The organism is Synechococcus sp. H55.8 (assembly GCF_047462375.1).
Lineage (GTDB): Bacteria > Cyanobacteriota > Cyanobacteriia > Thermostichales > Thermostichaceae > Thermostichus.
The window spans coordinates 55,593-111,979 of sequence record NZ_JANSJC010000002.1 but is presented as its reverse complement, the minus strand read 5'-3'; the positions used below and the strand labels follow the sequence as shown (position 1 = coordinate 111,979).

General features: G+C 60.7%; 52 protein-coding genes and 1 riboswitch (1 of these 53 only partly in view). Of the genes, 22 read left to right on the top strand and 30 right to left on the bottom strand.

Annotation, left to right across the window (positions count from 1 at the left end; genetic code table 11):
- Nucleotides 1–149: 149 nt before the first annotated feature.
- Complete coding sequence (locus NW862_RS01580; RefSeq protein ID WP_414333842.1) at nt 150–782, bottom strand: response regulator transcription factor; 633 nt, start codon at nt 780–782, stop codon at nt 150–152.
- A gap of 515 nt (nt 783–1,297) precedes the next feature.
- Between NW862_RS01580 and NW862_RS01575 the strand changes: the two genes are divergently transcribed.
- Nucleotides 1,298–3,349, top strand: a complete 2,052-nt coding sequence (locus NW862_RS01575) for a ribonuclease catalytic domain-containing protein (protein ID WP_414333844.1) — start codon at nt 1,298–1,300, stop codon at nt 3,347–3,349.
- 92 nt (nt 3,350–3,441) lie between these two features.
- Nucleotides 3,442–4,455, top strand: a complete 1,014-nt coding sequence (locus NW862_RS01570; protein ID WP_414333846.1) for a phosphate ABC transporter substrate-binding protein — start codon at nt 3,442–3,444, stop codon at nt 4,453–4,455.
- A gap of 104 nt (nt 4,456–4,559) precedes the next feature.
- On the opposite strand, the gene NW862_RS01565 is transcribed toward NW862_RS01570, so the two are convergent.
- Nucleotides 4,560–5,546: an ABC transporter permease gene (locus tag NW862_RS01565; RefSeq protein ID WP_414333848.1), complete on the bottom strand. Its 987-nt coding sequence runs from the start codon at nt 5,544–5,546 to the stop codon at nt 4,560–4,562.
- Between the two features lie 64 nt (nt 5,547–5,610).
- Nucleotides 5,611–6,417 carry an ABC transporter ATP-binding protein gene (locus NW862_RS01560; RefSeq protein WP_414333849.1) on the bottom strand — a complete coding sequence of 269 codons (807 nt, stop codon included), beginning with the start codon at nt 6,415–6,417 and terminating at the stop codon, nt 5,611–5,613.
- 249 nt (nt 6,418–6,666) lie between these two features.
- On the opposite strand from NW862_RS01560, the gene argJ reads away from it, so the two are divergent.
- The 3 genes from argJ to hypA are packed head-to-tail and all read left to right on the top strand — an operon-like array spanning nt 6,667 to nt 9,450.
- Nucleotides 6,667–7,884 (top strand): bifunctional glutamate N-acetyltransferase/amino-acid acetyltransferase ArgJ, encoded by a 1,218-nt coding sequence (gene argJ / locus NW862_RS01555; protein WP_414347946.1) that lies wholly within the window; start codon nt 6,667–6,669, stop codon nt 7,882–7,884.
- Between the two features lie 15 nt (nt 7,885–7,899).
- Entirely contained in the window at nt 7,900–9,078 is a 1,179-nt protein-coding gene (gene speB, locus NW862_RS01550; protein ID WP_414347891.1) for an agmatinase, read from the top strand.
- Between the two features lie 3 nt (nt 9,079–9,081).
- Nucleotides 9,082–9,450, top strand: coding sequence for a hydrogenase maturation nickel metallochaperone HypA (gene hypA / locus NW862_RS01545; RefSeq protein WP_414347894.1), 369 nt, complete (start codon nt 9,082–9,084; stop codon nt 9,448–9,450).
- 11 nt (nt 9,451–9,461) lie between these two features.
- Here the strand turns inward: hypA and NW862_RS01540 are convergent, their stop codons facing one another.
- The 4 genes from NW862_RS01540 to NW862_RS01525 all read right to left on the bottom strand — a co-directional run bounded on the left by NW862_RS01540 (nt 9,462) and on the right by NW862_RS01525 (nt 12,654).
- The gene (locus NW862_RS01540) at nt 9,462–9,779 is read right to left on the bottom strand and encodes a TMEM14 family protein (RefSeq protein WP_414347896.1); all 318 of its coding nucleotides are present in this window, start codon (nt 9,777–9,779) and stop codon (nt 9,462–9,464) included.
- 105 nt (nt 9,780–9,884) lie between these two features.
- Entirely contained in the window at nt 9,885–10,091 is a 207-nt protein-coding gene (locus NW862_RS01535) for a hypothetical protein (protein ID WP_414335497.1), read from the bottom strand.
- Nucleotides 10,092–10,542: 451 nt separating this feature from the next.
- Entirely contained in the window at nt 10,543–11,298 is a 756-nt protein-coding gene (locus NW862_RS01530) for a PPC domain-containing protein (protein ID WP_414403063.1), read from the bottom strand.
- Nucleotides 11,299–11,427: 129 nt separating this feature from the next.
- Nucleotides 11,428–12,654: an aminotransferase class I/II-fold pyridoxal phosphate-dependent enzyme gene (locus NW862_RS01525; RefSeq protein ID WP_414335499.1), complete on the bottom strand. Its 1,227-nt coding sequence runs from the start codon at nt 12,652–12,654 to the stop codon at nt 11,428–11,430.
- 834 nt (nt 12,655–13,488) lie between these two features.
- On the opposite strand from NW862_RS01525, the gene hpf reads away from it, so the two are divergent.
- Nucleotides 13,489–14,061, top strand: a complete 573-nt coding sequence (gene hpf / locus NW862_RS01520) for a ribosome hibernation-promoting factor, HPF/YfiA family (RefSeq protein ID WP_414335493.1) — start codon at nt 13,489–13,491, stop codon at nt 14,059–14,061.
- A 12-nt stretch (nt 14,062–14,073) separates the two neighbouring features.
- Nucleotides 14,074–14,802, top strand: coding sequence for an urease accessory protein UreF (locus tag NW862_RS01515; protein ID WP_414347335.1), 729 nt, complete (start codon nt 14,074–14,076; stop codon nt 14,800–14,802).
- Between the two features lie 54 nt (nt 14,803–14,856).
- On the opposite strand, the gene NW862_RS01510 is transcribed toward NW862_RS01515, so the two are convergent.
- On the bottom strand, nt 14,857–16,140 hold the full coding sequence (locus NW862_RS01510) for a D-alanyl-D-alanine carboxypeptidase (RefSeq protein ID WP_414338007.1): 1,284 nt from the start codon (nt 16,138–16,140) through the stop codon (nt 14,857–14,859).
- Between the two features lie 164 nt (nt 16,141–16,304).
- Between NW862_RS01510 and NW862_RS01505 the strand changes: the two genes are divergently transcribed.
- The 7 genes from NW862_RS01505 (at nt 16,305) to NW862_RS01475 (ending at nt 23,873) form a co-directional block, all read left to right on the top strand.
- Nucleotides 16,305–16,757, top strand: a complete 453-nt coding sequence (locus NW862_RS01505) for a hypothetical protein (RefSeq protein ID WP_414335488.1) — start codon at nt 16,305–16,307, stop codon at nt 16,755–16,757.
- A 66-nt stretch (nt 16,758–16,823) separates the two neighbouring features.
- Nucleotides 16,824–17,741, top strand: coding sequence for a CoB--CoM heterodisulfide reductase iron-sulfur subunit B family protein (locus NW862_RS01500; RefSeq protein ID WP_414347329.1), 918 nt, complete (start codon nt 16,824–16,826; stop codon nt 17,739–17,741).
- Between the two features lie 147 nt (nt 17,742–17,888).
- Nucleotides 17,889–19,367: a hypothetical protein gene (locus NW862_RS01495; RefSeq protein WP_414335484.1), complete on the top strand. Its 1,479-nt coding sequence runs from the start codon at nt 17,889–17,891 to the stop codon at nt 19,365–19,367.
- Nucleotides 19,368–19,613: 246 nt separating this feature from the next.
- Nucleotides 19,614–20,600, top strand: coding sequence for a pentapeptide repeat-containing protein (locus NW862_RS01490; RefSeq protein WP_414349331.1), 987 nt, complete (start codon nt 19,614–19,616; stop codon nt 20,598–20,600).
- Nucleotides 20,601–20,698: 98 nt separating this feature from the next.
- Nucleotides 20,699–22,210, top strand: a complete 1,512-nt coding sequence (locus NW862_RS01485; RefSeq protein WP_414336157.1) for a sensor histidine kinase — start codon at nt 20,699–20,701, stop codon at nt 22,208–22,210.
- Nucleotides 22,211–22,312: 102 nt separating this feature from the next.
- The gene (locus NW862_RS01480) at nt 22,313–23,074 is read left to right on the top strand and encodes a sensor histidine kinase (protein ID WP_414349328.1); all 762 of its coding nucleotides are present in this window, start codon (nt 22,313–22,315) and stop codon (nt 23,072–23,074) included.
- 67 nt (nt 23,075–23,141) lie between these two features.
- Nucleotides 23,142–23,873, top strand: a complete 732-nt coding sequence (locus tag NW862_RS01475) for a response regulator (protein ID WP_414336233.1) — start codon at nt 23,142–23,144, stop codon at nt 23,871–23,873.
- A 45-nt stretch (nt 23,874–23,918) separates the two neighbouring features.
- On the opposite strand, the gene NW862_RS01470 is transcribed toward NW862_RS01475, so the two are convergent.
- The 13 genes from NW862_RS01470 to NW862_RS01410 all read right to left on the bottom strand — a co-directional run bounded on the left by NW862_RS01470 (nt 23,919) and on the right by NW862_RS01410 (nt 42,181).
- Nucleotides 23,919–25,565: a DUF3352 domain-containing protein gene (locus NW862_RS01470; protein WP_414349327.1), complete on the bottom strand. Its 1,647-nt coding sequence runs from the start codon at nt 25,563–25,565 to the stop codon at nt 23,919–23,921.
- 108 nt (nt 25,566–25,673) lie between these two features.
- Complete coding sequence (locus NW862_RS01465) at nt 25,674–26,174, bottom strand: ribonuclease H family protein (protein WP_414426853.1); 501 nt, start codon at nt 26,172–26,174, stop codon at nt 25,674–25,676.
- A 444-nt stretch (nt 26,175–26,618) separates the two neighbouring features.
- Entirely contained in the window at nt 26,619–27,719 is a 1,101-nt protein-coding gene (locus NW862_RS01460) for a phosphotransacetylase family protein (RefSeq protein WP_414334723.1), read from the bottom strand.
- 65 nt (nt 27,720–27,784) lie between these two features.
- Nucleotides 27,785–29,158: a TrkH family potassium uptake protein gene (locus NW862_RS01455; protein ID WP_414334722.1), complete on the bottom strand. Its 1,374-nt coding sequence runs from the start codon at nt 29,156–29,158 to the stop codon at nt 27,785–27,787.
- Nucleotides 29,159–29,253: 95 nt separating this feature from the next.
- Nucleotides 29,254–29,913, bottom strand: coding sequence for a potassium channel family protein (locus NW862_RS01450; RefSeq protein ID WP_414334721.1), 660 nt, complete (start codon nt 29,911–29,913; stop codon nt 29,254–29,256).
- A gap of 77 nt (nt 29,914–29,990) precedes the next feature.
- On the bottom strand, nt 29,991–31,343 hold the full coding sequence (gene clpX / locus NW862_RS01445; RefSeq protein WP_414334720.1) for an ATP-dependent protease ATP-binding subunit ClpX: 1,353 nt from the start codon (nt 31,341–31,343) through the stop codon (nt 29,991–29,993).
- A gap of 550 nt (nt 31,344–31,893) precedes the next feature.
- On the bottom strand, nt 31,894–33,930 hold the full coding sequence (gene ligA / locus NW862_RS01440; protein ID WP_414334719.1) for an NAD-dependent DNA ligase LigA: 2,037 nt from the start codon (nt 33,928–33,930) through the stop codon (nt 31,894–31,896).
- Between the two features lie 31 nt (nt 33,931–33,961).
- On the bottom strand, nt 33,962–36,055 hold the full coding sequence (locus NW862_RS01435; RefSeq protein WP_414426852.1) for an ArsA family ATPase: 2,094 nt from the start codon (nt 36,053–36,055) through the stop codon (nt 33,962–33,964).
- A 26-nt stretch (nt 36,056–36,081) separates the two neighbouring features.
- Entirely contained in the window at nt 36,082–36,759 is a 678-nt protein-coding gene (locus tag NW862_RS01430) for a hypothetical protein (protein WP_414334717.1), read from the bottom strand.
- A gap of 3 nt (nt 36,760–36,762) precedes the next feature.
- Nucleotides 36,763–37,632: a (2Fe-2S) ferredoxin domain-containing protein gene (locus NW862_RS01425; RefSeq protein ID WP_414334716.1), complete on the bottom strand. Its 870-nt coding sequence runs from the start codon at nt 37,630–37,632 to the stop codon at nt 36,763–36,765.
- A gap of 9 nt (nt 37,633–37,641) precedes the next feature.
- On the bottom strand, nt 37,642–38,052 hold the full coding sequence (locus NW862_RS01420; RefSeq protein WP_414334715.1) for a DUF1636 domain-containing protein: 411 nt from the start codon (nt 38,050–38,052) through the stop codon (nt 37,642–37,644).
- A gap of 89 nt (nt 38,053–38,141) precedes the next feature.
- A complete protein-coding gene (locus tag NW862_RS01415; RefSeq protein ID WP_414334714.1) occupies nt 38,142–40,088 on the bottom strand; it encodes a TonB-dependent receptor plug domain-containing protein in 1,947 nt (648 codons plus the stop codon).
- A 39-nt stretch (nt 40,089–40,127) separates the two neighbouring features.
- Nucleotides 40,128–40,269: riboswitch (cobalamin riboswitch) on the bottom strand.
- A gap of 91 nt (nt 40,270–40,360) precedes the next feature.
- Nucleotides 40,361–42,181, bottom strand: a complete 1,821-nt coding sequence (locus NW862_RS01410) for a DUF1565 domain-containing protein (RefSeq protein WP_414426851.1) — start codon at nt 42,179–42,181, stop codon at nt 40,361–40,363.
- A gap of 162 nt (nt 42,182–42,343) precedes the next feature.
- Here NW862_RS01410 and NW862_RS01405 point away from each other — a divergent pair, with 162 nt between their 5' ends.
- The 3 genes from NW862_RS01405 (at nt 42,344) to ald (ending at nt 46,135) form a co-directional block, all read left to right on the top strand.
- Nucleotides 42,344–43,549 carry a pentapeptide repeat-containing protein gene (locus NW862_RS01405; RefSeq protein ID WP_414349318.1) on the top strand — a complete coding sequence of 402 codons (1,206 nt, stop codon included), beginning with the start codon at nt 42,344–42,346 and terminating at the stop codon, nt 43,547–43,549.
- A gap of 184 nt (nt 43,550–43,733) precedes the next feature.
- On the top strand, nt 43,734–44,870 hold the full coding sequence (locus tag NW862_RS01400; protein ID WP_414334378.1) for an LptF/LptG family permease: 1,137 nt from the start codon (nt 43,734–43,736) through the stop codon (nt 44,868–44,870).
- Nucleotides 44,871–45,046: 176 nt separating this feature from the next.
- Nucleotides 45,047–46,135 (top strand): alanine dehydrogenase, encoded by a 1,089-nt coding sequence (gene ald / locus NW862_RS01395; protein WP_414349317.1) that lies wholly within the window; start codon nt 45,047–45,049, stop codon nt 46,133–46,135.
- 33 nt (nt 46,136–46,168) lie between these two features.
- On the opposite strand, the gene NW862_RS01390 is transcribed toward ald, so the two are convergent.
- From NW862_RS01390 to rpsN, 4 genes are all read right to left on the bottom strand, one after another.
- Nucleotides 46,169–46,942, bottom strand: coding sequence for an ABC transporter permease (locus NW862_RS01390; protein WP_414338052.1), 774 nt, complete (start codon nt 46,940–46,942; stop codon nt 46,169–46,171).
- A 56-nt stretch (nt 46,943–46,998) separates the two neighbouring features.
- The gene (locus NW862_RS01385) at nt 46,999–47,859 is read right to left on the bottom strand and encodes an ABC transporter ATP-binding protein (protein WP_414334383.1); all 861 of its coding nucleotides are present in this window, start codon (nt 47,857–47,859) and stop codon (nt 46,999–47,001) included.
- A gap of 99 nt (nt 47,860–47,958) precedes the next feature.
- Nucleotides 47,959–48,591 (bottom strand): ribonuclease D, encoded by a 633-nt coding sequence (locus NW862_RS01380; RefSeq protein ID WP_414334385.1) that lies wholly within the window; start codon nt 48,589–48,591, stop codon nt 47,959–47,961.
- 59 nt (nt 48,592–48,650) lie between these two features.
- Complete coding sequence (gene rpsN / locus NW862_RS01375) at nt 48,651–48,956, bottom strand: 30S ribosomal protein S14 (RefSeq protein ID WP_414334387.1); 306 nt, start codon at nt 48,954–48,956, stop codon at nt 48,651–48,653.
- A gap of 183 nt (nt 48,957–49,139) precedes the next feature.
- Between rpsN and NW862_RS01370 the strand changes: the two genes are divergently transcribed.
- A complete protein-coding gene (locus NW862_RS01370) occupies nt 49,140–49,463 on the top strand; it encodes a hypothetical protein (protein ID WP_414334389.1) in 324 nt (107 codons plus the stop codon).
- Here the strand turns inward: NW862_RS01370 and NW862_RS01365 are convergent.
- On the bottom strand, nt 49,460–50,980 hold the full coding sequence (locus tag NW862_RS01365; protein ID WP_414426850.1) for a YcjF family protein: 1,521 nt from the start codon (nt 50,978–50,980) through the stop codon (nt 49,460–49,462). The genes NW862_RS01370 and NW862_RS01365 overlap by 4 nt on opposite strands.
- Nucleotides 50,981–51,060: 80 nt before the next feature.
- A complete protein-coding gene (locus NW862_RS01360; protein ID WP_414426849.1) occupies nt 51,061–51,561 on the bottom strand; it encodes a cytochrome c oxidase assembly factor Coa1 family protein in 501 nt (166 codons plus the stop codon).
- 510 nt (nt 51,562–52,071) lie between these two features.
- Here NW862_RS01360 and NW862_RS01355 point away from each other — a divergent pair.
- On the top strand, nt 52,072–52,392 hold the full coding sequence (locus tag NW862_RS01355; RefSeq protein ID WP_414334394.1) for a hypothetical protein: 321 nt from the start codon (nt 52,072–52,074) through the stop codon (nt 52,390–52,392).
- A gap of 76 nt (nt 52,393–52,468) precedes the next feature.
- On the opposite strand, the gene NW862_RS01350 is transcribed toward NW862_RS01355, so the two are convergent.
- Entirely contained in the window at nt 52,469–53,353 is an 885-nt protein-coding gene (locus tag NW862_RS01350; protein ID WP_414334396.1) for an arginase family protein, read from the bottom strand.
- Between the two features lie 222 nt (nt 53,354–53,575).
- On the opposite strand from NW862_RS01350, the gene NW862_RS01345 reads away from it, so the two are divergent.
- Nucleotides 53,576–54,010, top strand: coding sequence for a photosystem I reaction center subunit II PsaD (locus NW862_RS01345; RefSeq protein ID WP_414334398.1), 435 nt, complete (start codon nt 53,576–53,578; stop codon nt 54,008–54,010).
- A gap of 257 nt (nt 54,011–54,267) precedes the next feature.
- Here NW862_RS01345 and NW862_RS01340 read toward each other — a convergent pair whose 3' ends face one another.
- On the bottom strand, nt 54,268–54,876 hold the full coding sequence (locus tag NW862_RS01340; RefSeq protein WP_414334399.1) for a peroxiredoxin: 609 nt from the start codon (nt 54,874–54,876) through the stop codon (nt 54,268–54,270).
- Between the two features lie 153 nt (nt 54,877–55,029).
- Between NW862_RS01340 and NW862_RS01335 the strand changes: the two genes are divergently transcribed.
- Nucleotides 55,030–55,293, top strand: coding sequence for a hypothetical protein (locus NW862_RS01335; protein ID WP_414334401.1), 264 nt, complete (start codon nt 55,030–55,032; stop codon nt 55,291–55,293).
- 6 nt (nt 55,294–55,299) lie between these two features.
- Here NW862_RS01335 and NW862_RS01330 read toward each other — a convergent pair whose 3' ends face one another.
- Entirely contained in the window at nt 55,300–55,575 is a 276-nt protein-coding gene (locus tag NW862_RS01330; protein ID WP_414338064.1) for a DUF1830 domain-containing protein, read from the bottom strand.
- Nucleotides 55,576–55,833: 258 nt separating this feature from the next.
- Between NW862_RS01330 and glpX the strand changes: the two genes are divergently transcribed.
- On the top strand, nt 55,834–56,387 hold the 5' portion of the coding sequence (gene glpX, locus NW862_RS01325) for a class II fructose-bisphosphatase (protein ID WP_414334404.1). Its footprint extends 490 nt past the window's final position; 554 of the gene's 1,044 nt are visible here — the first part of the coding sequence; the start codon lies at nt 55,834–55,836; its stop codon lies off the right edge, out of view.

The window sequence follows — 56,387 nt, the reverse complement described above, 5'->3', positions numbered from 1 at the left end:
ACCTCACTTTCTTCAGTTTGCTGCCAAAACGACGGACAAGGGCAGAAAAGTTGAGGGATCCCCCATCCTCCTGGCCACCTTCACCGCCGCCCAGTGAGGCCCACAGCTCGCCCACCCCACTGGACAGCAGAAGTTCTCTCGGTGGCCCCTCAGCCCCTGCCCAAACCACTTTCGATGGCCCAGCGGGCCAGCTCGGTGCGGTTGTGCAAGCCAGTTTTGCTCAGCATGTTGCTGACGTGGCTTTCGACGGTGCGCTGGCTCACCCCCATCACCTCGGCAATCTCGCGGTTGGACATCCCCCTGGCCACATGCTGGAGCACCTTGGTTTCCGTCGGGGTCAGCTCAATTTCCCGCTCCAGCTTGATGACCGGCTGAATGCCGACACTTTGCATTTGCAACAGGCGCTCCGTGTGCTTGAGAACCGACTCCACCTGGGCCACCAGCTCTTCCGCTTCAAAGGGCTTGACCAGGTAAACATCTGCCCCCGTATTGAGCCCGCGCACCCGATCCGCCGTTTGCCCGCGCGCCGACAAAAAAATCACCGGGATCCAGTCCGTCGCGCTGTTGGAGCGAATGGTCTGGACAAACGTGTAGCCATCCATCTCCGGCATCATCACATCGCAGATGATCAAATCCGGCGTGAAATGGCGCATCGCCTCTAACCCTTCTTGACCGTTGCTCGCCGCCACCACCTCGTAACCGCGAAACTCCAGGTAGTCCTTTACCAGCAGGATCAGGTTGGGATCGTCATCGACAAGCAACAGTCGCTTTGGGTTGTCCACGGCTGACCTTTTGAGCGCTAGAAGAGGGAAAAAGCAGGGATCTGCTTCCCTAACCTTTGTCTAGGGAAAACAAACCACGATGGGTGCCTTCCTATGGCACACCCCTAGCTTAACTAAGTAGCAGCCTGGGGTAACTGTATCCTACCCTCAGAGCTCAGAATACCATATGGAAGTGGAAAATACATGCTTGAGAAATGCTGGCAACAGTATCTCTACGCAATTTGGGGATCTCAATTGGTAACTTGATCCCAGAAACTTGTCAGAACTTGCCCCTCCCTTGGAATCGCAGTGTGGAATACGTAACCACAATCTACCGGAAGGCCTGTATCCCATAGGTGTCTCATGTATACATAGTACCGTATACCCATATTCTCTTTAAGTATTGATGTGCAAAGATTGCCAGTTCTCGTGTCTGCGTGTCTTCTGGCCGGGGTTTCCGCGTGGGCAGGCGGGCAGAGCTGGTGGAAAATGGAGGAGAGCCTGCGCTTCAACGACAGCCGACATGGGGAGAGAGGGTGGAAAAGGGCACGCTGGTGGAGTTTCGCCACAATAACGACCGTGTGTTAGCCGTGGTTCAGGGCACCGAGGGCAAAAAGAACCTACTGCTGGGCGTGGCTTCGGGGCAGGTGCACAGCGTTCACCCTCGCCAAATTACCTTTGCCTTGAATGGGGGATCCAGTTTCACGGCTTCCGACATTCCCGGCTTTTGGCAGGCGGTGCAGGCGAAGTTGGATCCCGAAAGCTTAGCTTTGGCCTGGGAATTGGTTCAGGAGGAGCGCCGGCTCCTGAGCCTGTCGGAGATGGCCCAGTTGTTGTTTTCCGACGATTCCCCGGTCTCTACTTATGCTGCTTACCGCCTTTTGAGTGAGGATTTCATCTACTTTAAGGCAAAGGGGGAAGGCTACGAGCCGCGTACCCCGGCGCAGGTGAAGGAAATCCGCCATCAAATTGCCGTTACCCAGCAGCGGCAGCAGGAACAGGCCGAGTTTGAGGCCCGCCTAAGGGCAGCGGTGGCCCAGCCTGGGCAAAAGTACACTTGGACCCCAGCGGAGCGAGCCCGTCTGGAGCTGCTGGAGCGCCTAGCTCTGCAGGGAGCGGCGGCCAGCATTCGCAGCCACGAGGATCTCTCCCACAACCTCACCCCCTCGGATCGGGAACGGGCCTCGCAACTGCTGCAACTGATGGGATTTCCCGACACTCCCCAAGGAGCCTTTGACGCCCTGGTGGCCCTGGGCCTGTGGAGCCGCCACGAGAACCTGGCTCTGCGCCTCACCGGGATCCCCACCCAATTTCCCAAGGAGGTGGAGCGCTACACCCAAACTTTGCTGGGCGGCCCTCCTCCCTTCCTGGATCCCCATCTGCGCCGCGATCTCACCCATCTCCACACCTACACCATCGACGACGCCAGCACCCGCGATATCGACGATGCCCTCAGCGTCGAGTTTTGGTCGGATGAGGAGATCAAGCTCTGGATCCACATTGCCGATCCCAGTTGCTGGGTACAGTGGGGGGATCCTTTGGATCTGGAGGCCCGCCGGCGGGGCACCAGCGTCTATTTGCCCGAGCGGGTGATCCCGATGTTTCCACCGGAGCTGTCCACCGGCCTGATGAGCTTGGTGCAGGGGGAGGTGCGGCCTGCCCTCAGCTTCGGCATCCGGCTGGGATGCGACGGTGTCGTGCGCAACTACGAGATCTGCCTTAGCCAAATCAAGGTCAACTACCGCCTCACCTATGACGATGCCGACGAGATGCTGGAGTTGGGGGCAGAGGCACAACTGACGGCCATTGCCCGGGCCGCTCGCTGGCGCTACGCCTGGCGCCTGGCTCAAGGGGCCATCCAGATCGGCCTGCCGGAGCAAGATATCAAGGTCATGGACGAGATCCCCCACCTGCGTGTTATTGAGGATACGCCGGCGCGGCAGATGGTGGCGGAGATGATGGTGCTGGCCGGTGAGGTGGCTGCTCGCTTTGCTTGCCAAAACGGGATCCCGGTGCCCTATCGCCTGCAGCCGGCCCCTGAGCTCCCCCCGCCGGAGGTTTTGGATCTGTATCCCCAGGGGCCGGTGAGATCTTTTGCCATCATGCGCTGTCTATCGCGGGCAGAGGTGGCCACCCAACCGGGGCGACATACGGGGCTGGGTCTCGATGCCTACTGTCAAGTAACTTCCCCCATTCGCCGCTACCTGGATCTGGTGGCCCACTACCAGATCAAGGCTTTCTTGCGCGGGGATCCCTTGCCCTTGACCGAAGCCGAGGTGCAGCAGTTGTTGCTGGCCATTGAGCCGGGCACTGCAGAAGCGGTTCAAGTGGAGCGCAAGTCCAAGCGCTACTGGAGCATTGAGTACCTGCGCCAGCGACCGGGGCAGATTTGGCGGGCCTTGGTCTTGGGCTATCTGCGCGAGCAAGAAAACCTGGTGCTGGCCCTGCTGGATGAGATCGCTTTTCGGGTGCCGGTACGCCTAGAACGCCAGGTTCCTCTAGCAGCTTGGATTGAACTGGAAGTCGTGCAGGCGGATCCCCGCGCGGATGTGATCGAGCTGCGCGAGGTGGGACGGGATGCCCCTTAACCTGACGCTTACCCAATCTCCCCAGGCAATTGATACAACGGAGGGGGAAGGTCTCATAATGTCTGGACTGCGAATTTCTCTGGGGGGATCCCATGACCGCACAAAGCTCTGGCCCGCCTCCGATTGTTTACATTCTTTTGCTGGCGATACTGGGGGGAGGCGGCTGGTATGCCTATCGCTCCGGCCTGCTTGACTCTTTCCTGAATCGAGGGAACGTGCCTTCTGTCCCCAGCCAGATTCCGGCTGCCCAGCCACAGGCACCGACGGCACCCAACCTTCCCCAGGCGCAAGCCCCCAATCTGCCTGCCGGCCCGGTTAAGCTGGACACTTCCCTGCCCAACCCGGCGGTGCTGCAGATGGATGGCAGCGTCACAATGGTTCGCCTTGTCTTGGCCTTGAAGTCAGGCTACAGCCAGCGCAACCCCGGCATTCCCCTCACCTACGGGATCCCGGATGGCAAACCCAACGGCTCCAATGCCGGCCTCAAGGCCCTGATGGAAGGGCGCATCCAGATGGCCGCCAGCTCCCGCCCCCTCAATGCCAGCGAAGTGCAGGCCGGTTTGCAGGCGATCCCGGTGGCCAAAGATGCCCTGGCGGTGGCGGTGGGGGTGAACAACCCCTACAAAGGCGGCCTGACGCTGCAGCAATTGGCCGATATCTTCCAGGGTCGGATCACCAACTGGAGTCAGGTGGGCGGCCCGGATCGCCCAATTCGCGTTCTCAACCGCGCCCCCCAGAGCGGCACCTACACTGTCTTCCAAGAGCTGGTGTTGCTGGGGCTGCCCTTTGCCCCCGACAACCCGCCCTACTTCACCACCGCCACCGAAGATGTCACCACCCCTCTCCTGCGGGCTTTGGGAGAAGACGGCATCACCTACAGCACCGTGGATCAGGTGCAGAACCAGCAAACGGTGAGGATGGTGCCCATCGACGGCCAGATGCCCACCCGCGAGGCTATCCAAAGTGGCCGCTATCCTCTGGCCCGCAACGTGTTTTTGGTAGCACCTCAGAGAACCAGCCCTGCGGTGGCCGATTTCATCAACTATGCCCTCTCGGATCAAGGCCAACAAATCATTGGCCGCACCGAGTTCATCCCCCTTCGATAGCAACCCACAGCGGCAGCGGCGCGGAGCCGGTTGCGATGGCAGGAGTCACTATTGGCAAAGCCTGCACTCTAGGCGCCAGCAGGAGTGCGGGAGTATGTCACAGTTCAATTCTCTCGGCGCATGGCGCTCTCGTGCCACTTGCCCAATACCCTCTCCGATAAAGCGCTTAGGGAAATGAAGATCAGGATCCCCAAGCCGGTAACCAAGATCAAGGCTGCAAACATGCGCGGCACCTGCAGGTTGAAGCTGGAGATCAAGATCTGGTAGGCGATCCCAGCTCGCTGCCCACCGGTACCAGCCACGAACTCCGCCACCACCGCCCCAATCAAAGAAAGGCCGCCGCTGATGCGCAGGCCCCCCATGAAATAGGGCATGGCGCTGGGCAGCCGCAGGTAGATCAAGGTTTGCCAACGATTGGCCTTGTACAGTTGAAACAGGTTGAGCAGGTTGTGATCGGCGCTGTTCAACCCCAGAGTGGTGTTGGAAAGAATCGGGAAAAAAGCCACAATCCACGCGCAGACCACCATCGCGGCAAAGGTGTTGTTGCGCAGCCAAATGATGATCAGCGGCGCGATGGAGACAATGGGCGTTGTTTGCAAAAGCACCGCATAGGGGAAAAAGCTGCGCTCGATCCACTTGCTCTGGGTGAACACAATCGCCAGCACAAGCCCGGATACGGTGGCGGCCAAAAAGGCCACCACCGTGATCTGCAGAGTAATCAACAGAGAAGGAAAAAGCGTTCCCCAGTCGCGGATAAGGGTTTGCGCCACCAAAATCGGCCCCGGCAAGAGATAGTGGGGCATTCCTGTCACCCGCACCGCCACTTCCCAGCCCACCAAAAAGAGGATCCCGACAATAACGGGGGCCATCACCTCCAGATTGAACCAGCGGCCCAGATCCAACCCCTTTGCCGGCGCAGCACTCGGCCCAGCAGCGGCAGCCGTGGGTTGGAACCTGAGTTGTTCTCTAACCGCTCCGGTCAGCCTGGGCGGAGCCCAATCCGGCCAAGGCAGAGACAAGCGCTCCGCCGCGCCAAGGGATCCCAGCCGGCGATACAGCCAATTGAAAAGGGAGAGGAAAGCATCGAACATATCCTGAGGTTGATGAGGAAGGGGGCTCTACACAACAGGGAACACCGTCAAGGAAGGGATCCCGTCAGCGCGAACGTCCGGCCGAGAGGGGACGCAGATAAGGCTCCTGAGCCGCGCCATACATGGCTTCCTGGAGACGAGCCGACACTTCACGGCAGTAGTCGTTGTAAAGGGTTGAGGTGCGAAACTCTTCCGAGCGGGGATAGGGGGCATCGATGGGAATATCGGCTACCACCCGGCCCGGACGAGCCGCCATCACCACCACGCGGTTGGAAAGATAGACAGCCTCATAGATGTTGTGAGTAACAAAGATGACCGTCCAGTGCTTTTCTTGCCACAACTCCAGCAGCTCGCTGTTTAGCTTGCTGCGGGTGATCTCGTCCAAAGCACCAAAAGGCTCGTCCATCAGCAACACCTGCGGCTTGGTTACCAAGGCGCGAGCAATGGAAACCCGCATGCGCATACCGCCGGACAGCTCGCGGGGAAAATGGCGCTCAAACCCCCGTAGGCCCACCAGTTCTAGAGCTTCCAGAACATCTCGATCGGCTTTTGGCTTGGGCTCACCGGCCAACTTCAGGGGCAGGCGCACGTTGTCCATCACCGTTGCCCAGGGCATGAGGGCCGGCTCCTGAAACACAAAGGCCAATTTGGGCTCTCCTTGGGAGGTGTTTTGCCCCCATTCGATAGAGCCGGTGGTTAGGTCACCCAGCCCTGCGATCAGCCGCAGCACCGTGCTTTTCCCACAGCCAGATGGCCCCACCAAGCTGACAAACTGCTCCTCTTGGATGGTCATGTTCATGTCTTGCAAAGCCACCGTGCCATTGGCATAGGCCTTGCTGACATGGCTAAGGGTAATGACAGGGGCAGGCATGGCTTGCAGTTCCTAGGGGAGGGGACAAGAGGGTACCTTGCAAATCCAGCAAAGAGGAGAGAAGGTTACACAGGCACACCCCATACTTTAAAAATAACCCTCTCTGCCGCCTCTGCTTGGTTAGTAGAACTACAACTTTTGCCCTCAGGACGGGTTTTCAGAAGGTTTCTCAGGCAAAACTTGCCCTGAACCCAAACCCGAGCCGCAAGCCGCTATGATATTGCCGACCCTCACCTGGCCGAGGAACGCATGGGATCCCAATTTAAACCGGTTGAAGGTGCCGTCACTGCCCCACAAGGGTTTCGAGCTGCTGGAGTGGCCGCCGGCCTCAAGCCCTCAGGAGCTGCGGATCTGGCCTTGATCGTTGCTGACTGCGAGGCGGTGGGGGCGGGTGTTTTTACCACCAACCAGGTCAAGGCCGCTTGTGTTACCTACAACCAAGGGATCCTCGCCCAAGGGCAGCCGGTGCAGGCTATTCTCTGCAATGCCGGCCAAGCCAACGCCTGTACCGGAGAAGAAGGGGAACGCAACAACGCCCAACTGGCCCTCTGGGTGGGAGAACGGTTGGGGATCCCGGCCCAACAGGTGCTCACGGCCTCGACGGGGGTGATCGGGCGGCAATTGGAAATGGCCAAAATTGAGGCAGCCCTGCCCCGCCTGATCGACAGCCTCTCGCCAGCAGGAGGGGAGAGTGCTGCCCGTGCCATCCTCACCACCGACCTGGTGACCAAAAGCGTTGCCCTAGAGGCCGAGATCGACGGGTACACCGTCCGGCTGGGGGGCATTGCCAAGGGATCCGGCATGATCCATCCCAACTTGGCCACGATGCTGGCTTTCTTGACCTGCGACGCGGCTGTAGATCCCCATCTGTGGCAGCAGATCCTCCAGCAAGCTGCCGACCTCAGCTTTAACCAAATCACCGTGGATGGGGATACCAGCACCAACGATATGCTCCTGGCCCTGGCCAATGGCCGGAGCGGGATCCCGGCTATTCAAGCCGGCACAGCAGCCGCCCAAACTTTGGCGGAGATGGTCAACCAAGTTTGCGTCCATCTGGCCAAGGCCATTGCCCGCGACGGGGAGGGGGCGACCAAGCTGCTGGAAATCCGCGTCCAAGGCGCCCCCGACGACAGGTCGGCTCGGCAGATGGCCCGTGTGATCGCCAGCTCTCCCTTGGTAAAGGCGGCAGCCTTTGGCAACGACCCCAACTGGGGACGGGTGGCCGCCGCCGCCGGTCGGGCCGGGATCCCTTTTGACAGCCGCTGCTTGGAGATTCGCTTGGGAGATTTTCTGCTTATGCAGGCGGGCATGCCCCTGAATTTTGATCGCCAGGCGGCTTCTGAGTACTTGAAGGGGGATCCGGTAACCTTCACGGTGGATCTCCACCAGGGATCCGGCCAGGGCATGGCCTGGGGCTGCGATCTCAGCTACGATTACGTGCGCATCAACGCCGAATACACCACCTAAAGGAGGGATCCCATTATGACCACCGAATCGAACGCGAATAACGACTTTTCCAGCGAAGCCCAGGCCGCTCTGGCCAAGGAGGCGGGGCTTTCTCTCTCCGGCTGGCAGCAAGAGGTGAGTCGCGGCTTAGAGTTTGGCCTAGAAGCGGCAGCCAGTATCGGCGATCGCTCGATCCCCACCTTTTCCCGGGGCGAATTGCCCCACTATGCCGGCATCAATACCTTTCTCAAGGCTCCATACCTGGAGGATGTGCGCAAGGTTGGGGAATACGATGTGGCGGTGGTGGGCGTACCCCACGATTCCGGCACCACCTATCGGCCCGGCACCCGCTTTGGCCCGCAGGGGATCCGGCGCATTTCCGCTTTATACACACCCTATAACTTTGAGTTTGGCGTCGATTTGCGGGAGCAGATCACCCTCTGCGATGTCGGGGATATTTTTACGATCCCGGCCAACAACGAAAAATCCTTCGACCAAATCTCCAAAGGGGTAGCTCATATTTTCGGGTCTGGGGCTTTTCCCGTTATCCTGGGCGGAGATCACTCGATTGGCTTTCCCACAGTGCGCGGCATCTGTCGGCACCTGGGGGACAAAAAAATGGGCATCATCCACTTCGACCGCCACGTGGACACCCAAGAAACCGACTTGGATGAGCGCATGCACACCTGTCCTTGGTTTCATGCCACAAATATCCGCAATGCGCCTGCCCACAACCTCGTGCAACTGGGCATTGGCGGCTGGCAAGTGCCCCGGCAAGGGGTGAAGGTCTGCCGGGAGCGGGCCACTCATATCCTTACCGTTACCGATATCACCGAAATGGGCTTGGATGCAGCCGCCGATTTTGCCCTCGAAAAAGCCCTAGACGGCACCGATTGCGTGTACATCAGCTTCGATATCGACTGCATCGATGCCGGCTTTGTGCCGGGTACCGGCTGGCCGGAACCCGGTGGGCTGCTGCCGCGGGAGGCCCTTTACTTGCTCAAGCGCATTGTCCGGGAAGCACCCGTCTGTGGCCTAGAAGTGGTGGAAGTTTCTCCCCCTTACGATATCAGCGACATCACAGCCCTGATGGCCACCCGAGTGATTTGCGATACGCTGGCCCACTTGGTGGTATCCGGACAACTGCCGCGCCGGGAAAAGCCTGCCTACATCCACCCGGAGGCGACACCGGAAATGGTCGGCGACTGGAGGTAGGGGATGCATGAAACCGACATGACGCGCGCCTTGATCCAAACGCTGCGCGACTGGTGGCAAAGTCAGCCCGGGCAGCCCCAGATCGCCCGGGTGCATCTGGTGGTGGGACAGTTTACCTGCGTGGAGCCGGCCAGCCTGCAATTTGCCTATGCTGCCCAAACCCAGGGCACTTTCCTGCAGGGATCCCAGTTAATCATCCGGGAAACACCGCTGATTGCTTATTGCCATCCCTGTGGCCAAGAGTACAAGCCAGAAATGGGCCGTCGCTACGCTTGCCCCCACTGTGGATCCCCGATGGAAGAGATTCGCTCGGGGCGAGAGCTGAAGATCGACCACATCGAATGTTTAATCGACTCTGACCCAGCAGCGTGACCAGAAGTCGCCTAGGCCGATGCAAGGCTCAATCCCAGGAGGACAGCCGCTCCCAAACTCAGGATCACCATCAAGCCGGCGGGCATAACCTTTCGGGTTTTGCGATAGCGCAGGGCGAAGACGACAGATCCCAACACCGTTGTCCCCAAGCCTAGGCCCAGCCCCCAGCGGGGATCCACCCCCAGCAGCCAGTGGCTCACTCCACTGAGTACAGCCCCAACCAGTCCCGCGATGAAAGACTTAGAGCTTTTGCCTTTCACGTAGCCAATTACTCCGCCCACTAGAAGCAGTGCTCCATAGACCAGCAAGGTGATTTGCGCGGTCAGCATGATTGGGAAAGCCTTGTCCTCTCTCGGTTTAGCTTAATCGGCGGGAAGCCCCGCACTGTATTTGTGAATTGTGTTTACTCAACGAAGATGAGTGCCGGGAGTCGTTCACTCAACGAGGATATCGCGAATCAAGGGCAAGCGAATGCTGATGTAGCGATTGAGCACCGAGGCATCGACACTGCTGAGGACATGTTTTCTCTGGCAGGCGCTCAGAAGCAGATTCACCAAGTCGTCATCGCGTTTTGTGAGCCAATCTGGCCTGCCAATCTCGCTGACCAAAGACCAAAACTGGCGTACCATTTCAGGAGTCATGGCATCCATTTTGTGGGGATAGGGGCTAGCTGCAAAAGAATGGTCTAGGCCATTGACCTGATTCTAGAAAAAAGACCTCACCTGTGAGAGCAATATTTCAGCTCCGTCACAACTTAGGATAAGATGTCATGCTTTCCCATAAACCTCAGTAAGTGCCGACCATCCTTGTTCAGAAAGCTTGAAGAAAACCAGAGGTTGCTAACCTTAGCCATAGCCATTTCAAGCCGGTCTAAAACATCTCCGCAGCGCCCTGCACCGCCATAGATGAGTAGCCTCCCCTTTGGAGCGGGAGAGGGGAGCGCAAAATTCGCAAGGTTTTCACCGCTACTTAGCATAACTATAGAAAAAATAACGATTCCCGTCAAAATCTGGTCATCACCCTATCGGCCTTAAGGTAAAAACTGCCCGCTCTCCTTCACCAGAAGAGGAAGAACCTTGACGAGCCTGGGTGCTAGCGTAAGGTGTACTGCAGCTCATAAGCCCCTTTTTCTCCTGGCCCATAGGTGTTGGCCCGCAGGGTATAGGTGCCGGTGCGGGGCAGAAAGGCAATCATCAGAGCATCGGTTCCGCCGCCTTGGTCGTCATCCCAAGCCACGACTTCTCCGCTGGGATCCAACAGTTGCAAAAAAGCATCGAAGTCGGCGCTGGTTAGGGAGGCGATCAGGATCTGGCCGGCGCGAGCGGCAATGGGATATTCGTCCATCCAACTGCCATCCTCGGGGTGCTGCAGGGATCCCTCCTGCAGACGGCCTGATGGAGTTTGCTGCCAATCGATCTGGGTGAGGACATAGGTCAGCCGGTAGTTGCCGGTGGATTCTGGCTCAAAGCTGGTGGCTCGCAGGGTGTAGGTGCCGCCCTCTGGCAGACGCACCGCCAACAAGGCATTTATATCTGGGCCGGAGTCATCGTCAAAGCCGATCACCCGTCCTTGGCCATCCACCAGCTCCAGGTAAGCATCGAAATCTTCGCTCTCCAGGGCCGCAATCAGGATCTGCCCCGGCTGAGATGTAATCGAAATCTCATCCCAAAAGCTGCCATCCTGAGGGTTGCTCAGATCTTCAGGGCTGAGGGTTCCCGCCAGGGTTCGGCCATCTCTCCACAGGGGAGAAGAAGCAAGGGAGGATCCCACCTGCGCGCTCCTCTCTTGCAGCAGATCCAACCACCGACAACTGCTGGACAGCCCCAGCGCCACCAGACTCAGGGCCAAACAGGATCCCCAGCGGCGGGGAAGTGCGAAAGAACGACACAAGCTCAACATCGACAAGACTCCCCGCCCCTATGAGCCAAAACCACGCCTCAATTTTATCCATTGGTTTGCCGGGGCGGGTGGGTAACTTCACAGGGAATCCCAAGCTTGTAAGACGGCTTCCAGGGCCAGCCGCCCGTGGCCAAGATGGGTTCCCCCCTGCAAATAGACGGTGTAGGGATCCCGCATCGGCCCGTCGGCAGAGAGCTCAGCACTGCTGCCCGCAACAAAAGTGCCTGCCGCCATCACCACCGGATCGGCATAGCCGGGCATCACTTCTGGGATCGGGGTGAGGTAGGAATCCACCGGCGAGCTGCTTTGAATGGCGCGGCAAAAAGCCTGCAACTTCTGCGGGGATCCCAGTTGAATGGCCTGAATGATGTCGGTGCGGGGCGCTTGTGGCAGAGGCGAGACCGGGTAGCCCAGATCGTGAAACACCTGGGCGGCCAGGTGGGCAATCTTGACCGCTTCGGCCACCATCTGCGGGGCCAAAAACAACCCTTGAAACAGGAGCCGGTTGAGATCGAAGGTGGCCCCGCCTTCCGAGCCGATCCCCGGCGCCGTCAGCCGGCAGGCAGCCTGCTCCACCAGCTCGGCCCGCCCCGCCACATAGCCCCCCGCTGGGACGAGGGTGCCGCCTGGATTTTTGATCAGGGATCCGGCGATCAGATCGGCGCCCACATGGGTTGGCTCTTGGGTTTCCACAAACTCGCCATAGCAATTGTCCACCAAGACCACCACCTCCGGGTTTTGTGCTTTGACGATCTGGATCATCTCGGCAATCTGGGCAATGGAGAAGCTGGGCCGCCAACTGTAGCCACAGGAGCGCTGGATGTGCACCAGGCGGGTTTGCGGTCTGAGAGCGGTTTTCAGAGCCTGCCAATCGACATCGCCCTTCCGCAGATCCAACTGGCGATAGGTAACGCCGAACTCCCGCAGGGATCCCCGCCCCGATCCCCGCAGGCCGATCACCTCCTCCAGAGTGTCGTAGGGGGGGCCGGTGATGGCCAACAGCTCATCCCCCGGGCGCAGCACCCCGAACAAAGCACAGGCAATGGCATGGGTGCCGGAGACCATCTGCAGCCGCACCAGCGCCGCCTCACAGCCCATGATCTGGGCAAACACCCGATCCAACACCTCTCGCCCCCGGTCGTCGTGGCCGTAGCCCGATACGCCGGCAAAGTGGTGGGATCCCACCTGCTGGTCGTGGAAGGCCCGCAACACCCGCGCCAGGTTCTCCCTGAGAACCTGGTCCATCGCCTGAAAGCGCTCCTGCAGAGCCGCTTCTGCTCTGTCCAACAGCGCCGCCGCCTGCAACGGGATCCCTTTGCCCACCGAGTTCACCCCACTTCTTGCCCACAAACCGGCCTTAACCCTAGCAGAACCGGCCACCAACCCAGAGGCCAAAAACAGCTTCTCAGACCTGCTACTTCTGGGAACGATGGCTTCACAGAAACTCTATCTTGATAAAAACCTTAATTTCAGTTAGCACTTCTTCATCTTCTCTGTCAGTTTCTGCCCCGGCCAGACAAAGCGTCCCCTGCCGCTGCGGCCCACACCAGGTTGTATAATGACCCAATAGAGGGATATTGACGGGAAGAATAGAGGGATATTCGGACTGGGGGAAGGTGCCGGTTCAGCAGCCGCTGCTTTTCTCGACTGCATGGGAGTTTCCTTGAACAACTCGGCTCCCTCTTTTAGGTATTGACAATAGCGAGCGTTGTTGGGAGAGTTTTACCCATCTATCCTTCACCTCTCCGATCCGCAGAGTCGAATTCAAGTGTTAGCAAAAGAAAGTATTTCAAGTTTCGCCGGCAAGATTGCTCTCTCCAGCCCTTTGCTTCATACCTTCTCCACCTAACTTAACTTAGGGTTCTGAATTCTAGGGATCCCTCTTTGCCCGAGCAATCGCACTGGTGTGCGAGCCATCAAGAGTTAAGACAGCCTAAATTTATTCTTAACTCCTGGTCGGGAACCCGAGGGGAGGTGTTAACTTAGACTTAACCCAAGAGGTTAGTGCCGCTTGCATGGCCCCTTTTCGCAAGTTGCCGGGCCGCGATCATGCCTGAGGTGGGGGCTGTTTTCTAGGGATCCTTTGCGAGGGTAAGGCGCTAACTTTAGGCGTAAACCGATACAACTGGGAGAGTCTCCATGACTAAGCTTGTGATCCAAGGGAAGAACGTCGAGATTACCGACGCCATCCGCAGCTACGTTCAAGAAAAAATTGAGCGTGCTGTCAGCCATTTTGCCCAGATCACCAGTGAGGTTGATGTCAATCTATCGGTAGCCCGCAACCCCCGTATCAGTGCCAGCCAATCTGCCGAAGTGACCGTCTACGCCAATGGCACCGTTATCCGGGCGGAAGAAAGCAGCGAAAATCTCTATGCCAGCATCGATCGTGTGGCCGACAAGCTGGCCCGCAAGCTGCGCAAATACAAAGAACGCAATGGCGTGCACCGCACCCGCCACGCCCCCAAAACCTCTTGGGCGGTGTCCCAGCAGCCTGTTACCGATCCGCTTAATACCGAACGGCAGCCGGAGTTGCCGGCTGAGGTGGTGCGCACCAAATACTTCGCCATGCCTCCCATGTCAGTTCAAGAAGCGCTGCACCAGTTGGAGCTGGTGGATCACGACTTCTATGTTTTCCGCAATATCGAAAACGGCGAGATCAACGTCATCTACGTCCGCAACCACGGCGGCTACGGCCTGATCCGCCCCCGCTAAAGCTTCGTGAAGATGCGCGGCGAACCTTTCTCCCAACTTGCTTCGCGGGGATCGAGCAACGCTTTCTATCTTTTGCTGCAGCTTACCGATTCTGCCCTGCCGATTGGTGCTTATTGCCACTCGTGGGGTTTGGAAACGGCGGTTCAGGCGGGTCAACTTCGGGATCGGGTCGGGGTGCAGCAGTATCTGCTGGGGGTTTTGCACATGAGCTTGGCCCCCATTGAGGGCAGAGCCTGTGCCCTGGCCCACCGTTTGGCGCAAGCGGGATCCCCGTCGGGAGTAGAGAAGCTGCAGCGGCAATTGCAAGCCACCCGTTGGGCGGCGGAGCCGCGGCAAGCCAGCTTGGATCTGGGGAAGCGTTTGACTCAACTGGCAGAACGCACCTGGGGAATCTCCGTCCCCCAAGCAGTGGGGGAGCCGTGGCATCATCCCTTGGCCTTCGGCTGGATCTGTGCTCAGGCAGGCATTGGGCTGGAAGATACCCTACGGGCCTTTTTGTTTGCCTCCCTCACCGGGTGGGTCTCGGCGGCGGTGCGCTTGGTGCCTTTGGGGCATAGCGAGGGGCAAAGTCTGCTGGCCCAATTGTATGAGCCGATTGAGACCGTGGTGCAGCAGGAGATCCTGCCGGTTGTCCGGCGGGATCCTGCTCTCAATTGGCCTGCCCTGAGCAGCTTCGCCCCCCTCAACGAGCGCGATTGCCAAGCCCACCAGCAGCTCTATTCCCGCCTTTTTCAGTCCTGAATGCTGTCCCCTCTCCCTCTGGGAGAGGGGCTGGGGGTGAGGGCGGGGCACAGTTCAGCGGAGAGGCTCCCCAACGGCCAGCACCTGCTGCAGGAACTGATCCTGTTGCCGGCGCAAAACGCCCAGATCGGGACTGTGGTTGAGCAAGATGAAGTTGTGGCCATTGGGCAACTGCCCCATCAGCATCAGCCGCTCCGCAGCGGATCCCACCTGGGCAGTCGTACCTGGGGGCAAGGTGCGCGCCCTCAGGGTGCTGTGGCCGATGCCTGCTCTGGGCAGGATCCGAGTCGGATCCCCATCTGTGAGATCCAGCAGGTGTTCCCAGAGATGAGCTAGGGCGCGAGGGGAGAGGTACAGTGCTTGCCCTCCTTCTCCAAGGCGGATGTCTTGCTCAGCAGGGGCCATTTGGGGATCCAGGCGGGCAATGGGCTGAGCCACCAATCGCTGCCGCAGGTACTCCAGCAGGGCCGTTTTGCCCCCCAGCTCCGCCAACAGGGCTTCTGCCATGGCCCGGTCGTTGCTGCCGTTGAGGAGTTGCAGCAGGGATCCCAGGCGCAGCGAGGTGTAGACGGCCAGGCAATGGGCATCTGCAGGCCAATCCCTCAGGAGCGACACAGAGCCGCCAATGGCAACCGGATGGGGCTGTTGGGTACCGCTGAGAAGCTCTGCCAGACGCCGGGCGCCGGCCACAGGATCGGGCTGGCCCAGCAAACGGAAGGGGGGCACCACCTTCACATCCCCGTCGATCTGGCGAATCCCAAGGCTGTGTAAGTGACGGGCCAGCTCGGCCACATTTGCCTCTGTGAAATAGGGATCCCCGCTGCCCACGAGGATCAAATCTCCCGTCAGGCGGTGGCCTGACCGATGGCCTGTGGTGTAGAACCGGGTTTCAAAGCGATGCTCGTAGCCCCAAGTCTCCAGAGCCATCAAGCTGATGGCCAACTGATCCAAGGCCCCCACCGGCAAAGGCCGATCCAGCAGGTGCTCCGCCAACAGCTCCCCCTGCGGCGTCCACAGCAGGATCCCCTGTTGTGAGAGCGCTCCCCCTTGGGCCGCCAATCCCTGCAAAAAGCCAGACAAGACCCCCGCATAGGGAGAATCTTTCCACCCCGGCGATTGTGCGCGGGGCCACCAGGGGGGAAGGCCCGGAGTCCCACTGGGGGAAGGCAGGGGCGGTGGTGGGGTGGGGATGGGGGGAAAAGGATTCTGAGCCGATGTGGGCAACTCGGCACCTATGCGGTTGCTCCAGCAGGCCCCCAAAGCCAAAGCACCAACCAACGGGATCCCTGCCCGGAGGAGATGACAATGGGGGCGCAACCCCTGTGGGATAAGCGGCATGATGACCTCACCCAAGACACTTGCAAAAGACGACGGGCTGGCAAGACTTGACGCTACTCTAGTGCCATCCGAACCGCCTTGGCAAATCTTCGTTGCAGCCTAGATATCTTTAGTACTAAGAAATGTTAAGCTAAAAGCCTGGATCCCGAACCGAGGTGAGGCCCATGGAACCCCTTTACGCTGGCGGCAACTTCTCCAGTTCTTTTGTTAATCCCCCCATTTACTCCGCCATTGCCCTGCTTAGCTTTTTTGCTCTTATCTTCGGCATCATTTTCAAAGATAAGCTGGAATACCAGGTAGCCCTTTGGCAGCTCAACCGAGATAGCCAGGCAACAATTCGCTACCGGACTCCTGGGGTGATCCTCACCTACGGTCTCTGCTGTTTGTTTACCCTTGGTTTTGTGGTGGCGTGTTTGAACGTCTTTGGCCTGTCTCTGACTCTGGCCAGTTGGGTGGGTGGAATCCTGGTGCTGAGTACGGCAGGCTTGGTGTGGTGGCAGTTGGGATCCCTACTGGCCCTGTTGGCTATGGGGGGCTCCCAGGCCATTGATATCGACTCTTACGGGGCAGAGGCTGCTTGGGATGCCAAGACAGCAGCGCCCCCTGAAGGGGAATAGGCGCTAGCCTCTGTTCACCAGAGCCCCCATCTCAATCGCAAACCCAGTGCTCTTTCGCTTCTTCTCATGACTGCGGCCCTCCCTTCATCCTGGCGCTACGCCTACTACCCCGGCTGTGTGGCCCAGGGGGCTTGTCGCGAGCTGTACGACTCTACCAACCGGATCGCGCGGCATTTGGGCATCGAACTGGTGGAGCTGGAGGCAGCTTCCTGCTGTGGTTCCGGCACCTTCAAGGAAGAATCGGAGCTGCTGGAAGATACGGTGAATGCCCGCAACCTGGCTTTGGCAGAGGCATTGGGGTTGCCGATGCTCACCCACTGCAGCACTTGCCAGGGGGTGTTGGGCCGCGTGAATGAAAAGTTGAAAGCTGCGAAAACCGCGGATCCTGAGTACTTTCACCGGGTGCAAACCCTGTGCCAGCAAGGAAGCTGTGAGAGCTGCTACGAAGGCACCGGCGATGTGCGCCATTTGCTGTGGGTGCTGGTTCATGACTACGGCCTGGAGCGATTGGCCCGACAGGTGAAACGGCCTCTGTGGGGGCTGCGCTGCGCCGCCTTCTACGGGTGTTATCTGTTGCGGGCCTACGATATCTCCCGCTTTGACGTGGCGCGGGATCCCCGTTTGCTGGAAGATCTCTTCGAGCATTTGGGGGCCACCCCTGTTTGGTATCGCGGGCGCACCCAGTGTTGCGGTTGGCCCCTTTCCAGCTATGCCCCGCAGCAGTCTTTCTCGATGGCAGGCCGGCACCTCCTCGAAGCAATCGAGGCGGGAGCCGATTGTTTGGTGACTCCTTGTCCCCTGTGTCACCTCAATTTGGACTCGCGCCAGCCGGAGGTGGAGCAGGTGATCGGGCGCAAGCTGGGGATCCCGATCCTGCATGTGCCGCAATTGGTGGGCCTGGCCCTGGGGATCCCGGCGGAAAACCTGGGATTGAACCGCCATGTGGTGCGGGTGGAAAAAGCCCTGCAAAAAATAGGCCGCTAAACTCCAGGGGGGATCCCTGGGCAAACACAGGTGGGTTCTGCCTGGGAAGGATATGCTATTCTGCCCAGCAAGATACCCAGCCCTGTTCAAAAACCGCAAAGACCCTCGTAAGCTTAGATTCGGCATACTCCTGCTTGGCAGCTCCCTATGGTAGTCTCGGATCCCCTGGGCCTTGTCGTGCAAGAAGTGCAGCGGGGCGGGTACGCAGACCGAGTCAAAAAGCTGGTTTACTTTGCCTGCACCAGCACCTGGGAAGGCGATGTCGGCAAGTTGAGCCAAATAGACCTGAAGGCACTCCTGGAGCAGCTCTGCCGTGAGCACGCAACCCTTGATGCTCTGGGCCAGCGCTTTCGAGATGCCATCAGCCGCATCAACAAAAAAGCCGAGTATGCCCGCATCGCCAAGATGCTGCTGAGCAAGCTGGAGCCTTTGTATCAACAGCCGCAAGCAGATCCATCGGTTTGGGCTCAGCCCTCGCCTGTCTTGTCTTTGAAGTACGGGGGCTTGCAACTGCAAAAGCAAGACTACGATCCCTTCGAGTTGCGGGCAGGGGTGATGCGGCAAGCCAGCCCTTTGCGGGTCAAGCTGGTTCTGTTCACGGCTTTGTACCACAAAGTAGAGCCCACTCTGCAGGGGTTGGCGGCCCTACGGCGCTACAGCCTGGATGAGCTGCTCACAGCCCTTTATAGGGCCTGCAATTCCCCCCAAGAGCTGGAAACTCGGCTGAAGGAGGCGGTGCAACAGTCGCAGGAGCCTGATCAGGATGGCCAAGCCGCCAATGCCGTGCTGCAGATGCTGAAGCCTCTTTACGTTTCTGTGCCCCCAGAAACCGCCGCTGGTGGAGGGTTAGCTGCCGAGCCCGCCTCTGTCGCTCTCGATTGGCTCGATACAGAAGATGCTGTTGGCGCCCCCATGACTTGGGTCGAGGATGGGGAGGATCCCTCTATAGGGTCTCCGGCTTTTACAGCTCTGGCAACATCGCCCAACCCCTCTTCTGACCTCCGACAGGCGATCCCAGAGTCCTGCCGCCAACTGCTCCATCGCAGCGCCGGATCCCTGATGGTGGCCATCGAGAACACCCTGAGCGAGTTGGGCAATGCTCTGGACGAAGGACTACAGGATGAGGATCCCGCCCAATATCTGACGCTCAAACACCAGGTGTTGCGCGGCTTCTTGAGGGATGTCGAGGGATCCGCCGCAATGTTCAGGGGGATTTTGAAAAAGCTGGAGCAATCGGAGTGGCGCCTGGTGCAGCCCCTTCGCGGCGGCGGTGGAGAACACGCTCTGCCGGAAGTGCCTGGCGAGCTGGTGGATCCCTATGCTTCCCTGAGACAGGTGTTGGCCAGCAGCGAGCTAACTCGGCAAAAGCCGCAGCTAGAGCAGGAGGTGATGCGTCTGGTGCGGCGCAGCGTCAGCTCGGTTAAAGCGGCTATCGAACAGGCCCTGAGCGAGTTGGGCCAGGCGTTGGATGAGCAGTTCCCAACCTGTAGCCTGGAAGAAGCCTTGGTTCTCAAGTACCAGGCGTTGCGCGCCTTTTTGCAGGAAGTGGAGGAGATCTCTACGAAATTTGCTGCTCTGTTGGAACGTATGGAAGAGGCAGAGCGCCGTCTGTTCGGACTGGTTTGAGAGCCAACCCCCTGTTTGGGGATCCCGTCTAGCACTCATAGCCATCGCCTTCGAATTCCATACGCTGTCGCCAACGCGCCGCTCTAACTCCCCTCTCCCTTTGGGAGAGGGGCTGGGGGTGAGGGCTGGGAGAGGGGCTGGGGTGAGGGCGGCGCAGAGCGGTAGGGAAACGTCGTGATTTTCTTCTAGAATGGCCACCAGTTAGATCCCCCCTCACTGCTTCATCTGAGCTCCCCCTCTCTACCTATGGATGCCAAGGAGCTGCTCCGCCTCTACCGGGCAGGACGCACTAACTTTGCGGGCGAAAACCTAGCCGCCCTGGATCTAAGCCGGGCCGATTTAATCGGGGTGGATCTCTCGCAAGCCAACCTGCGCAGTGCCAATTTGATTTTTGCTTTTTTGGGGCGGGCCAAGCTGCAGAAGGCCAACCTTGTTGGGGCTAACCTCGGTGGGGCCAACCTCAGCCAGGCGGACTTGAGCGAGGCGGATCTCAGAGATGCTCAGTTGCACGGCGCCACTTTGCAGGGGGCAGATTTGCATGGGGCCAACCTGACCCTGGCCCTGCTGCTGGATGCCAATCTGCTGGATGCGGATCTGCGCTGGGCTAACCTCACCAGCGCCAACTTGGGGGGGGCTTGTCTGCGGGGGGCCAACTTGCGACTCGATAGTCGTCGGGGAGCGGTGTTGCGCAACGCCAATCTCAGCCGCGCCGACCTGAGCGGAGCCAACCTGGCGGGAGCGGATTTGACGCGGGCCGACCTGAGCGGGGCCAATCTCAAAGAGGCCAGCCTGCTCAGGGCCAACTTGCAAGGGGCCAATCTGCAGCAGGCCTGTTTGCAGGGAGCCATCCTGAGCGAGACCGACCTGAGGGGGGCTGCCTTTACAGGAGCAAACCTGCAAGGAGTGCAGATGATGCGGGCCAACTTGAAGGGGGCGATACTGCGCCAGGTGAATCTGACAGAAGCCAACTTGAGTGAGGCAGATCTGGCCGGGGCCGATTTTTCCGCCAGTTGCCTGCGCTCGGCCAAGCTGGCGCGGACGGATCTCAGTCGGGCCAATCTGGCCGGGGCCGATTTGAGGCATGCCAACCTGGTGGACGCCTACTTGGGGCGCACCAACCTGGAAAACGCCGATCTCGGCGACGCGATCCTGACCCGAGCCGATCTAAGCACGGCTAACCTCAGCGGTGCCAATTTGCGCGGGGCAACCCTGCCGGATGGACGGATTGGGTGAGCAAGGCGGGGATCCGCCCTGGAGCAGGTGAGGTTTTCCGCTGTCCTGGGAGCACCACAACCGCTAGCCTACAGGGGAAGGGTGGGACAAAGGGATCTGTGAACAGCCGCCGATTTCTGTCCTTGATGGAAGCCTTGTGGGCTGCTCTGCCTTTGCCAGAATGGTTGCCGGGAGCAGGAGAGCGCTCGTGGCAGCAGACGGTGGCAGCCCTGCTCCAGCTATGGCAAGAGGTGGGACGGTTTGGCGTGGTGATCGGTGGGCCGGTGTCTTGGTGGCCCCCCTGGGTGGTGCGGGATCCGCTGCCCCAGCTGCCGCTGCCCATCGACGCCCCAGAACCCAACCTGAAGCTGCAAGAGCCGGCCCGCGAAGCCCCCTGGCTGTTTACCCCCGATCTGTCGCCGGAGTCGATCCTGACCCCTGGCCAGACGGTGATCCCTCTCCTGCCGCGGGATCCCTTGGTGGAGGAGCCTTTTTTGCTGGTGCTCACCCCTGTTTTTTCGGCGGTGGCCGCCCAAGGGTATCACCCCCACACGCGGCAAAGAGGCATGATGGTGTCTTTTGAGCCGGAGGTGGTGCATCGGGCTTGGCAAAGCCTGGAGCAGCGGGTTCAACAGGGCAGGCCGGATCAGCTTGCTGCTTGGCGAGAGTTGGCCATCCACTATCCACTGATGCAGCCGCATGTGCGGGTGCTGGCCCGCTTCAGCAGCCTTCTTTTGTTAGGGAACTTGGCCGAATCGGGCTCCTCGCCCGCTTGCCTGCCCCCTGCCAGAGCTGAGGTGGAGAACTCCCCTGCGCCCCCAACCCGGCCAGAAGACACCAAGAAGGGGCGGCTCTCGGCAGCTTCCTCTCCCCCTTCCCCCACAGATTCCTCTCCCCAGAGCCAGTCCTCTGGTCAACAGAGCAGCCTTTCGGAGGCAGAACTGTTGCGGGCTCTCATTCACGAGATCCAGACCCCCCTTAGCACCATCCGCACCTTGGTCAGTCTCATTCTGAAGCGGCGCGACCTGCCGCCACGGGTACGGGAATACGTAGAGAAAATCGATCGCGAATGTACCGAGCAGATCAACCGCTTCGGGCTGTTCTTCCAGGCCACGGAAACGGTGATGCCCGCTGCCACTCCCGGCGAAGGGCGTCGGCTCCAGCTAGAGCCCATTGCGTTGGTGGACTTGGTGCGGCAAAACCTACCTCGCTGGCAGGAGCAGGTGAAACGACGGGGATCCCAACTGGAGCTGCAGATCCCCGACGAGCTGCCGGATGTGGTCAGCGATCCCAAGGCGCTGGAAGCGGTGCTGTTCGGCATGGTGGATCGCATTGCCCGCAGCACACCGGCCGGCAGCCACATTCGCGCCCAGCTGGTCAGCGCTGGCGAGCTGGTCAAACTCCAGTTTCAGGTCAACACACCTGAGGCCAGCAACGCCGCTGCCGACTCAGAGCCCAAATCTCCCCAAGCCATTGGGCAGTTGTTGGTCGTGCAGCCGGATACGGGTGCAGTGAGCCTCAGCCTTCCCGTCACCCAAACCTTGTTCCGCGCCTTGGGGGGCTACCTCACCGTGCGCCACCGCGCCCACCGGGGGGAAATTCTCAACATCTACCTGCCCCGCCAGCTATGAGCCACCGATCCCGCTCTCATCCCGATATCCTTATGGCGGATCGCAGGGGAGATGGGGCTAGGATCGATCTGCCAGCGCCGGGAGAGTCTAGAGATTGGATCCATGCCGAGAGCCAGAAAAGTTGCCGAACACCATCCAGAGCCAGAGCCTGCCTGTGGAGCTGGGGATCCCAGAGTCAAGGGGGTAACTCTCTCTGCGCAGCAGCTCTCCACCTTGCTCCACGAGATGCGCAACCCTCTCACCGCTCTGAGCACGTTGGCCAAGTTACTACAAAAACGCTTGCCCCCAGAAGATCGCAACCACTGGATTGGCCTGAGCATTGAACAGGAGTGCAAGCATCTGCAAGATCTGCTGGCGGAGTTCGAGCGTTTGGACGGGATCCCGGCTCCTCTCCAACTTCAGTCCCTCTCCTTGCCTGACCTGCTGCGGGAGTGGATCCCCATTTATCAAGCCCTGGCGGAAACCCAGGGACACCGCTTTCAGGCCGTTCTGCCCCCTTCGCTGCCCCCTGTACAAGGCGATCCGCGCGCCCTGCGGCAGGTGCTGGATAACCTAATCGACAACGCCTGCAAATATACCCCGCCCCCAGGTCAGATTTGGCTGAAGGTGGAGTTGGTTGAGGATTGCTCACCTGACTCGCAGCGGTCAGTAGCCATCGCCGTCTGTGACAATGGCCCCGGCATCCACCCCGAGAACCTGGAGCGGATCTTTGACCCTTTCTTTCGGGCGGATCTTTCTAAGCCAGGACAGGGGCTGGGGTTGGCCATTAGCCGCGACTTGGCCACCCAGATGGGAGGAGACCTTCGCGTGGACAGCTCCCCCCAAGGCTCTTGTTTTCGCCTCAGATTGCCCACGGCCCAGTAGAGCTTGAAAATGTGAGCAAGGGTGTTTCTCCCAGCCAAAATCTTGAAAGCTATCCAGGAGCTGCCCAATGGCCCCCTCCGCTCAAGCCAAACCCGAACCTGCCTTGGCCCGCATCTTGTTGGTAGATGACGAGCCAGGTCTGCGGGAGGCAGTGCAAGCCTACCTAGAAGACAGCGGCTTTGAGGTGATCCCGGCTGCCAACGCCCAGCAGGCTCTGCAGCTTCTCGGCACGGCCCAACCGCAACTGATCATCTCCGACATCATGATGCCGGGCATGGACGGCTACCAATTTTTGGCGCAAGTGCGAAAACTCGAGCCCTACAGCCATCTGCCGGTGGTGTTCCTCACCGCCAAAGGCATGACTGCCGACCGCATCCAGGGCTACCGGGCCGGCGTCGATGCCTACTTGCCCAAGCCCTTCGATCCGGAAGAGCTGGTGGCCATTGTCTCCAATCTCATCGAGCGCTCGCGCGCGGCTAGCCCCTCGGAAGTGGTGGCCCGCGAGCTGGCCTCGATTCGCGCCCTGCTGTCGGAGCGAACTCTCCCCCCAACCAGTCCCTCTCAGCCCCTCACCCCAACTCCTTTGCCCCCACCGATTAAGGTGGAGCTGACGCCGCGGGAACAGCAGGTGTTGGAGAAGGTGGCAGAAGGTCTGATGAACAAAGAAATTGCCAAACAACTGCAAACCAGCGTGCGCAACGTGGAAAAATACGTCACCCGCCTCCTCAACAAGACGGGCACCAGCAGCCGCACCGAGCTGGTGCGCTACGCCCTCACCTACGGCCTGATCCGGTTGTAGCCCTCACCCCCGGCCCCTCTCCCTCTGGGAGAGGGGAGAAGGAGCTTACGGCTGTGGCTTGGGCGGAACGGTAACCAGCAGCTCCAGCCCAAAGGCGTGCTCCCCGGCGGGGTAGCTGGTGATCCCCACCCCATCGATGCGGGTCAGCAGCTCGCGGGCTTCCGGCTCTACGCTGGCCAGCCCACCTGGCAAGGCGGCTTCCAGCACCGTGCGGAGGCCTCGCCAATTCAGCAAAAAGTAGCCGTAGTTGGGCTTGGGCAACTGGTTGTAGAGGGTTTTCAGCGGCTCGGTTTGAGGAAGCAGATTGCCCTGGCGCTGGGCAAGGCTTTGCAGCGCCGCCGTGCTGGTGGTAACCATCAGGTAGTTGCCTTCCCAGGCACGGGTTAGAAGCGGACGGTTAAACAAGGGATCCGCCCAGGTTACCTGGCCATCGGCTTCCGTTACTCGCGCGCCCGACTCCTGAGCCAGCCGATCCAACTGGGCCAGGGCCGCGTTGGCTTTGTCTTTTTGGCTGCTCTCGATGATCAAAGCCGCCCCCATGCCTTGCAAGAGGGGGTGGGCCTGGGCATCGGGCGCCACCAGCAAGGCCATCTCCCCATCCAGCCAAGCCATCAGGTCTCGATCCAGATCCAGGCGGGTGTTGGTGCGGAACTCGGCCCGCAGTTCATCCAGGGACTCTTTGGCCTGGGGATCCTCTTCCAGCTCCGACACAACCGCCTGCCAGCGTTGGGCAACCTGCTGGGTGGTGATCACCGCCAGGGCACTGCCGGGCAGCCGCTGGATCAGCTCGCCCCGGGCAGTCTGCCACTTGCCCAGCAGCGGGGTTTGGGGATCCAGTTGGGTGAGTAGGCGCATCTGCAGGCCCTGCTCCCGCCAGTGGGCAGCCATAGCCAAAGAGCGCAGCGGCTGCAGGGATCCCAGCTCTGCCGGATCCCAGTCCCGCGTCCAATCTCGGAAAGACTCGGGATCCTCCTGCAAAGCCTGGAAGTTGAAGTAGGCAAAAGCCAAGGTGCCCGGCTTCTGGTAGAGATCGCCCACGGCAGTGCGGAAGCCTTCGGCGCGGCTAATGGGCTCCGCCTGGCCGCGATAGACAGCAATCGCCTGCTCCATCACCTTGGGATCGTTGGCCAGGGCCACGAAACGGCTGCCAAACTCAGCCGTCACCCACCGTTCGCCCGGCTCCCCATTGGTTTGCACGTAGAGAGTCACCCCTTGCTCCTGGCGCTGCTCGAAGTTGGCCCCTTCCGCCTCTGCCTGTTGCCGCACTTGGGCCAGGAATTGCCTGGACAGATCGGCGTTGCGGGTGCTGGCTCCAAAGAGGATCCCAGGCATCGGTTCCGCAGCCCCCGGCACCAGGTTGGGGATCACCACCGCCAGCGTGAATTGATCCCCGGCCCAGGTCTGGATCTCCTCGCGGGAGAACTCCTGGCCGGTGCTGGCCCAAGCTTCTGCCGTCCAGCTCTCCCAACGGGCCAAAAGGTCAGGGTGGGTACGCAGCGCCTCTTCTGGTTTGGTGGAAAAGGCCAACACTAGGGGTGCCGATTGGGGAACCAGCGCCGTCTCCGGCAGAACATCGCCGGGCAACTGCACCTGGGGTGCCCTGAGCTGACAGGAGCCCAAAAGCCAAGAGCCCCCCACCGCCATCAATGTCAGGGAGAACGGACGAGGGCGACGATAAAGTTGGGCCTGCATACCACACCTGCAACGAGCCGTCCTCTTGAGCATAAGCGATAAACTCGAAGGCTGTCTGTGATCCCAGGCCCGCCCACCAAAATATGTAGAAATTGTTACTTGAAATGCCTACCGGGATCGGGCGCGCGCGACCAGCCCATCCACATATTCGTTCCAGCGCAGACCCCGATGGGCCGGGATCCAGGCCACCCGCACCTGCGGGCACTGCCGTTTCAGTTGATACAGCTCTTGCACCAAGTCCAGGTTTTCCACCGGCCCCGTGCGCCGCCGCCACCCCTGCGCTGCCCAGCGCTCCATCCAATCGTTGTAGGTCTGCACACAGAGATGGGAGTCGCTGTAGATGGTGTCCATGCGGTTGTCCTGGGTATCGCGGCAGTATTGCAAGGCCCGAATGAGGCCGGTCAATTCCATGCGGTTGTTGGTGCTGGCGGGATCCCCTCCCCAAAACTCTTCCACAATCTGGTCATCCTCAACCACCACCACCGCCCATCCCCCTGGCCCCGGATTGGGGGAACAGCCCCCGTCAGTGAAGATGCCGCTGTGGGGGCAAGCAACCGGACGGCTAGGGCGCGCTCCTCCACGGTTGTGAATCCGTGAGACTTGGGCCATCATTCAGGATCCCTGCTCGACAACAGACACTGGATCTTAACCCCCCCAGGCCTGTCAGCGCCACTACTTAGTAGATATTTAGTGGAAACAGCGTCAGCGAAGCCTTATTTCACACCATCAGCAGCATAAGCCCCGTTAGGGTATAGAGATAGGGAACTCCTGCCAAAACAGCGCAAACAAAAACCCCCAGAAAACCTGGGGGAGGAGTGGTGTGTTGAGGTGATGAATACTCGCATGATATCCCCCCAATTCAGCGAGTAGGCCAACTCGGCGAGAGATCTCTGCGTTTTTTTGCAGAAATCATTGCAGATGCTGGAAAGCATCAGACACTAGAAGCCAGCGCACCAGAACAGAGCTTATTTTCATCTTGATCAGGTATAGTGCTTAGTTTTGGAAAAATATCTAATTAAGCACTAGGGGTAGAGAGGTCTGATAATGATTTTTTTAGGTGCCCGCCGCTGACACTAGGGGTTGTGTCAAGCCCAAATGAGCATAGAGGCGAGAAAAGTCAAAATTTGCTGACATTAGCTCCTGGATGCAGCGGACTTTCACCTCCTCATGGAGGCGAATTTGGCCAAAAACCCGTTCGATGCGGTTAATGGTGGTGAAAGTGTCCAGATCCACCGAGAGGATCGGCACTTCCAGCTCTTCTGCTCGAGATTGAATGCGGGGATCCAGAGGCAGCTTGCCGGTCAAGATCAGGCAGAGGGTGGAAGTTTCCAGGGCGGCCAGTTGAATATCGGTGCGGTCTCCGCCGGTGATCACCGCCTTGTGCTCCAGCTTGCGGAAGTACTTCAAGGCCGAGTTGACGTTCATCGCCCCCACGGCGATGTTTTCTACCATCAAATCCAGGCGATCTGGGCAGCAGAGCACCTCGGCCTCCAGTTGCCGCGCCAGCTCGCCGACGCTGATGCTGCGCAAAATGCGGTGGGAGGGCAAAATGCCCAAAACCGGGATCCCTTTCGCCTCCAGGAAGGGTCGAACGGTGGTCTTGGTGGGCTCCATCTGGTCGGGCGGCACATCGTTGAGCAGCACGCCGGCCAAATGGGATCCCAGTTGGCGGTGGGCAAAGAGAAGAGAATCGACCGCCAAAGGGGAGTGGTAGCGGTTGATCAGCAGTACCTGAGCATCCAGGGCTTGGGCCATTTTGGCCAAGGAGAGGCCAAACAACTCTCCCTCGTAGAGATCGGCGGGGCCCTCTAGCAGGATCAAATCCGCAGCGGATCCCTCGGCAAACTCCAGCAGAGGGGCAACGGAGCAGGCGGGGGCCAGCTTCTCCAGCGACTGCTGGATGTGAGCCAGCAACGCCTCTTCGTTGAGCTGGAGAAGCATGGGAGGCATCTGAGTCAGCCGCAGCGTCTCCGCTACAAAGCGCATATCCGGATCCATCCCTTCCGGGGAGCCATCCTCTCTAGCCCACGATCCAATCGGCTTGCTGTAGGTAACTTGCACCCCCTGCCGCTGCAAATGCTTGGCCAAACCCAAGATGGCTGCCGACTTGCCGCTGAAGGGCTCAGTAGAACCGATGAGAAGGAACTTGGACACGGATGGCTCCTGGCAACGCGAGAGACAGAGAACTCCGATACCCAGTCTAACGAAGACTGCCTTAGCTAACCGATTAGGATCGACTCTTCAGGGTAGGTCACCAACGGGCGGGGCTGCTGTTGGGCCAAAGCCAAGACGATGGTCAGTGCCCCCAAGCGGCCCCAGAACATCACCAAAACGATGATCAGTTGGCCAAACAAGTTCAGCTCCCCGGTAAACCCCGTCGAGAGACCGCAGGTGGCAAAAGCGGAGATCACTTCAAACAACACCGGATCCAGCCTGCTGTTGCCGTGGGAAATCAAGATCAGCCAGGCCGCCAACAGCACCACAAACAGAGAAACCGTCAGCACCGCCGCCGCCTTGCGCACCATCGAGGGATCCAAACTGCGCCCGGCAATCTGGGCGCTGGGCAGGCCGCGGGCATAGCCCCACAGGGCCAGCACCAACACCGCCAAGGTTCCGGTGGTGATGCCACCCCCCATAGAAGCCGGAGCTGCCCCGATAAACATGAGAGCCATCAGCAACAACCGACTTGCCGGGGTCAAATCCTCAATGGGGATCCCGGCGAACCCGGCGGTACGAGCCGAAACCGATTGAAAAAACGTCAGGCCCAAGCGGCGGGGCCAGTTCAGCTCCCGCAGGGATCCCTCGGGCAAACTCTCGGCCAAGAACATCCCCAAGCCGCCTGTGCAGAGCAAGACCACTACCACAACTAGAGTGATGCGGGTGTGCAGAGAGGGACGGTGGCCCCGCGGCCAAGTTAACAAATCCGACAAAACCGGGATGCCCAAGCCGCCGATAAAAATCAGAGCGCCCAAGATCGCCAGCGACAGGCCATCCGTAGGGATCCCCTCCTGCCCAAATAGGTCGAACCCCGCATTACAGAAAGCTGACACGGCGTGAAAAATGGCCAGAAAAACCGCCCGACCTGGCCCGTAGAGATCCCGCCAATGCACCCAGAGCAGCAGGGCCCCTCCCAGCTCGATCAGGGTGACCCCGATCAACACCCGCCGCGTCAATTCCAGAATGGCCCCCGGATCGATCAGGCCCAGCGAATTGCACAGCGCCAAGCGGTTGAGCAGGGAGATGCGCCGCCCGATCAGTTGGAACACCACCACCGCCAAAACCATGAAGCCCACCCCGCCAATTTGGATCAACAGCAGCAAGACGATCTGGCCAAGCAGAGTGAGATCCTCCGCCGCCACAATCGTCGAGAGCCCCGTTACGCTCAGGGCGGACATGGCCGTGAATAGCGCCTCATTCCAGCTCAAGGGATCTCCGCGCCCGATCCCCGGCAGCATCAGCAGCAAAGTTCCCACCACCGCCAGCAGGCCCAACCCTGCGACCAGGCGCAGAGGCGGCGGCAGCGGGCGACGCCTGTCCCCAAAAACGAGCCGATGCAAGCGGTTGGCCGGGATCCAAGAGGACTGAGGCAGCATCAGGCGAGGGCTTCCCGCAGCTCGGGCAGACCCCCAGCCCCCAGCCCCCTCGGGTTGCGACGGCGGGACACAACCCTCTCTCATCGGATCCCCCCTTACATCTCGTTCAGCCGCGAGATATTGGTATTGGCCCCCAGCACCACCAGCAGATCTCCCTTCTCCAACAGGTAGTCTGCTGGCGGTGAGACCACCAACGATTGTTTTCGCTTCACCACCAAGACCGTGATGCCAAAGCGGCGACGCAAGTCTGACTCCGCCAGCGTATGGCCCACCAACGCCTCCGGCACCTCCAGCTCGGTAATGCCGTAGCCCGGCTCCAGCTCCAATTGATCCAGGATCCCTGGTGCCGTCAACACCTGAGCCAGACGCCGGCCCGCCTCCTGCTCCGGCAACACCACCCGATCGGCGCCCACCCGCAAGAGAATCGAGCGCTGCCGCTCCGTCGAAGCCTTGCAAACCACGTTGCGCACCCCTAAGCTCTTGAGGGCCACCGTCGTCAGCAAATTGCTCTCGAAATCGCTGCCGATGGCCACCACCACCGTGTCGAAGGAGAGAATATCCACCGCTCGCAGCGCATCCTCATCGCTGGAATCCAGAGCCACCACCTGCGTCAGTTGATCCGCCAGACGCTGCACGATCTCCCGGCTGCGGTCGATCCCCAAAACATTGTGCCCCCGCTCCATCAGCGTGAGGGCCAAACTCGTGCCGAAGCGTCCCAGACCGATCACCGCATACTCGCGATCCGCTCGCCCCATGCGCCCCCTTGCCCTTTACTTCAAAACCAAACACCAATCATAGGCTGACGCAGCAGGGATCGGGCAGGGCTGAGATCCTAGGCAGACTCAGGCTTGGGCAGGGTGGAAGGGTGAGGGATCAGCTCGTGCGTGGAACGGCGCTCCACCATCTCGGCGGTGATGCGGATGTACTTTAGGTCACGGCGGGAGGGCGCCTCGTACATTACATCCAGCATTAGCTCCTCCACAATGGCCCGCAACGCCCGCGCCCCCGTTTTGCGACGGTAGGCTTCCTTGGCAATGGCAGAAATGGCAGCCGGCTCGAACTCCAGCTCCACCCCGTCCATGCGCAACAGCTTTTGCGCCTGTTTGAGAATGGCATTCTTAGGCTGCGTCAAGATGGCCTCCAGCGCCTTCTCATCCAGCGGATCCAAAGTGGCCACCACCGGAATTCGTCCCGTGAATTCGGGGATCATGCCGTACTTGATCAAATCCTCCGGCTCCAAAGCCTTGAGGGCGTTGGCCATGCGCTGCTCACGGGTAACTGCTAGCTGCTCCCCTGGCTTGATAAAGCCCATCGACTTTTTGCCGATGCGCTGCTCGATTACCTTCTCTAGGCCGACAAAAGCGCCCCCGCAGATAAAGAGGATATTCGAAGTATCGATTTGAATGCAGTCTTGGTAGGGGTGCTTGCGTCCGCCTTGGGGGGGCACGTTGGCGATGGTGCCTTCCAGCATCTTCAGCAAAGCCTGCTGCACCCCTTCGCCGGAAACGTCGCGGGTAATGGAGGGGTTTTCGCTCTTGCGGGCAATTTTGTCGATTTCGTCGATGTAGATGATGCCGCGCTGGGCTGCTTCCACATCCATGTCCGCCACCTGCAGCAGGCGCAACAGGATGTTTTCCACATCTTCGCCGACGTAGCCGGCTTCGGTGAGGGTGGTGGCATCGGCAACAGCAAAGGGCACATCCAACATGCGGGCCAGGGTTTCGGCCAGCAGGGTTTTGCCGGAGCCGGTGGGGCCGATGATCAAGATGTTGGACTTTTGCAGCTCCACCTCATCCAGCTCCGCAGCTCCGAGGCTGCTGGGGTTGGCCTTGGCCGCTAGGCGCTTGTAGTGGTTGTACACCGCCACCGACAAGACCTTCTTGGCCTTCTCTTGGCCGATCACATATTGGTCAAGATAACGCATGATCTCGCGCGGCTTAGGCAACTGCGCCAGAGAAGGCAGGCTGCGAAAAGATTTCTTGGTGGTTTCGCGACGACTGGGGGCAGGGGCAGTGGCAGCAGTAGCAGGAGGGTTGCCGTCGTAGAGCTCCTCATCCAAAATTTCGTTGCAGAGCTCCACACACTCGTCACAAATGTAGACCCCCGGCCCTGCAATCAACTTACGCACTTGATCCTGGGACTTATTGCAGAAGGAGCACCTTAAGTGGGAGTCATATTTGGCCATGGGATCCTCGTTGCTGCTTGTTCTTGGCTATCCTATCCGGCAAAAGCCAGAGGAAGACTGGACATTCAAACAAATCAAAGCGTGGGGCAAATCGGCTATGAGAGTGTAGGAATGCCGAGGCGGGTGGAACTCACTGGTCTATCAGTCTAGCATCTCCGCTGGGCTTGTTCCCAGGCGAAGTGCTCAGAGATTCTTGTGAGATAACTGTGACCCCCCTAGACAGGTCTACAGAAAAACCGCCCGACTGAACGCCGAGCGGCAGATGGTGTGAGGAGTGAACGGAAACATGCGTCTCCGCTGATCCCATCATAGTAGAACTTACCCGGCCCTGGCAAAGATGGCTATCGAAGGCCAAGGGATCTTTCAGTTAAGTTGGATGCTTTCGGGGGGGTGTGACGGCCTTTGTTGGCAACCAAAAAGGGGAAGGAACTGTCCGTGTTTCGTTCGCTTCCCCCCTATTGGCGTCCACTCCTCACTAGAGTTGAATCATAAATCATCCCTGCCGTTAGAACAACCCACTTTCCCCAAGTTTTCTGGGGATCTACCCCTGTCAAGGCTGCGGATCACCGGATTCCAGGGCCAACAGCTCCGCTTCGCTCAGCAGGGGGATCCCCAATTCTTGCGCCTGCTTGAGCTTGGAGCCGGGATCCGACCCCACCACCACATAGTCGGTTTGGCGGCTGACGCTGGCGGTCACTTTGCCGCCGCGGCTCTCAATCCAAGCCTTGGCCTGCTGGCGGGAGAGGGTGGGCAAGGTGCCAGTGATTACAAACTTCTTCCCGGCCAGCACCTGGGAAACAGCAGGGGCCTTCTGCTGGGGCAGGGCAGGGATCCCCAGCTCCCCCAGCTCCTGCAACAACTTCTGGTGGGCGGGATCGGCAAACCAGGCCACCACCGCCTCGGCAATTTCCGCCCCTATCCCGTAGATCTGGGCGATGTCTTCAGCCCTGGCCTGGGCTAAGAGTTCTGGGGCGGGGAAATGCTGGGCCAAAGTCTGGGCGGTCACCACCCCCACATGGGGGATCCCCAATCCATATAGCACCCGCTCCCAGGGCTGTTGGCGGGAGCGCTGAATGGCCTGCACCAGCTTCTGGCTGGAACGGGATCCCATCCCTGCCAAACTCTCCAACTGTTCCGGGGCGAGGCGGTAGAGGTCGGCCACGGTGCGCACCCCCAGCTTTTCCACCAACTGGGCTACCCGCTTTTCCCCTAAGCCCTCGATATCCAAAGCGTCGCGGCTGGCCCAGTGCTGCAGTTCCCCCCTGATCTTGGCCGGGCAGTCTGGGTTGGGGCAGCGGGTTATCGCCTCGCCGGCAGGGCGAACCAGGGGGGTGTGGCATTCGGGGCAGTGGCTGGGCAGGCGGTAGGGAACAGCGTCGGGGGGGCGCAACTCTTTGAGGATCCCCACCACCTCGGGGATGATCTCCCCGGCTTTGCGCACGATGGCCGTGTCGCCGATGTGCACATCCAGCTCCTCGAGGCGATCGGCATTGTGCAGGCTGGCGCGGCTGACGGTGGTGCCGGCCAGAAGCACGGGCTCCAGCTCTGCCACCGGGGTGACGGCGCCGGTACGTCCTACGCTGGCAAAAATGGCGCGGATGCGGGTGGGAACTTCTTGGGCAGGGTATTTGAGGGCAATGGCCCAGCGGGGAAATTTTTGTGTAAAGCCGGCCTCCTCTTGCAGCCGCAAGGAGTTGAGCTTCACCACCACGCCGTCGCAGGCGTAGGGGAGCTGGGCACCCCGCCACCGCTCGTAAAATTGGATCACCTCCTGCAAGCCCCGGCACACCTGGGACAGAGGATTGACGGGCAATCCCAGCTCCTTGAGCCGCTGCAGGCACTGCCACTGGGTTTGCGGGGGATCCCCGCTCGGCCAGCCTTCTGGCCAGTGGAGGGCATAGGCAAAAAAGCTGAGCTTGCGGGCGGCGACAACGCGGCTATCCAATTGGCGCAGGGTGCCGGCGGCGCAGTTGCGCGGGTTGGCAAAGGGGGGATCCCCAGCGGAGCGGCGCTCTTGGTTGATGCGCTCGAACTCAGCCAGGGCCAGATAGACTTCCCCCCGCACCTCCAAAACGGGAGGCGGATCTGCCGTCGCCAGCCGCAGGGGAATGGAACGAATGGCGCGCACGTTGGGGGTGATGTCCTCTCCGGCCTGACCGTCCCCCCGGGTAGCGCCCCGCTCCAAAAGACCATCGAGGTAGGTCAGGGCCAAGGCGGCGCCATCGATCTTCAGCTCACAGACGTATTCCAGCTCCTCCTCTGTCTCGCTGTCGCGGCCCAAAACTCGCAGCAGGCGCTCTTGCCACTCCTCTAGCTCTTCTGGGTTGAAAGCATTTTCCAAGCTGTGGAGGGGGATGCGGTGGAAGACAGTAGGAAAATGCTCTGCAGGTTTTTCTCCCACCCGCTGGGTAGGGCTGTCGGGGGTGACCAGTTCGGGGTAAGCCCGCTCCAGCTCTTGCAGCTCCCGGTAGAGGCGGTCGTAAACGCTGTCTTCCAGGATGGGGGCATCGTGGACGTAGTAGGCGATGCTGGCCTTCTGCAGCAGGGCGCGCAGCTCGCGGGCGCGCTCTTCCAGTCTGGGATCCATACCGTTTGGGTGAGCAAGATCTACCCCCAGGTTAGGGCTCCTGGGGAGCAAATAAGTAGGAGCCGATATTCTCCAAGCTGGGAGGATGCACGAAGGGGATGATCAAGATGGCCTGTTGGGAGAATCGCCGGGGGAGCTGGGCCAGAAGGGCTTGGTGGCGGCGGCGGAGGGCCTCTCCCAAGGGGGTGGAGTCCTCTAGCCAAACCCGATTGAGAACGGCGTAGGGATGGGGGATCCCCAGGGCATCCAACTCCGCCAAAAGACGCTCGGTTTCGGCCAGAACTGCCTGTTCGGGGTTGAAGACGGGGACAAAGCTAACAAACTGGGGATCCCGCAGCCGCCGCTGGAGCTGGCGCACCTGGGCCAAGAGATCCCGCAGCCGCTGCGCCCATTCCGGCCTGCCCACCACGTCGCGGTACTTTAGCCACAGCTTCAGGGCCAGGCTCACCCAGCCTTCTAGGGCCTGCGGCATCTGCAAAAAGCGCAGGAGATGGCCGGTGGGGGCGGTATCCACCACCACCAGGTTGAACTGGCCGCTGGCTTCTTGTTCCAGCACCGTCAGCAGGGCCATCACCTCGTCTAGACCGGGAGGGGGCATCTGCAAAAGCTGCCGCCAAGCCTGGGGGTCGTACTGGACTTCCACCCCTGCCGTCCCCTCGCCTGCCAAAATGGCCGCCACCTCCTCCAGGTAGTCTTGGCGGAAGCGCTCCAGCACTGCCGCCGCCTCGATCTCCTGGCCCAGCAGGTTGGGCAAGAGCGGCAGCGGCTCCTGACCCAGCTTCGTCTGAAACAGATCCCCCAGTGAGTGGGCCGGGTCGATGGAGACCAGTAAGAGCCGCTGGTCGGGATGGCGCTGGGCCAGGTTCCAGGCTAGGGCCCCGGCCACCGTGGTCTTGCCCACCCCACCCTTGCCCCCCACCAGCACAAGGCGGATCCCTTGGGCCAAAAAATCTGGAAGGCCCAAAGCCTGGCTCTGCCCAGAAGCAATCCCAAGGACTTCGTCCCGCTGCGGCGAAGGGGAGAGTTCCCCCGGGGCGGGGATCCCTGCCAACTGCGGCAGCACCTTTGGCAAGGGGCGAAGCTGTTGCACCAGCTTGTCCAGGGCCGTCGGCCCAATCGGCTCCTCCAGTTGATAGGGACAAACCCAGATGGGATAGCCAGGCAGCTCCTCTTGAAGCGTTTTTAGCCAGCGCCACTGCTCCTGCTGGCGGGCCAGGTAGAGAGGCGAGGGGCGGCTGGGGGTTGCTTCCGCTTTTTCCCCTGCGGCCGCCACCGTCCCTAGCAGCACCTGGTTGACCAGAAGACCCCCCACAGGCACACGGCGGCTTTGCAGTTGTTGACAGAAGCGGCGGGTCTCCGCCACGCTCAACGGCTCCGGGATCAGCACCAGCCAAGCAGAGGTGCTCTCCGGGTCGGTGAGGCGGGCTTTGCCTCCCTCCAGCTCACTTTGTAGCCGGGTCAAAAAGGCATCGGCCTCATCCGGTCGATAGGTGCCCGTCAGGGATTGGACAACCTCGCGGTGCTTGGCCTGGAAGGTGGCAAACACCGCCAGCAGATTATCCAAAAAGTCGGGCAACTCCAACAGCCGCAGGGTGTGGCCGGTGGGGGCCGTGTCCAGGATGACTGTGTCCACCTCTTGGCCTGCCAGCAGGCGGTTGACCTCGAGGATGGCCATCAGCTCGTCCACCCCCGGCCAGTCCAGATCCCAAAGGGGCAACAGATCCTCTCGCCCCAGCCAACTGCCCCGCTCGGCAATGAGCTCCAGAGCAGGGCCGTAGGTCTGCTTGAAAGACTGCAGCAGCACCTCGGCCTGGAGAGCCCGCACCTGCAAGTTGGGCCATTCGCGCAAGCGGTGCGGAGCACTTTCCGGCAGGGGTTGGGGGGTGTCGGCCACCGGGATCCCCAGCACATCCCCCAGGGAGTGGGCCGGATCGGTGGACAGCAACAGCAGACGGCGCTCTGGTTGCCTCTGGGCTAGGTGACGGGCCAGGGCACAGGCCAGGGTGGTCTTGCCCACACCCCCCTTGCCGCTCAACAGCAGCAAGCGGCAGGAAGCCGATCGCGTCAGCGGGACGTAGTCCACGAGCCGGTCAAAAGGGGAGTTGTCGAGCTGAGCGGGCTGCAAAGGGATCCCTCGCGCGCAGGTCACCCCTATTCTGGCCTGGATCTCCCTTGGGGATACCCCAGCCCGCTGAGGTGGGCTCTCGCCAACTCCAGTCGGCGGCGTCCTCTGTCCCAGGCCAGCAGCGCGTGGATCCCAAGCCAAAAGCCCGTCCACAGCCAGTTGTGCAACCAGATCTTGCCCAAGATGGGCAGGGTCAGGCCCTCTGTTCCGCCCAGCACCAGGCCGGCTGCCAAGATCAGCCCTTCAAAAGCAAGGAACCCTAGGATCAGCATGACCAGGATCCAAAGGTAATTGCGCAGCCATTGCCGAGGTTGGACAGGGTGGGGCTGGAAAAAGAGCGGGCGATAGCTGGCCAGCCACGCCACCCCCACCGTGCCGATCCCCAAGACCAACCCCCAAGCCAAAGAATCAGGGGTACGGGGATAGTTGTGCCAGGTGTAGCCAAAGATTTGGTTGGCCAGCCAAATCATCGAAGCGCTGACGATTGCCCTTTGGCGAGTTAACGTGGTGCCCGTGACGATGCCAACAGTTACAAAAGGCAGTGTACAGGTATAGGCAATGTTGCTAAGGCAGCCGATGGTGGTCAATAGGCTGGGCCAAAATCGACCTTGGGCTAGATCGCGGGTGGCTTGGATCCAAATGACCTCCGGGATCCCGCGGCGGGTTTTGGGGATGGACTGGACAAGAGCTTGTAGGCTGACCATAGGCTAATCCCCAGGAAAGAGGTGAGCTTTTAAGGGACACTTGTTCAGCAGGTGCTCCTGGACAATTTGCCGCGCTACTGGGGGTGTGACTTGCTTGTACCAGGTGCGGTCACCAGAGTAGAAAACCACCGGCCCTTGTTGGCAGACTTCTAGGCATCCTGAGGTGATAACCGGAACATCCAGATTGGCCTCGCGCAGGGCCGATTGCAAAGCTTCCACCACCGGCTGATAGTGGCGAGAAGGATAGCAGCGGCTGGAACGGCAAACCGCCAAATAGGGCCGCTTGAGAGGGTTATCTGCGTAAGGGATCCGCTCTTTTCCCTCGACGTAAATGGCTCGCAGGCGTTCATAAAGGGAAAGCTGCTGATAGTCGGCTTTGCCTTCGGGCAGGTAGTCTTCTCCTGGCCCCAAAAAGGGACTGGGCAAAAAGATCTGCAGCAGCGATTCCTCTGCCCCGTTCCAAAACTGGATCCCCCATTGGCGAGGCTGGCCCTGCGGATTGAGGCGGCGATAGAGGGCGGCGCGGCCGACCAATCTTTTGCGGCGCAGCTCAGGAGGAGTTCTGCGGTAGGGGCCGCCCTGGTGTTCCTCCAAACACAGATGCAAATGCCAAGTTTCCGTGGCCACGGTCAAGTAGCCGTCGTAGAGCACACAGAGAGTAGGGGGATCCTTGAAGGCCGCTTCCAGGACGCCACCCTCCACCACCTGGCCCACTTGGATCTCGGCCCAGCGCTCCTGAAAGAGCTCATAGAGCAGCGGCCCAAGACAGTCGATGTGAGCCGGGATCCCTTCGTAAACGGTTGTCCAGCCGATGGGGGAAACCTCTTGCCAAGTTTGGTTTAGGGGTGTGACCCAGGGATTGAAAACAGCCATAGGTTGCTCCTATTGGATTGGCGGAATGCGGGCAATCACCCCCTTTTTGATGGGGCGCTCTGCCCAGGGCAGGATCCCATCGGGCTTTGTCAAATACAGCTCCGCCGTTTGCAAGATTGGCTCCACGTCTTTTGGATCGAGATCGCCAAAGACATAGGTCATCTTTCGGGGGGCTGCCAGCGCAACCACACAAGCGTGGCTGCAGCCGCTCATACAGGCAACTGGCTTCAGTTGCAGTTGGGGATTGAGCCTTTGGGATTGCAAGGCAGCTAGGAGCATTTCTCCCTTGCTGATCCCTTCTTTTTGGCCGTTGACCCAGCGAGATCCACAGGTGGTGCAAACCCAAAGGCAATGTTTAGACTCAGCTTGAGCCAAAGTTGTCGATGGAGAAATAGAGGGAAAGTTGGTCGCGCTCACCATAGAGTTGTATCCAAACTCCACTGCAAAGCAGACAATTCCACTAGGGCAGCTTGTTCTAGATAGTTAGCCAAAAACAGCCCGAGAGGATGCTAAAATTGCCCCCGCAAGCTCACCCTCAGCGTGCGGCCAACGCCGGGATAGCCGGGGAAAACTTCATACTGCTCATCCAGCAGGTTGTCGATCCCCAACTCTAGGCTCAGGGCCTCAGTCAACGGGATCCCTCCCCGCAAAGCCACGGTGGTATAGCCTGGCAGGGATTCCGTATTGGAGTTGTTGGTAAAAAAGCTCCCAATGTGATGGACCAAGATCGAGCCGTACCCGCCCTGCTCATAGCGATAGGTTAGGCCTAGGTTGAAGCTATCGGCTCCCACAAAGGCTAGCTGTTTGCCAACTGTGGCCGGGTTAAGTGCAGCGCGGATGATGGGATCATTGAGGGTGTAGTTGGCAAAAAGCGTCCAGTTTTCCCCCAAACGCAAATCCAAAGCCGCTTCCAGGCCGGTGTATTCGACCAGCCCAATATTCTCATAGGTTCCCTGGCGCGGCCCCAGGCTGACAAAGGTGATGCCATCGCGGATGCGGTTGTGGGCAAACGTTAGCCGCAGCAGGCCAAAATCTCCCAGGCTCTGATCCAAGCCAACGTCAAAGCTCTCCCCTCGCTCTGGGCGGAGATTGGGGTTGCCATCCACTTCAAAAAAGCCTCGCAGCCGAAAGAATAATTCCGAGATCAAGGGGGTGCGAAAGCTGCTGGCGTAGTTGGCTCTCAAGGTGGTGCCTTCCGCCACTGTCCAGCGGATCCCCACAGCCGGCGAGGTGGCCGAGCCATTGGCCAAACTGCTGAAGTCCTGGCGCATGCCCAGATCAAGGTGGAAGTTGGGATCCGGGCTGTAATCCAGGCGGGCAAACAGGGCGCCCTGGTTAACCGTATCGTCGTAGTTGATATTGGCAGAACCGTTGGCAAAGGAAAAAGTTGTATTGCGAGCTGAGATGGAGCGATAATCTACCCCCAAAGCTCCCTCTAGGTTTTCGCCGGCTTGCCAAGCATACTGCAGCTGGGATCCCCAGCCATTGCGCAGGATGACGTCGCGGGATCCCTGGCTTTGCGGAGCACTGAAACGGTAGTTGAGATCGTCAAAAAAGACTCTTGCCTGCAGGGATCCTGTTGCCTGAGTCCACAGCCAACTGAGATCCAGCAGCAGATCGTTGGTGTTTTGCTCTGCATCGGGAGAGGGAAATTCCACACTGCTGGGCACACGAAAGGCTTTATTGAGGTAGAGGGCGTTGGCTGTTAGGACTTGGTCTTTGGCCAGTTGCCAGGTAAGCTTGGCCTGCAAGTTGTGGTACTCCACCGCCGAGTTTTCCCGCTTGCCTGACTTGCCCAGCCGCTCAATTGCAAAGGGAAAGTCGTTGTTACTTTTCAGACGGCGATAGCTGAGCACCCAGCCCAGATCCTGGGCTTGGCCCCGACTTTGGATCCCTTGCTCATTGAGGCCGTAGCTGCCGACCGCCGCTTCCAGCACCGTCTCCGTTTCTGGCTGTGGCTCCACCGTAACGATGTTGATCACGCCGCCAACAGCATCCGAGCCATACAGAGTAGAGCCGCCACCGGGAGAGACTTCAATTCGCTCGACAATATCTGTGGTGAGTTGAGAGAGGTCAAACCCGCCAAAGAAGCCCAGATCGTTGAGGGGGCGGCCGTCCAAGAGCACCAACACCTGCGCCGTTCGCGCCCCTCGCATGAATTGAGAGCTAAGAGCTCCCAACTGAGTTCCCGCTGTGCCATCGCTGAGGATCCCAGGCAGATAGCGCAGGGCTTCTTGCACCGTCCTTGCCCCTTGCTCGCGCATCTGCTGGCGGGTGATGACATAGACTGGGCGCGAAGAGTCCCGCAGCAAGCCAGGGCGGCGAAACGGTGTGGTGACGGGTTGATTGAAAATCTCGGCACTAAGACTGGTGTCCAAGACCGCTTGCGCCCAGGCTGGGATCCCCAAACTCCAGCTCCCCAGCCCAAGGCTGAGACATACAACAATTACTTTCATCCGGTTTCTCCTGCTTCCGTGCGACGCGGAAGAGCTAAGCTGTGAGCCAAAGCCGCAGGCGGGCATCCTGACTGAGGGCCTTAGCCCATCACAGTTGCGGCACAGCGCCGGATTTGCACCGGACTTTCCCCATTGCTTGCCCTGGCTGATCCCCAGAGCAACCTGACGGCACGGCTTTCTCCGCAGTCCTTTTGGAAAAAGCCGTGCTAGGCATCATACATCCCCTGCTGGGGAGTTCCTATCCTGCCGGGGGGGATCCCTGGGCAGTGATATCAACGGAAGATCATCTCCGCCACTGCGTCAAAGCCGGCGTCCAACAGGCGATCCAGGACTGACTGGGCCTGGCTGCGGCTGTCGTAGAGGCCGGCCTGCAGCATCGTCCTGCCGTTGAACACGGTCTCCACCGCTTCGGGGACGAGCTGCCGCAGCCGCTGCAAATCGTCGCTGCCCTTGGGGGTTACCAAGACGCGAAACTGGGTTGCCGCTCGCGTCAGCGGGACGGAGTCCTTGTCGGCAGCCTGAGCAGGAGGAGCTGGGGCCGAGCTTGAGGGTGCAGAGGAGGAGGTAGGAGGGTTTTCTCTGGCTTGGCGGCGGGCCGGCGGCGGCAGCAGGGTGGTGATGTCGGTAAGGGGAGCTGCAGAGGCCTGGCGGACAGGGGCGGCAGGAGCCGGCTCAACCGGCTGGGCAGGCGTGGTAGAGCCATCGGGGGTGAAGGGGACGGCAACAAACTCCTGGGGTTGCGTGCTTGACGGCTGGCTGGGGCCGCTGGGCAAAATACGCCCTCCCGAGCCCGCTGCAGGAGGGGGAAGGGGGGCCGTCGATTGCGGCACCGCCACCACCGGTAGGTTTGTGGAAGTTTCGGCTGGCTTGGCCACCGCCGGCTGGGGATCCCGGCTGGGAGCCGGGGGGGCGCTGGGCAGCGTCAGGCCGCCGGCAGCAATGGGTGGTGGGGCGCTGCTGGGCAGGGCAGCAACCGTGGTTTGGCCCGCTAGATCCAGCTCCCCTTTGGTTTTGCCCGCCAGTTGGTTGCCGTTGGCGTTGAGGCGCAGGCCGCGGGTGGCGTTGTGGATGTCGTACTGGCCGTTGCCCTCAAAAATGTTGTTGCCGGGATCCGAGGCCGTGCCCAGATCGGGCTGGGCGTTGGTGATAGCTGTCAGGCCAGTCTCCAGGTTGCGGGCAATGAGATTGTTGCGCAAGATGGGCCGGGCGCTGCCGCCAACCACAATGCCGGTGCGGTTTTGCAGGATGCGGTTGTTGCGCACCATCGGCGCCGAGCGCTGGTCGATGGTGAGGCCAAAGCCGGTCTCTTGGAAGAGGTTGTTGACAATGGTGGGCTGGGAAGTACCCAAGACGGAGATGCCGTTGGCCCCATTTTTGTAGAAGCGGTTGCCCTCTATCCAGGGGTTGGAAGCGCCGGCAAGGAAGATCCCGTCGTGGATGCTGCCCACAAAGCTGTTGTTGAGAATGCGGGGGGAAGCCGATTCTATCCAGAGGGCATAGCCGCGCCGCCCCTGGTTGCGCAGGGTAACTCCGCGCACCTCTGAGCCGGTCTCGGCCAGCAGAGCAACATTTTGCCGGGCCAGGGTCGGGCTCATGTAGGTGCCGCCGCCATCGATCAGGTAGCCCTCCCCTAGGTTGGACTCGTCCCCGCGCAAGATAAGGCCAGCCTTGAGGCGGATGGGGAAGACTTCGCCGCTTTCTGCGCTGTAGATCCCCGGCAGCAGCTGGATGATGCTGCCCGCTGGCGCCCGTCCAATGGCATGGGTGATGGTCTTGAAGGGGTTGTTGCGGGATCCATCCCCTTGGGTATCGCTGCCGTTGGCGGCATCGACAAAAATGGCCGGGCGGTCGTCCGGCAGCGGTGGCGCCTGGGGCAGGGCCTGCTTCTCCAAAAGGCCAGTGTCCAGGGAAGTTTGCGCCCAACTGGGATCCCTTCCTGCCGCCAGCAGTAAGCTGGTGCTCAACAGCAGAGAGGCGGCCAGTCGTGCCAGGGTTGGGGAACCATGACGCTGCAACCACAAGTCAGGCAGGACTGCTGTAAATTGGTGTTCGCCGGATTTCTGCAGACGGATAAACGATAAGGAAGCGATCATAGGAGTCATCCTCACACCAGGCTGGGCCAGAGAAGGAAGGAGGGTCGAGGCTATCCTACCAAACCCGAGAGGCGGGATCCTGCCCTCTTCCCCAACTCCAAATACGGACTGACGCAGGCTTTTTTTGTAGATCCAACGCTACCCCTAGAGTATACCCTTGCCATGACCGAAGAAGCCCTTGCCCGCGAAGGCTCCTCCCAAGAGTTGCCGCTGGCTTCCCTCTCGTCTGGGCGCCCCCTGCTTAATCTGCTGCTGTTGGGGATCCCGGCGGGGCTGCTGGCGCTGGCGGGGTTGACGGGGCAGCCGGCCCTGGGCTGGGGGGCGGTGCTGGCTTGGCTGGGCTTGGCCGGCTGGTGGGGGCAGCCGCTCTGGGTGCAGATTGGGCGCGATCTCTGGCAGTGGCTAACCACGTGGCCCAGCCTGGGATGGGCGGCAGCAGCCCTCGGCTTGGCCGTGGCAGGAGCAGTGGTCTGGAGTGGGGTTCTCTCAACCCTGCGATCCCTGAGCTGGGAGGCGATTGGGGCTTTGGGGGAGGTGTTCGGCGCTACCGGGCAGATCTTCATCGCTCTCCTGGCCGCCTATATTGCCTGGCGGCAGTACGTTATCTCCCGCGACCTCACCATCCAGCAGAACACCATCACCCAGCAGCAGACCATCGACGCCTACTTCGAGGGCATCTCCAACCTGGTTCTCTCCCCTGATGGGCAGTTGGACGACTGGCCCCTGGAGCGGGCCATCGCTGCCGGGCGCACGGCGGCGCTCCTCAACGGCGTGGATCGCTTCGGCAAAGCCAAGATCCTGCGCTTCCTCTCCACCGCCAACTTGCTCAGCCCCCTGCGCCGCGACGAACACCTGGGCCGGCCCATTTTGGACGGCAAAGGCGGCTACCAGCGGGATCGCCTCAACGGGATCCGCGTGGTTAACCTGGGCACCATGCTGGAAGGGGCCGACCTGCATGGCACCCTGTTGCGGGGGGTGGACTTCAGCGAGGCCAGCCTGGAAAGAGCCAACCTGCAGGATTGCGACCTCAGCCACACCAACCTCTGCGGGGCCAACCTGCGCAATGCCGACCTGCGCGGGGCCGATCTCTACCGCGCTTTGCTGTTTGTGGGATCCCTGCAGACCGCTTCCCCGGCCCAGCCAGGACAAAAGCCCGATTTCAAAACGGGAGCCTATGCCGGCGCCATCGTGGCCGGCGCGGACTTCCGCCGGGTGCGTCGCCTTTCCCCCGAACAAAGAGCCTACCTGGCCACCTGGGGGGCCAAACTGGATCCCGACCCTTCGCCCCCCAATTCCCGCTTGGATCCCGGCGGCAAAAGCGAGCCCTTACCCCCTCCCGCCGAACCGCCAGCCTCCCTACGGCCCTGATCCAGAGCCAATGGCCAGCTCCCCTCTCCCTCTGGGAGAGGGGCCGGGGGTGAGGGAATGCTCCCTCTGGGAGAGGGGCCGGGGGTGAGGGAATGCTCCCTCTGGGAGAGGGATCGGGGGTGAGGGCCTGCCAGCGAACCGTTCACGCTAGCTTGAAATAGCCCTAATCCCTCAACTTTTGCCCATGGCCCGCTTGTTCACCAAGTTCTGGCTGCTGGAGCGCTACCTCTTTGGACAGATGCTCACCCCCCTTTTGGCCGGTATAGCTGGGGGAACCCTGCTGCTTTTGGCGGGCCGGCTCTTTACCCTGGCCGAGCGGCTGGTCGAGGGATCCGTACCGCCCCTGACGGTGTTGCGGCTCTTGATGTTGGATCTGCCGGAGATGGTGGTGCTGGGCATGCCCATCGCTGCTTTTTTTGCCACCATGCTCACCTTGGGCAAGCTGAGCGGCAACAGCGAGATTACCGCCATGCGGGCAGCCGGGATCCCGTTTACGCGCATCTTTCGTCCCCTGTTGCTGGTGGGGCTGCTCATGAGCCTGAGCGCTTTTTTGATCAGCAACGTGCTCTTGCCGGCCAGCAAACGGGAAATCCGCCGCATTGACCAGCAGGCGCTCCTGGCCCAAGCTACAAGCCCGGTGCAATACGACGTCTTTTTCAAGACCGCTCGCGTTGGCGGGACGGAGTCCTTAGACAACCTCTGGTTTTTCATCCGCCAGGTGGATCCGCGGCTAAATACCATGCAGGATGTCACCATCTTGCAGGTGGATCCCTTGCCGGGGGGCAAGTACCAGTTGGCGGAAGTGACGCTGGCGGCCCAGGCGGTGTGGAATGGCCTGGACTGGACCCTCAGCGAAGGAGTGACCCACCGCTACGGCCCCGATGGTCTCAGCCTGGCCGAAGAGCCCTTCGACCGCAAGCCGCTGGCGGTCTCCCAAGATCTGGCCGCCCTGTTGCAGCCGCCAGTTCCCCCCAACGAGCTCAGCCTACCGGAGCTGGCGGAGCGCATCTCCCGCCTGGCCCGCTCCAACCTCAATACCCAGCCCTTGCGCACCGAGTTCCACATGCGCTTTTCCCTGCCCCTGGCCAGCTTTTTTGCCGTGCTGATTTCCCTTCCCCTGGGATCCAGCACCGCTCGCCGTGTGGGCCGCTATGGCGGCGTCGTCTTCGGGATCCTGTTGGTGTTTGCCTACTACGTGGTGCTGAGCGTATCTCGCAGCCTGGGAGAAGCAGGAGCCCTTCCTCCCTGGGCAGCAGCCTGGAGCTTCAACCTCCTCTTCGGCAGCCTCGGCCTGCTGCTCTTGGCCCGCTTCCTGCGCTAGGGATCCCTTCCGGGCGGAGCAACCCCCAACCTAGCCAGGGATCCACCGGATCCCTTCAACACAGTTTCCGTCCCCTTGCGGGGAAAAGGTAGGGATTTTGGCCGGTCTGCGCAGGCCAGGGATCCCATCCCAGCGCCGGTCTGTCTAGACTGGAGAACAGCCCTGTGGGGATCCCTATGCGCATTGGCGTGCCCAAAGAGATCAAAGAGCAGGAGTTTCGCGTCGGCCTGACGCCGGCGGCGGTGCGGGCCTTGACTGAGCAGGGGCACCAGGTGTGGGTGGAGACCCAAGCCGGCCAGGGGGCGGGCTTTAGCGACGAAGACTACCAAAAAGCGGGGGCCAAGCTGGCCGCCACGCCGGAGGAGATCTACCGGCAGCAGTTGGTGGTGAAGGTCAAAGAGCCCCTGCCCGCCGAGTATCCCTTGCTCCATCCGGATCTCATCCTGTTTACCTACTTGCACCTGGCGGCCAGCCGCGAGCTGACCCAGGCCCTGCTGCGTTCGGGGGCCACCTGCCTGGCCTACGAGACGGTGGAGCTGCCCGACGGATCCCTGCCCCTCTTGATGCCCATGAGCATGATTGCCGGGCGGCTGTCGGTGCAATTTGGCGCCCACCACCTCACCCGTCAGCAGGGGGGGCGAGGCGTGTTGCTGGGCGGGATCCCAGGGGTGCCGCCGGGGCGGGTGGTGATCCTGGGCGGGGGCACGGTGGGTACGGAGGCGGCCAAGATGGCCGTCGGGCTGGGGGCGCGGGTGCAGATTCTGGACATCAACCTGCAGCGCCTCAACGAGCTGGAGCTGATCTTCGGGTCGCGGGTGGAGCTGCTCTACAGCACCGCCCAGAGCATCGAGGAGTGCGTCCGCGAGGCCGACCTGGTGGTGGGAGCAGTGTTGGTGCCGGGCAGCCGCGCCCCGGTTTTGGTGAAGGAAGAGCTGGTGGCCCAGATGCGGCCCCGCTCTTTGATCGTGGATGTGGCCGTGGATCAGGGGGGGTGCATCGCCACCACCAAGGTCACCACCCATGCCCAGCCGGTTTACGAAGCCCACGGAGTCTTGCACTACGGGGTTCCCAACATGCCGGGGGCCGTCCCCTGGACTTCGACCCAGGCGCTGGTCAACGCCACCCTCCCCTACGTCCTCAAGTTGGCCAACCTTGGCTTGAGCGCCGCCCTGGAGCAGGATCCGGGCCTGGCCAAGGGGCTCAACATCCGGGGCGGAAAGCTCATCCACCCGGCGGTGCGGGCCACCTTTCCCGACTTGAGCTAGCTTGGGCCAGCTTTCCCGTCGGGATCCCTCCCGCTACTGCCGCCAGGCCAAGAGGTAGCGCTCCAGAGCGGCGAAAAAAGAGTAGAGCAGAACACCCATGAGGCCGAGGGCAACCAAGCCGGCAAAGGCCAAGGGCACATCAAAAGAAGAGCTGGCGGACACAATCAGGTAGCCCAGCCCGCGGTTAGAGGCCACCGTCTCCGCGATCACCGCGCCGACAAAGGCCAGCGAAATGGCCACCTTCAGCGAGGCAAACAGATAGGGCAAGCTGTGGGGAAGCCCCACCTTGAGGAAGATTTCCCAACCGCTGGCCCCCAGGGAGCGCAGCACATCGCGCATTTCTGGCTCCACCGTCTCCAGGCCCACCGCCACATTCACGGCAATGGGGAAAAAGGCCAGCAAAAAAGCTGTAATCACCGCCGGGATCATGCCCAGGCCAAACCAAATCGCCAGCAGCGGCACCAGGGCCACCTTGGGGATGGTATTAAACCCCACCAGCAGTGGGTACAGACACAGATGGGCCAGGCGGGAGCTGCCGATAAGGGATCCCAGCAAGATCCCGCCCACCAAAGCCAGCCCAAAAGCCAGCAGGGTTGAGCTGAGGGTAAACAGCGAGTGCCCCAGGATCACCTCGTCCCACTCCTGCATCGACTGCCAGATCGCGCTGGGCGCAGGCAAAACAAAGCGGGGAACCTGCAACAGCCGCACCCCTGCCTCCCAAAGGCCAAGGGTCAGCAGCAGGGTGACCACCGGCAGGAGCAGCGAGGCCGCTTTCGTCTGGAGAAATCGGTCAAAGGAGTTTTTCATCAGGGTTGCGCGGCGATCTATCGAGAAAACTTTGGTTAGCTGCTGCGCCGTTCGCGTCAGCGGGACGGAGTCCTTATGTGCTTGCGCACTTCCGCAACCAAGTGGTGAAACTCGTCCGTCAGGCAGATCTCCAACGGGCGCGGGCGGGGCAGATCCACCTTGAGGGTAAAGACAATCTCGCTAGGCCGCGACCCCATGACATAAATGGTATCGGAGAGGAAAACCGCCTCCCGCAGATCGTGAGTGATGAGAATAGTCGTGCAGCCGGTGCGCAGCCACAGCCGCTGCAACATCTCCCACATCTCCTCGCGGGTGAAGGCATCCAGGGCGGCAAAGGGCTCATCCAGCAACAACAGCTCCGGCTGGTGGATCAAAGCTCGACAGAGGGCAACCCGCTGCCGCATCCCCCCGGAAAGCTGCCAAGGATAGGCTTTTTGGAAACCATCCAAGCCCACGGCGGCCAACAGCTCCAGCGCCGACTTTTTGTGCTGAGCCAGGTTTTGCCGGAAGGTGCGCTTGTAGGGCTCTACCACTTCCAGAGGCAGCAACACGTTCTGTAAGGTAGTGCGCCAGGGCAGCAGCACCGGATTTTGGAAGGCCATGCCCACCCTCTTGAGGGGGCCGGTGACGGGCTGCAACCGAAAGTAAAGGGTGCCGCCGTGGTTGGTGTTGAGGCCGGCTATCATCTTCAACAGAGACGTCTTGCCGCAGCCGCTCGGCCCCACAATCGAGACAAACTCCGAGTGGGCCACCGAAAAGCTGAGGTCGCGGATGATCGTGACCGGGGATCCCTTGCCGGGGTACTGCAGGGAGACGTGGCGCAGCTCCAGGATAGGCTTGTCCAAGAGCCCAAGAGAGACACTGCTCTGGGCCACCTGCTGCGACTCCAACATCGACTCAACTCCGGTGGTTTTCACGGCCAGCCTCCTTCCCATTACACCAGAGAGGAGAGCAACCAACTGTATTGCCCAATACTCTGCCGGCCAGCGGCGAGGCCGGTTCTTCGGGGCTGTCGCCTACTGGTGCTCGAAGACGTTGCTATATCCCAGCAGATCCAGCTCCACCAAGGTGGGCAGGTGTTGAAAACAGCGCTGCGCCAGCTCCCAGCGCTCCTCCCGCTGCAACATCTGGGCCAACTTGTGGCGCACCGGGATCAAATAGCGGACATCGTTGGCCGCATAGTCCAACTGCTCCGGCGAGAGGGACTGGACAGCTCCCCAGTCGGAGCTTTGGGCGGCTTTGTTTAGCTCCACCCCGCACAGCTCGCTCACCACGTCCTTCAGGCTGTGCTTACTGGTGTAGGTGCGGGCCAGCTTGCTGGCTACCTTGGTGCAAAAGACTGGCCAGGCCTGGATCCCCAGGTGGTAGCGCAGCATGGCCAAGTCAAAACGGGCGTAGTGGAAGATCTTTTCGATGTTGGGATCCGTCAGCAGCCGCGCCAAACGGGGGGCCTGCTTCACGCCGCGGCTGAGCCGCAGCAGCACCACCTCGCCGGCAGCGTTAGCTATTTGCACGACGCAGAGCCTGTCCCGCTGCGGGATCAAGCCCATCGTTTCGGTATCCACGGCCAACTGGGATTCGCCGGCCAATGCCTCCACAACCTCTAGAGCGAGATCTTCATCACAAAGCTGAAAAGGCTGCAGGCCCACGCCGGCTCCCTCAAAAGAATGGTTTGGCTGTAGAACCAAGCAACGGCGGCTTAGGCAAACTACCAGCTCGACTTGACCACGCCCGGCAGCAGGCCGCGGTGGGCCATTTCCCGCAAGCTGTTGCGGCAGAGCCCGAAATCCCGGAAATAGCCGCGGGGACGCCCGGTTTTCCAGCAGCGGTTGCGCAGGCGGGTGGGCGAGCTGGCCCGAGGGAGTTTTTGCAGTTGAGCATGCAGCTCCATGCGGGTGACCTGGTCGATGTTGGGATCGGCCATGGCCGCCTTTAGTTGTTGGCGCTTCTCCCGATATTTTTCGACCAAGCGCTGGCGCTTTTTCTCCCGCTCGATCATGCTCTTTTTAGCCACGGCTCACCTGTTTCTCCCAATTTTTCAGCTTATCTAGAATAGCGAGAAGCCCTCCCCTCAGGCAAGGGGATCCCAGAGCCGGCCATCCTCGCCGCTCCCCTTGCTTGGGCTCCGTAGGATCCCTGAGGCCAGCCTCTTGGCTTGGGGGCAATCTCTTTCTGTAGGCAAGGTTGGTGGTGGGTGATGACCCTTTCCAAAGTGATCTCGTTTGTCGCCGCCAAGTTCAAGGTTTCCCCAGAGCAGATCGAGGCCACCCGCGTGATCCTCCACAAGCCCCCGGCTTTGTTGGCGGTGCTCAAGTCGGCTCCGCCGCTGCCCAAAGAGGTTTTGCAGGATCCCAGCTTGGCCTATATCTATCCGGCCACTTTTATTCAGTGGTCGAAGTGCATGCATGGCCTGGCGGAATGGGATGATGTGCCCGCCCTGAGCTACGCCGACTATGTGGCGCAGATGGAGCTGACCTTCCTGCCGACGGATATTGCTGTCGAGGCCGCCAACAGGGACTAGCGCAGGCGAAAAACCCGTTCTGAGGCCTGGCGGACAAACTCCTTGAGCCAGCCCGCTTTTTGGGTGCTCTCCACCTGGGCCCTGACCACCGCCTGCATCCCCCCTTCCCCCCAGCTTTGGTTGCGCTGGAAATACTCGATGAAGCTTTTGCCGGCAATGCGGGTGAGATAGCCGGCGCTGGCCGCCTGGATGGGGGCTGTCGCCAAAAAACCGACCACGCTCACCTCAGCCACCGTAGCCAGGAGCCCGGTGGTCAGTTGGATCGCCCCTTCCACCAGCCCCAGGCCGGCCAGGGTCTTGGCCAGGGACAGGGCCAGTTCCCGCCCCTGCTGCAGGTTCATCTGGCAGCCGTAGAGGGATCCCAGCTCCACCACCATCTGGGCGTTGATGGCGGCAATGGCCAGCAGATCCAGCGCCGGGATGGGGTTGACAAACACGACGCCGGTCACGATCCACTGAAAGCGATCGATCACCTCCTCCGCCTGGCGGCGCAACTGCGCCTGGATGATCCGCTTGGCCTCTTCCCCCAACTGCTGCGATTGCAGCAGGGCATTGTCCAAGGCCAGGGATCCCCCTTCGGCGTAGAGCACCGCCTGGACGCGATCCCGCACCGCCGCCACCTCGGGCTCCGGTTGCCAGGTTTGGGATCCCAGCCGCACGGGGGCCGGGTCAGCAGCAGCCAGCAGCACATCTTCCGGTTGGATCAGGGGGTAAACCCGTTCCCGCAGGCGCTGCAAGAGGAGCTGCCGTTCTTCCGAGGTGTAACGGTCGATTTTGTTGAGCACCAGCAGAGCCCGCTTGCCCAGGGCGATCAACCGGCGCAAGGGATCCACCTCCGACTGGCGCAGATCCCCATCCACCACCACCAACAGCAGCTCGGCGGCCTGGGCCTGCGCCTGCGCCTCCTCTTCCCGCATCGCCCCTGCCGGCCCGATCTCCAAAATGCCCGGGCAGTCCACGATCTGCACCGGGTGGGGGATCCCGGGCAAGTCCCAATCGTAAACCGCCACCGTCTGCGTGGTGCCCAGCGTTGCCCCCACCGCCCCCACCCGCCGCCCCAGCAGCGCGTTCACCAGCGAGGTTTTGCCCGCCGATCCGGTGCCGAAGACCACCACCTGCAGTTGGGGCCGGGCCAACTGTTGGGCCAGCCGAGCCGACCGCTCCGCCAGCGCTGCCCGCGCCACCTGATCCTGGATCTGCGCCATCTGAGCTTCTAGGTGCGCCAGGTTGCGCCGGGCTGCCTCCCACTTCTCGGCAGGGGTCTCCGGGGGGGCCGGCCTGGGAAGCCTCTCGGTTTTAGGGGCGGGGCGGAACAGAAACAAGTAGTAGATGGAAGCGGCCAAAAACACCAGCAGCAGCAACACCAGCACCCCGATCAACAGCCCCCCCAAAATCGGGTGGTAGCGGGTGGCGTAGTACAGATCCAAAAACGATTGGATCAGCCAGACAATCAAGCCCGTGAATGAGGCCAGCAGCGCCAACAGCAGCAGCAAGCGCAGATAGGGAACCGATCGCATAGGGATCCAGGGCCACAACCGTTCGCGTCAGCGGAACGGAGTCCTTTTGACTCTAGCCGTGGCTGATCCTGTCCGGCTACCTAGATCTCACCCTCAGCCTGTAGGGGCGGCTCTTCCCCTTCACACCGGGATCCCCCCTCGATGACCCGAATGGCCTGCGGCTCCCCATCCACCTTCACCTGCAGATGGCGCAACTGCCAGGCTGTTCGCGTCAGCGGGACGGAGTCCTTACCGGCCACCCCCCGCTCCGACTCCACAGCCACCTCGCCGGTGCGCCGGGATCCCGTGATCAAAAAGGACAGACAGGCCCAGCCGGCTTGCTCATCCTCCTGAAAGCGCAGCCGCGAGGGCCAGCCCGGACGCAGGGGATCCCCTAGCTGCTCCACCACCACCGCATTCTGTTCGAGCTGCTCCACCGCCAACTGGTAGGTGCGATAGGCTCCCGAAGCGCGGATCCCATTCCAGACCAGGATCCCTGCCCCCACCAGCCCCAAGCCCAGCACCGCCAGCAGACCCAGACAACCACAGCCGCAGCAGCCCAGCGGGACAGCACAGCCAACTTGTTGGGGACTTTCCGACATGGCCAACCGCCACCGCAGAGTGCCCCTACACTAACACAAAGTTGCCGCTCATCCTGGTTGCCTTCCTGTCCCACAAAGCCCAGATAAAAGGCCAATCAAGCCTACGCCATTTGTCGGTAACGAGCGACGCTTCCCAGTTCCGTATTGCTACAGACATCTGTTTGTAGCTTCAAACAACAGCTCGGAAAATCATGGAATCGGCCACTCTTTGGCAAGTTCAAGCAACCCATTGTTGAGTCTAATTCCGCACTGCAGCGAAGGTTGGATCCCTACGTATCAAGTTGCTGGCTTTGCTCCCGATTAGCCGAGAAAAGCTTGCACCACAAAGATTCTAGGCTTTTTCCTCGGATGGGATCTGGTCGCATCAGCGGGACGGAGCCCTTATGAATCAGCAGTCAATGAACACCTCGAAAGCCCCCATTCTCGAATCCGCTATTTGGCGGAGTCAATATCAGAGGGATTTGTCGAGAATAAGAGCAGCAAAAAATCTCGATTTAGCAGCATGAATCTATGAATGAAGCGACAACCATGACCGTGCAGCAGATCATTCAAACCGCTATGATCACCGGTCTGCTCACCGCTGCTCAGGAACACGAGCTCAACGTGAGGCTGTTCCGAGATGAGTGCTCCGAGGCCGACCTCTTCCTGCTGCGCCGCCTGCACCGCTGCCTACGCCAGGGATCCATCCGCCAGATCCCGGCCTTGCACAACACCATAGTCGTTGGCCGCTTCGGCCCACCCCTGCGCCCGGTGCCGGACAGAGCCGAGGACGCACAGCCCCAAGCTTCTGGGCCGAAGCTGGTGCCTCAGCCTAACCCCAAGGTCAGCTAGAAACCGCAGGAACCCCGCCTTGTACCCGTAGGGTCAGGGTCGAGAGGAATGCGGATAAAGACTTCATAAGCTGGGCTCAAAAGGTTCGCGATCTATTTTCCAGCCGTTCGAGCATAGCGGGGTCGGGATCCAGCTTCAGGGAGTAGAGGCCGTAGCAGGCCAGCAGCCAATTGAGCAGACGGGCCACCACGCGGGCGGTTGGCCGCGTCGCCGATCCCACCGCCACCCCTCCCAGGGAAAGGCCGACCACCGGGCGAGCGGCGAAGATGGCCTCACAGGTTTGTAACAGTCGCAACCAGCCCAGCCCCCCCGGCTCTGGGTAATGCACCGCCGGCGCCAGAGAGGGATCCAGCACACTGCAGTCCACCACCAAAAACACCGGCTGCTCCGGCAAAGCCTCCACCACCTGCTGCGGATCCCAGCCATCCTGGGCCCAGAAGATCGGGCTGGAGTGTTTTTTGAGCCAGGCGTAGGCGCGGGCACTGCCGCTGCGCAGCCCTACATGCACCACCGGCAGCTTGTGCTGGTAGAGCCGCTCCACCCAAGCGGCGTTGCCATAGCCCATATCTTGCTCCGGCTGGGTCATCTCTGCGGGAGGCATCAGGTTGGCATGGGCACTGCAATGCACCACACTCAGGGCCGGGTGGTGCTTCCAAAGGGCACGAATGGCCCCCCAACTGGCCGCCAAGACCGAAGGCAACAACACCGGCCACTGTTGTCGTCGCCAAGCCTGCGTCACTGCCGCCTCACACATGCCGTAGGGCGGCTCATCCACCAGCCCCGGCAACTGCGCCACCGCCAGCTTATCCACATCGATCCCCAACCTAGGCTCGAAGGCACACAGTTCGGCGCCAGCGTTGAGAATGGCCAGCGGCGCCTGCGTATCGTGGCCAAAAGCAGTGGGGATGAGAATGACCCTGGCGTTGGATTGCGAACTGGGATGGAGGGACCACTGGGCCATGGACGTCGTTCCTGTTGCAAAGGTAGAGCTCTGCGGCCTGCTTCTATAGTGGCTCACAGGGTAAGCCGGGATCCGCCGGCGCCGGATCTGGATCTGCTACGAAAAATTACAGTTCGCCGGCAGATCTGGGGTCAAAAATTGGGCCGATGGTAGATTCAAAGTGCTCCGCGCCGCAACTCCAAGCGCGGCCCGACAACGCAAACAACAACGAGAAGGTAGGCTATGGCTGTGATGGAAGGCGATCCCCGTCAGGGGGCGAAGCTGCCTCTGTTTGGCGGATCCACCGGAGGGCTGTTGAGCGCAGCCGAAACCGAAGAAAAATACGTGATCACCTGGACGGGCAAGCCGGGGCAGGTGTTTGAAATGCCCACCGGCGGCGCTGCCGAGATGGTGGAGGGCAAAAACTATCTCACCTTCGCCCGCAAGGAGCAGTGCTTGGCTCTCGGCGCCCAGTTGATCTCGGAGTTCAAGATCAAGGACTACCAGATCTTCCGCATCCCGGCGGGTGGACAGCCGGAGCTGGTGCATCCCAAAGATGGCGTCTTTCCCGAGAAGGTCAACGAGGGGCGCCAGCCCGTCGGCAAGGTGGATCACAACATCGGCAAGAACAAAGAGCCGGTTACCTACAAATTCACCGACGGGAAGCCCTGGGACTAATTCCGGCGGCCTTTGTCTTTCTGTCTTGTCGGATCCCCTGGCCAGCTCAGGGGATCTTTAATTTATTCGTCTCCGCTGGCAACCGGTTTGAAAGGGTTCGGCGCTGTTAGCCCTCACCCCCGGCCCCTCTCCCCGAGGGAGAGAGGAGGCGGAAGGTCATGTTGGGAAGAGTCGGATCTTTTGTCGGGCTGCCTTTGGCCAAAAAAGCTCCAGCAAAGCTGGAGCTGTACCTGCACCCTGACAGGGCCTGGGCAAGCCTACTTGGCAACCGCCGCGAAGAACTCCTTGGATTTCACCGGGTCGGGGTTCATCGTTCTCTGGCCGGGCTGCCAGTTGGCCGGGCAAACTTCATCGGGGTGAGCTTGCACGTACTGGATGGCCTGCAGGGTGCGCAGGGTTTCATCCACGCTGCGGCCAAAGGCCAGGTTGTTGATGGTGGCATGCTGGATGATCCCTTCCTTGTCGATAATGAACAGGCCGCGCAAAGCCACCCCTGCCGCCGGATCTAGGACATTGTAGGCGGCGCTGATCTCTTTCTTGAGGTCGGAGACCAGCGGATACCTCAGCTCGCCCACCCCGCCGGCTTTGCGGTCGGTCTGAATCCAGGCCAGGTGAGAGTACTCGCTATCCACCGAGACGCCGAGGATCTCCGTGTCCAGCTTGGCAAACTCGTCGTAGCGATCGCTAAAAGCCGTGATCTCCGTTGGGCAGACGAAGGTGAAGTCCAAGGGGTAGAAGAACAGCACCACGTACTTCTTACCCCGGTAGTCGGAAAGCCTCACCGTCTTAAACTCCATGTCGTAAACGGCAGTGGCCGAAAAATCGGGAGCGGGCTGCCCCACCCGCAGACATCCTTCCTGAGACATTAGTCGACGCTCCTTACAGTAAAGTACAAATGTAAACCAAACCTAACATACCATACTCATAATGACTTTGTCTTGCTGGTCGGCTAAGCTGGAGCGCCGCGATCTAGGGTATCCCCCTTCTTTCTCGTCGCTGGACTCTACCAGGGCAGGGAGATGGTTGCCATGAGGGTGGCGCTGGAGTTTCTCTACCACTTTTGCTGTGACCGCTGCCGGCGGTGGTGGAGCCAGGCTGACGTGGAGCCGCAGCCGGGGGATCGCCTCTATTGCCCCTATTGTGGCTATCACAATTGCATAGAAGGCATCGACACCTTTCGCGACGCCGCACGGGGCAGTTGCCTCAACCGTCCCCCCGATGCCCCTTCTGCCAAGCTGCCCAAAATCGGGAATCGGCCTCAGGATCTGGGATCCCCAAGCTGATTCACTTTATCCGTTCACTGCATCTGCCAAGCTGCCCAGGTGGGGGGGCAGCCAGGAGTGGGGATCGGCCTCAGGCAGCGAAGAATCCAAGAGCGAGTGGCAGGGGCGGCGCTCTTCCAAAAGGGTGGTGGAGCAGCAGCAGCTATACACTTCTAGGTAGTCGTCGGGCTCCGCCTCGAAAATGGCATACTGGCCGGGGAAGAGGGTACGCTCCCAGTGGCCGGGGATCGTTCGGATCACCTGAACCTGCCGGGAACGGTTGACGAAAACGTATCTTCTCATCGCGTTTTTTTAATGTCCTTAAGAAAAACTTATTGGCTTTAAGCCAGGCTATCACCCTTGATCCCCAGCCGACAATAGCCAACGGCCAAGACGGGGATCGCTCTTTCTGCTTGACTTTGGGGGATTTGTTCTCTCAGATTATTGGGGTTGAGAGAACGGGATCCTGAGAAGAAGCCTACCCTGGTAAACTGAGGAGCAGAGTCTGAAGATATCCTTAAGTTGGCCTTCACCGTTCCGACATCACAAAGGGGGCACACCGTGGACAACAAGTTGGGGCTAGAGATCATCGAAGTGGTGGAGCAGGCTGCCATCGCCGCGGCCCGCTGGATGGGCAAAGGCGACAACAAGACTGCCGATCAGGTGGCCGTCGAGGCCATGCGGGAGAAACTGAACCAGATCCCCATGCGCGGTCGCATCGTCATCGGGGAGGGAACCCGCGATGAGGCCCCCATGCTCTACATCGGGGAAGAGGTGGGCATCTGTACCCGTCCGGATGCGGAGCAATTCTGCCGTGTGGAAGAGCTGGTGGAAATCGATATTGCCGTGGATCCCTGCGAGGGTACCAACCTGGTGGCCAAAGGCCAAAACGGCTCTATGGCAGTGCTGGCCATCTCCGAAAAAGGCGGCCTGCTGCACGCGCCGGACATCTACATGCAAAAGCTGGCGGCTCCGCCCCAGGCTAAGGGCAAGGTGCACCTCGACTATCCCCCTGAGAAAAACCTGCAGATCATCGCCGAAAGCCTGGATCGGGAGATCTCAGACCTGACGGTGGTGGTCATGGATCGCAAGCGCCACGTCGATCTCATCCGCCA

Excerpts from the sequence above, each read along its gene's own strand:
- NW862_RS01505 (WP_414335488.1), top strand. The coding sequence starts at position 16,305 with ATGGAACCCCTTTACGCTGGCGGCAACTTCTCCAGTTCTTTTGTTAAT.
- hpf (WP_414335493.1), top strand. The coding sequence starts at position 13,489 with ATGACTAAGCTTGTGATCCAAGGGAAGAACGTCGAGATTACCGACGCC.
- NW862_RS01540 (WP_414347896.1), bottom strand. The coding sequence starts at position 9,779 with ATGCTGACCGCGCAAATCACCTTGCTGGTCTATGGAGCACTGCTTCTA.
- NW862_RS01420 (WP_414334715.1), bottom strand. The coding sequence starts at position 38,052 with ATGGTGAGCGCGACCAACTTTCCCTCTATTTCTCCATCGACAACTTTG.
- NW862_RS01425 (WP_414334716.1), bottom strand. The coding sequence starts at position 37,632 with ATGGCTGTTTTCAATCCCTGGGTCACACCCCTAAACCAAACTTGGCAA.
- NW862_RS01370 (WP_414334389.1), top strand. The coding sequence starts at position 49,140 with ATGACCCTTTCCAAAGTGATCTCGTTTGTCGCCGCCAAGTTCAAGGTT.
- NW862_RS01345 (WP_414334398.1), top strand. The coding sequence starts at position 53,576 with ATGGCTGTGATGGAAGGCGATCCCCGTCAGGGGGCGAAGCTGCCTCTG.
- speB (WP_414347891.1), top strand. The coding sequence starts at position 7,900 with ATGACCACCGAATCGAACGCGAATAACGACTTTTCCAGCGAAGCCCAG.
- NW862_RS01430 (WP_414334717.1), bottom strand. The coding sequence starts at position 36,759 with ATGGTCAGCCTACAAGCTCTTGTCCAGTCCATCCCCAAAACCCGCCGC.
- ald (WP_414349317.1), top strand. The coding sequence starts at position 45,047 with ATGCGCATTGGCGTGCCCAAAGAGATCAAAGAGCAGGAGTTTCGCGTC.
- NW862_RS01405 (WP_414349318.1), top strand. The coding sequence starts at position 42,344 with ATGACCGAAGAAGCCCTTGCCCGCGAAGGCTCCTCCCAAGAGTTGCCG.
- NW862_RS01510 (WP_414338007.1), bottom strand. The coding sequence starts at position 16,140 with ATGCCGCTTATCCCACAGGGGTTGCGCCCCCATTGTCATCTCCTCCGG.
- NW862_RS01535 (WP_414335497.1), bottom strand. The coding sequence starts at position 10,091 with ATGACTCCTGAAATGGTACGCCAGTTTTGGTCTTTGGTCAGCGAGATT.
- NW862_RS01495 (WP_414335484.1), top strand. The coding sequence starts at position 17,889 with ATGGTAGTCTCGGATCCCCTGGGCCTTGTCGTGCAAGAAGTGCAGCGG.
- NW862_RS01465 (WP_414426853.1), bottom strand. The coding sequence starts at position 26,174 with ATGGCCCAAGTCTCACGGATTCACAACCGTGGAGGAGCGCGCCCTAGC.
- NW862_RS01455 (WP_414334722.1), bottom strand. The coding sequence starts at position 29,158 with ATGCTGCCTCAGTCCTCTTGGATCCCGGCCAACCGCTTGCATCGGCTC.
- NW862_RS01335 (WP_414334401.1), top strand. The coding sequence starts at position 55,030 with ATGGTTGCCATGAGGGTGGCGCTGGAGTTTCTCTACCACTTTTGCTGT.
- NW862_RS01400 (WP_414334378.1), top strand. The coding sequence starts at position 43,734 with ATGGCCCGCTTGTTCACCAAGTTCTGGCTGCTGGAGCGCTACCTCTTT.
- NW862_RS01410 (WP_414426851.1), bottom strand. The coding sequence starts at position 42,181 with ATGATCGCTTCCTTATCGTTTATCCGTCTGCAGAAATCCGGCGAACAC.
- NW862_RS01560 (WP_414333849.1), bottom strand. The coding sequence starts at position 6,417 with ATGCCTGCCCCTGTCATTACCCTTAGCCATGTCAGCAAGGCCTATGCC.
- NW862_RS01360 (WP_414426849.1), bottom strand. The coding sequence starts at position 51,561 with ATGTCGGAAAGTCCCCAACAAGTTGGCTGTGCTGTCCCGCTGGGCTGC.
- NW862_RS01330 (WP_414338064.1), bottom strand. The coding sequence starts at position 55,575 with ATGAGAAGATACGTTTTCGTCAACCGTTCCCGGCAGGTTCAGGTGATC.
- NW862_RS01475 (WP_414336233.1), top strand. The coding sequence starts at position 23,142 with ATGGCCCCCTCCGCTCAAGCCAAACCCGAACCTGCCTTGGCCCGCATC.
- ligA (WP_414334719.1), bottom strand. The coding sequence starts at position 33,930 with ATGGATCCCAGACTGGAAGAGCGCGCCCGCGAGCTGCGCGCCCTGCTG.
- NW862_RS01500 (WP_414347329.1), top strand. The coding sequence starts at position 16,824 with ATGACTGCGGCCCTCCCTTCATCCTGGCGCTACGCCTACTACCCCGGC.
- NW862_RS01515 (WP_414347335.1), top strand. The coding sequence starts at position 14,074 with ATGCGCGGCGAACCTTTCTCCCAACTTGCTTCGCGGGGATCGAGCAAC.
- NW862_RS01340 (WP_414334399.1), bottom strand. The coding sequence starts at position 54,876 with ATGTCTCAGGAAGGATGTCTGCGGGTGGGGCAGCCCGCTCCCGATTTT.
- NW862_RS01350 (WP_414334396.1), bottom strand. The coding sequence starts at position 53,353 with ATGGCCCAGTGGTCCCTCCATCCCAGTTCGCAATCCAACGCCAGGGTC.
- argJ (WP_414347946.1), top strand. The coding sequence starts at position 6,667 with ATGGGATCCCAATTTAAACCGGTTGAAGGTGCCGTCACTGCCCCACAA.
- NW862_RS01390 (WP_414338052.1), bottom strand. The coding sequence starts at position 46,942 with ATGAAAAACTCCTTTGACCGATTTCTCCAGACGAAAGCGGCCTCGCTG.
- hypA (WP_414347894.1), top strand. The coding sequence starts at position 9,082 with ATGCATGAAACCGACATGACGCGCGCCTTGATCCAAACGCTGCGCGAC.
- NW862_RS01490 (WP_414349331.1), top strand. The coding sequence starts at position 19,614 with ATGGATGCCAAGGAGCTGCTCCGCCTCTACCGGGCAGGACGCACTAAC.
- NW862_RS01480 (WP_414349328.1), top strand. The coding sequence starts at position 22,313 with ATGCCGAGAGCCAGAAAAGTTGCCGAACACCATCCAGAGCCAGAGCCT.
- NW862_RS01570 (WP_414333846.1), top strand. The coding sequence starts at position 3,442 with ATGACCGCACAAAGCTCTGGCCCGCCTCCGATTGTTTACATTCTTTTG.
- NW862_RS01565 (WP_414333848.1), bottom strand. The coding sequence starts at position 5,546 with ATGTTCGATGCTTTCCTCTCCCTTTTCAATTGGCTGTATCGCCGGCTG.
- NW862_RS01450 (WP_414334721.1), bottom strand. The coding sequence starts at position 29,913 with ATGGGGCGAGCGGATCGCGAGTATGCGGTGATCGGTCTGGGACGCTTC.
- NW862_RS01415 (WP_414334714.1), bottom strand. The coding sequence starts at position 40,088 with ATGAAAGTAATTGTTGTATGTCTCAGCCTTGGGCTGGGGAGCTGGAGT.
- NW862_RS01470 (WP_414349327.1), bottom strand. The coding sequence starts at position 25,565 with ATGCAGGCCCAACTTTATCGTCGCCCTCGTCCGTTCTCCCTGACATTG.
- NW862_RS01355 (WP_414334394.1), top strand. The coding sequence starts at position 52,072 with ATGAATGAAGCGACAACCATGACCGTGCAGCAGATCATTCAAACCGCT.
- clpX (WP_414334720.1), bottom strand. The coding sequence starts at position 31,343 with ATGGCCAAATATGACTCCCACTTAAGGTGCTCCTTCTGCAATAAGTCC.
- NW862_RS01365 (WP_414426850.1), bottom strand. The coding sequence starts at position 50,980 with ATGCGATCGGTTCCCTATCTGCGCTTGCTGCTGCTGTTGGCGCTGCTG.